Origin of the sequence: Streptomyces shenzhenensis, from assembly GCF_003688995.1 — a bacterium.
GTDB lineage: Bacteria > Actinomycetota > Actinomycetes > Streptomycetales > Streptomycetaceae > Streptomyces > Streptomyces shenzhenensis_A.
In genome coordinates, this window is the sequence record NZ_PENI01000029.1 from 1 (window position 1) to 56043 (window position 56043).

A 56043-nucleotide genomic window follows, 5' to 3' on the forward strand; every position below is an offset into this window, starting at 1 on the left:
AGCCGATCCCGGGGTGCCACATGGAGCAGGTGAAGTACGGCTCGCAGTGGGCGCCGTGGGTCCGGGCCGCCCGCACCATGGTGGAGCTGCGCGAGGTGACGCCGGCGGACCTGGACCGCGAGTTCGCGGCCCTCGGCCGCGACCGCCTGGAGGAGGAGTTCACCCGGGTCGCGGAGCTGACGGCGGTCACCTGATGGCCCGGCTCGCCCCTCACTGCGGGCGCTGACCTCACGGCGAGTGCTCGGCAGGGCTCGTCCAGGGGACGCCCGGGCCATCCGATCGGCTGGCCCTGGAGCCGCAGGGGCTCGTCACAATGAAGGTCGCAATGAAGGTGTTCGCCCAGTTCAAACGGTCGGAAGGGAGGGCGGGCGGGTGGCGCAGTCGTACGAGCCGGACGCCCGGTGGCCGTCCGCCGTGCTACACGCGGCGTTCTTCCTGCTGCTCGGCGGCGCCCTCACCGGTTTTCTGGTGCGGCACCCGGGCGATCCGCTCATCCCGTGGATCATCGCCCTGCCCGTGGTCCTCACGCTGCTGTACGTCCTCGGACCGACGCTGGGCGGCACGCGGGCCTGGTCGGCCCGGTGGCAGCACGCCTGGCTCGGCCTCATCGTCGTGGTGTGGACCGTGCTGGTCCTGCTCGCGCCGAGCTTCGCCTGGTGCGCGATCCCCCTCTTCTACGCCGGGCTGCGCACCCTGCCGCCGCGGGCGGCGGTCGCTGTGGTGGTCGTCCTGACGGTTCTCGTCGTGGCCGCGCAGCTGAGGTTCGCGGGCCGCTTCGACCCGAACCTGCTGTTCGCCCCGCCCGCGGTCGCTGCCCTCGCCACCACCGTCTTCCTCCAGGCGCAGCGGCAGGCGGCACGCCAGCGCGATCTGATCGACGATCTGCTCCGCACCCGCCGTGAACTGGCCGCGTCCGAACGCCGTGAGGGCGTCTTCGCGGAACGCCAGCGGCTGTCCATGGAGATCCATGACAGTCTCGCCCAGGGCCTGTCCAGCCAGCGGATGCTGCTCCAGGCGGCCGAGCGGGTGTGGGAGGGGGACCCGGCCAAGGCCCGTGCGCACGTCCGCAGCGCGGCGTCCGTCGCCGAGCACAACCTCGCCGGGGCCCGGCGCTTCGTGTGCGATCTGGCCCCAGCCGACCTGGCCGGCGACGGCGGGCTCGGGGCGGCGCTGCGCGCCCTCGCCGCCCGGGAGTCCGGCGGGCCCCTCGGCGTGCGCGTGCATGTGGACGACGGTGGGCGGGCCCCGGAGCTGCCCGAGCGGGTCCAGTCGGCCCTGTTGCGCATCGCGCAGGGCGCGCTCGCCAACGTCCGCGAACACGCCGCCGCGACCACCGCCGCGCTCACCCTCACCCTGCTCGACGACCGGGTCGTCCTGGACATCGCCGACGACGGCCACGGTTTTGCCCCCGCCGCCCGGTCCGGTGCGGCGTCCGGGCTGCGCGGGTACGGGCTGCCCGCGATGCGGGCCCGGGTACGGCAGCTCGGCGGCGCCCTCACCGTGGAGTCGGCGCCCGGCGAGGGAACGGTCCTGTCCGTCGTCGTCACCCTGGAGACTCCCCATGATCAGGAAAGCGGGGCCGTCCGATGAGTGACCGCGGTACCGTGCGCATCCTGGTGTGCGACGACCACGCCGTCGTCCGGGCCGGGCTGCTCGCGCTGCTCGACAGCGCCCCCGGCATCGAGGGGGTCGGAGATGCCGACACGGGCGAGGAGGCGCTGGCCATGGCCGCGAAGCTGACGCCGGACGTGGTGCTGATGGACCTTCAGCTGGGAGCCGGCATCGACGGCGTGGAGACCACGGGGCGGCTGGTCTCCGGGCCCGGTGCCATCCCGCATGTGCTGGTCCTGACGACCTATGACACGGACGCCGACATCACCCGTGCCATCGAGGCGGGCGCGACCGGCTATCTCCTCAATGCGGAACGCCCCGAGGAGCTGTTCGCGGCGATCGCCGCCGCGGCCGAGGGCCGTACGACGCTCTCCGCGCCGGTGGCCGGCCGGGTGATGGCCCAGCTGCGCAGCCCACGCCCCACGCTCACCGACCAGGAGCGCGACATCGTGGCGCAGCTCGCGCAGGGCCTCGGCAACCGGGAGATCGCGCGTGCCCTGTTCATCAGTGAGGCCACGGTGAAGACGCATCTCAGCCGGATCTACGGCAAGCTGGGCGTGGACACCCGGGCGGGTGCGGTGGCCGTGGCGAAGGAGCGGCGGCTGCTGCCGTGAGGGCCCCCGCGGCGCGGATCCGCGGGCGTGACACCATCGCATCCGTGCTCGACATCGGCTACGCCCTCTCCAACCGCTTCCCGGACCCGCCGCAGACGGACTACCGGCGGGCGGACGTCCACGCGCTGCGCCACGACCTGTTCTGCGGGGACGTCTACCTCGCGGACACCGAGGCGGACCGGGAGCTGTCCACAGCCTGGGGATGGGTTCCGGTGCTGGACTTCGCGTGGGCGCTGTGCGACATCGTGGAGCGGCTGGACCGGGATCCGGCGGGCTCGCGGGCGTCGCGGCCCCAGCGGGCGGAACTGGACTTCACCGAGTCGACCGACCGCATGCTCTTCGAGCGCCGCTTCGGCTGGGTGGACATCGAGGCCGACTGGATGCCGGCCGAGGAGCCCCCGCTGTCCTTCTCCCACGCCGAACTGCGCCGTGAGGCACGGGACTTCCTGCACGACCTGCTCGCCGACCTGACCGATCTGCACGAACCCCTCGCGGAGAACCCGGCGGTGTGGACGCTGCAGGCCCGCTTCCCCCGGGTGCGGTGAGCCGGACCGGCGCCGCCTGCGACCGGGCCCCGGCGCCGTCCGTCAGTCCTGCACCCGGATGCCCAGTTGGGCCGCCAGCACCGGTGCCAGATCCAGGAGTTGGCCGGTGCTGAGGACCGCGCCGGACAGCCGCTCCACCCCGCGGGCGATCTCCAGCTGGGCGGCGCCGCGCAGGTCCACGTCCGTGAGGGTCGCACCGCTGAGGTCCGCGCCCTTCAGCGTGCAGCCGGCGAACTCGACCCGTTCGAGGCGCGCTCCCCCGAAGTCCGGTTCGACCAGGACGCAGTTCTCGAAGACGACGTCCTTGAGCCGGGCCGTACGGAGGTTGAGGTAGTCGATCTTGCCGCCGCGGATCAGGACCCGTTCCAGGACGGCGCCGTGCAGCTGGGTGCCGCCCAGCCGGGGGTCGTGCAGTTCGACATCGCGCAGGTTCGCTTCGGCGAGGTCGGTGCCGACGCCCCGTATGCCGGTCAGGGCGGTGTCGAGGATCCGGGCCCTGCGCAGCCGCGTCTCGTCGAGGGCGCACCCCGTCAGCGCGCAGTCCATGAAGCGGGCGCCCGCGCCGTCCTGGCCGACCAGGTCCGCCTCGCGGAACTCGACGCCGTCGTAGTCGCCGTCAGGCCGCAGCTCCGCCCCGTCGTACGGCTCCAGCGGCGGCAGCCGCAGCTCGGGGCGGCGCGCCGCCCGCACCCCGGTCCGGCCCGGCCCACCGGACCCGCCGGTGCCTCCAGTCACTCTTCTCGCCATGCCCCCATGCTGCCCCACACCTCTGACAATCCCTCCCGGCCTGCGCCGACGCAGCTGCCACCCACCGGGCACCGTGACCCGGCCGGACCCGGCCCAGGGCCGGGTCAGTCGTCCGGGCTGCCCAGCGCGGCCAGCGCGGCGTCCGTCAGGCGGTACCCACACCATTCGTCCTGCGCTCGGGCACCCAGGGACTGGTAGAAGCCGATCGCGGGCTCGTTCCAGTCGAGGACCGACCACTCAAGACGTGCGTAACCGCGCCGCACGCAGATGCGGGCGAGTTCGGTGAGCAGCGCGCGTCCGTGGCCGCCGCCGCGCGCCGTGGGCCGGACGTACAGGTCCTCCAGATGGATGCCGTGGACGCCGCGCCAAGTGGAGAAGGTGAGGAACCACAGCGCGAAGCCGGCCGCCTCCCCGGTCGAGTCGTCCACCGCCAGGTGGGCGAAGACGGCCGGCCGCGGCCCGAAGAGCGCCTCGTGCAACTGCTCGGGGGTGGCCCTGGCCTCGTCGGCGGCCTTCTCGTAGGCGGCCAGCTCCCGGATCAGGGCGTGGATGACGGGGATGTCGGCGGGGGTCGCGGCGCGGATCACGAGTGCCGCCCCGCCACCCGGTCGGCCAGCCGCGCCAGGCGGGACGACTCGGCGCCCGGGCGGAGCCGCTCGCGCCGGTCGGCGGCGCGGTAGGTGGCGTACATGCCCTGCACGCCCAGCCAGCGGAAGGGCTCGGGCTCCCATCTGCGGACCTTGTGGTCCACCCAGGGCAGGTCCGTCAGCTCGGTACGACCGCCCTGGCCGGAGTCGAGCCGGACCAGGTCGCGCAGGGTGCGGGCGGCGAGGTTGGCGGTGGCCACGCCCGAGCCGACGTAGCCGCCCGCCCAGCCCAGGCCCGTAGCACGGTCCAGGGTGACGGTCGCGCACCAGTCGCGCGGCACGCCGAGGACACCGGACCAGGCATGTGCGACGCGCAGGCCCGCGAGGGACGGGAAGAAGCGGACCAGGATCTCGCGCAGGGCGTCGACCGTCGCTTCCTGGGTGCGGCCGTCGTTGTCCGTCTTCGAGCCGAAGCGGTAGGGGACGCCGCGCCCGCCGAGCGCGATCCGGCCGTCGGCGGTGCGCTGGGCGTACATGTACGCGTGCGCCATGTCGCCCAGGGTCTCCCGGCCGTCCCAGCCGATCGCCGCCCACTGCTCGTCGGTGAGCGGCTCGGTGGCGATCATCGAGGAGTTCATGGGCAGCCAGGTGCGCCGCTGGCCCTTCAGGGACGCGGTGAAGCCCTCGGTGCAGCGCAGGACGTAGGGGGCGCGCACGGTGCCGTAGGGGGTGACGGCGTGCCGGGAGCGGATCTCCGTCACCGGCGTCGACTCGTGGATCGTGACGCCCAGCGCCTCGACCGCCGCGGCGAGGCCCTTGACGAGCTTCACCGGGTGCAGCCGGGCGCCGTGCGGGGTCCAGGTGGCGCCGACCGCGTCGGCGACCCGGATCCGTTCGCGGGTCTCGCGGGCGTCGTACAGCTCGCGGTCCTGCTCGCCGTACGACAGCTCGTGCTCGTGGAAGGCCTTCAGCCGGGCCAGCTGGGCGGGGGTGGTCGCCACCTCCAGCACGCCGCCGCGGTACAGGTCGGCGTCGATGCCCGCCGCCTCGGTGACCGCGACGACCTCGCCGACGGTGTCGTTCATGGCCCGTTGCAGGCGTACGGCGGCCTCGTGGCCGTGCAGCTTCGCGTACCGGTCGCGGCCCGCGACACCGTTGTACAGCCAGCCGCCGTTGCGGCCGGAGGCGCCGTAGCCGCAGAACTTCTGCTCCAGGACGGTGACGCGCAGGAAGGGGGCGGCCTGCTTCAGGTAGTAGGCGGTCCACAGGCCCGTGTAGCCGCCGACGACGATCACGACGTCGGCGGACGCGTCCCCGCTGAGGGGTTCGCGGACCGCGGGGAGGCCGTCGTCCGCGTACCAGAAGGAGATGCCGCCGTTGACGGCCCCGCTTGCCGAGCTGCTCATGCGCGGACGTTAACCCTTCAGAGCGGTCAGTGTCTCCTTCGGATTCCATGCTTTTCCCCGGCCCCTGACCAGCGGATAGCAGGCCAGACCGACCAGTACGGACACGAAGTGCCCGAAATCGGTGAAGGTGGCGCCGGTGAGGAGCGGCACCAGGACGGCGGCGAGCACGACCGCCAGGTACAGATACCGCCAGGGCGCCGCGATCCGGTAGGTGAGCGCGCCGACCACCCCGGCCAGCGCATAGCTCACGCCGACGTCGAGGGTGTGGACGGCCCGCTGCGGTGCGGCACCGTCCCGGATGGCGTTCAGCAGCGTCAGCTCGCTGATCAGCGTGGCCAGCACATGCGCGGCGGCGCACACCAGGAGCCAGCGCAGGGTGCCGAGCCAGCGTTCGGCCTGGGCGTGGACGGCCGTGTACAGGACGGCGTACGGCAGCCAGCGGCCGCCGTCGATCCACATCGCGCTGGTGATCAGCACCCGCACCGGGTCCCGTGACAGCTCGTGGATGTTGGTCGAGCGCTGCCGCAGGAACTCCCGCTCGAAGGCCGGGGACATGTAGTGCAGGACGATGGTGGTGACGAACAGGACCAGCAGCCAGACGTAGGTCCCCGGGGCGCTGCGCACATAGCCCGCCACCGCCCCGAGCCGGCACCGATATCGGATGACCCGGTTCACACGGGTCAGTATGGTCACCAAGGTGATCGAAGTGCCCGGCGAGCTGGTCGCCTCACAGGAGAAGTTCAACGGGGAGGCGGGGCGCGCGTTCGTCGCGGACCTGCCGGGACGGGCCGCGGAGTTCCTGCGGCGATGGGAGCTGCGGCTCGACGGTCCGGCCATGTACGGGGTGTGCGCGCTGGTCCTGCCGGTGGTGCGCGCCGACGGCAGCCCGGCCGCGCTGAAGCTCCAGCCGCTCGACGAGGAGAGCGCGGGCGAGCCCCTCGCCCTGCGGGCCTGGGACGGCGACGGGGCGGTGCGGCTGCTGGCGCACGACGAGCCGACCTGCACGCTGCTGCTGGAGCGGCTCGACGAGGGCCGCATGCTGCGCGACGTGCCGGACACCAGGGCGTCCGTGCGGGTGATCGGCGCGCTGCTGGCCCGGCTGACCGCGCGGCCGGCACCGCCGGGGATGCGACGGCTCGGTGACATCGCACAGCGGATGCTGGAGCAGGTGCCGTGGGCGCTGGAGCGCGTCCCGGACCCGGCGGACCGGCGGCTGCTGGCGGACTGCGCGGCGGCCGTGCGCGAGGTGCTGGCCGAGCCCGGCGACCGGCTGCTGCACTGGGATCTGCACGACGAGAACGTGCTCTCGGCCCGGCGGGCCGACTGGCTGGCCATCGACCCCAAGCCGCTGGCCGGCGACCCCGGCTTCGATCTGCTCCCCGCGATCGACAACCGCTACGACCCGGCCGAGACCCGCTGGCGCTTCGACGCGCTCACCGATGCCCTGGGCCTGGACCGGGAGCGGGCGAGGGCGTGGACGCTGGGGCGTGTGCTGCAGAACTGTCTGTGGGAGCTCGAGTCCGGACGGCCGCTGGAGACAGCCCAGTTGGAGATCGGGATTGCACTGCGCGGATGACACGCCACTGGATGGCCCATGCACCCCATTAATAGGCTTATCAGTCATAGCGTGCAGGGTATGACGAAATACCACATCGCTTCCCTGGCCTGTGCCTCGGCGCTCGCCGGTGCGGCGCTGGCCACCACTCCGGCCTGCGCCACCGCCCACGCCCAGACGACGCACGAGGTGCAACCGGGCCAGTCCATCCAGAAGGCGGTCGACGCCGCCCAGCCCGGTGACACCATCCTGCTGAAGTCCGGCATCTACCGCGAGAACGTCACGGTGAGCACGCCCAAGCTGACCCTGCGCGGCACGGGCCAGGGCACGGTGATCCAGCCGCCCGCCAAGAAGGCCGCGTCCATGTGCGCCGAACAGGGAGACGGCATCTGTGTGATGGGCGCCAAGACCCGCAACGTCGAGGGCGTCACGATCGCCGACCTGACCGTGACCGGCTTCACCCGGGCCGGCGTGTTCGGCATGGGGACCGACGGGATGACCGTCAACAGGGTGCACGCGGTCAAGAACGGCACCTGGGGCATCGCCCAACAGCAGTCCGTGCGCGGTGTGTTCCGCGAGAACTACGCCATGGACAACGGCGACGCCGGCCTCTTCCTCGCCAACACCGTCACGGCCGAGGAGGGCGCCCAGGACACCAAGGGCGCGCGGGTCGAACGCAACTGGCTGCAGAACAACCGCATCGGCCTCACCGTCCGGCGCCTGCGCAACCTCACCGTGGCGAACAACGACGTCACCGGCAACTGCGTCGGCATGTTCGTCGTCGGCGACGAGAACAAGCCGCGGGCGGGCGCCCTGACCGTGCAGGGCAACCGGGTCACGCAGAACAACAAGTCCTGCCCGAAGACCGAGCGGCTGCCCGCGCTGCAGGGTTCCGGGATCGTGCTGACCGGTGCCGAGGACAGCCTGGTCACCCGGAACCAGGTCACCGACCACTCCGGCAAGTCCCCGCTGTCCGGCGGCATCGTCCTGTTCAAGAGCTTCGTGGGCGTCACCAGTGAGCGGAACCGGATCCACGACAACATGCTGGCGAACAACGCCCCGGCGGACCTCGTCAACACGGACCCCGGCAAGGGCAACACGTTCAGCGGCAACGCGTGCCGGGTCTCCCAGCCCTCGGGAATGTGCTGACCGGCGGCCACCGCATCGCTCAGCGCCCCGCCCCAAGAACCCCGATCCAAGGAAGGAAGGCGGCACATGACGACCGCAACCTCCGCCAAGTCCTCGGCCCCGCACGGCCAGGGGGAATCCCCGTCGCCGCCACCGTCCATGCGGCTGAGAGAGCTCGTGTTCGGCGCGGCGTGTGCCGCCGCCGTCCGGGCCGCCGCCCGGCTGGGCGTCGCCGACGCCCTCGGGGACTCCCCCAAGGCCGTGGAGGACCTCGCCGCCGTGGTGAAGACCGAAGCGAAGCCGCTGCGCCGGCTGCTGCGCGCCCTGTCCTGCTACGGCGTCTTCGAGGAGCGGCCGGACGGCACCTTCGCGCACACCGGCATGTCCCGGCTGCTGCGCGAGGACGCCCCGGACAGCCTGCGCGACATCTCCCTGTGGTGCACCGAACCGTGGACCTGGGACGCCTGGCCCCGGCTGGACGAGGCCGTGCGCACCGGCCGGAACGTGGTCGAGGACCTGTACGGCAAGGAGTTCTTCAGCTACCTCAACGAGGACGCCCCCGAGTCGGCGGACGTCTTCAACCGCGCGATGACCACCTCCAGCGAGCAGTCGGCGCGGGAGGTGGCCGCGCTGCTCGACCTGTCCGGCAGCGCCTCGGTGGCGGACGTCGGCGGCGGCCAGGGCCATGTGGTGGCGAGCCTGCTCGACAAGTACCCCTCGATGCACGGCAGTCTGCTCGACCTGCCGCGCGTGGTCGACAACGCCGTGCCGCGGCTGCGCGAGGGCGGCGACCTCGCGGACCGGGTGCGCATCGTGCCCGGCGACGCCCGGGAGTCCGTCCCGGTCAAGGCCGACGTCTACGTCATCAAGAACATCCTGGAGTGGGACGACGCGAGCACGACGCGGCTGCTGGACAACGTCATCCGGGCGGGCGGCCCGGGCACCCGGGTCGTGGTCATCGAGAACCTCGTCGACGACACCCCCTCGATGCGCTTCAGCACCGGCATGGACCTGTTGCTGCTGCTCAACGTCGGCGGCGCCAAGCACACCACCGAGTCCATGGTGACCAGGCTGACCTCGGCCGGCCTCGTCATCGACGACGTCAGTCCGGTCAACCCGTATCTGCACGCGTTCGACTGCCACGTCCCGGGCTGACGGACACGGCGGAACGGACGCCCGTCGCCGGACCCGCGGCAGCGCGGGCCCGGCGACCGGTGTCTGCGGGGGCGGCCGTATCAGTCGCGCTCCCACAGGTAGAAGCGGTGCGCCATGGCGTCCTTGGGTGAGCGCCAGGTCTCGGGGTCGTACGCGCTGACGTACGCCTCCAGCCGCTCGCTCACGTCCCGGAACTCCGGGTGCCGGGTGACCTTGGCGATGGCCGGTCCGGGCTCGCGCTCGGACTCGATCAGATGCATGTACACATCGCCGAACTGGAAGAGGCTGCGCCGGACGACCCCGACGAGGTGCGGCAGCTCTCCGCGGTCGGACTCCTCGAACACCTTGGCGATGTCGAGGGCGGAGCCCGGGGCCATGCGGGCGACGATCAGTGCCTGGTGCATCGGATGCGTCCTTCCGCGCTCAATCGGCCAGGGCGGCCGCGGACCCCTGCCGCGCCGCGGCCTTCTCGATCCTCTCCCGGATCAGGGCCATCTGGATCTTGGAGTTCCGGTTGATGTTGTCGGTCATCCAGTCGTCGTCGACCGGGGCGTCCGGCTTCATCGCGAAGTCCTGGGTCCACACCATCCGGGTGCCGGCCGGGACCTCCTCGTAGCGCCAGTGGATGTCCATGTGCGCGAACGGCCCGGTCTCGACCCGGCGCGCCTTGACGGTGAGCGTCTCGCGGTCCGGCTCCCGCTCCGAGACCCAGTGCCACACGACGCCCTTGTCGTCCGGGTGCATGGTCAGCCGGAACGTGGTCTTCGCGCCCTCCCGGGAGAGGATCTCGACCGACGCGTACTCGCTGAACAGGCGCGGCCAGTTCTCCAGGTCGTTGGTCATGTCCCAGACGAGGTCCAGCGGGGCGGCGATGGTGATCTCGTTCTGTGTGTGTCCAGCCATGTCAGGCTCCTGCCATAAGGGTGCTGTTGACGAGGTCGAGGAACTGCCGGGGCGTCTTGCAGCGCTCCGCGTCCGGCGGCATCGGGGTGCCGTGCCGGTTCTCCAGCTCCCCGACGATGCCGAGCAGACCCAGCGAATCGACGCCGAGCGCGTCGAAACCGGTGTCGGACCGCTGTGCCAGCTCCTGCGGGGCGACGGTGACCCCGGCGGCCTGCTTCATGAGCCCGGACAGCTCTTCCACGGTGATGTGGGCACTCATACGTTGTTCTCCTTCTCTCCGGGAGTGCGGTGAGACGGCCTCGGTGGGAGGCGTCAGGTACTTCAGACCCCTTCGCCGGCGCCGCGCCGCAGCACCAGCGCCGAGTTCGACCCCATGAGTCCCCGGCTGAGGACCAGCGCCGTGCGCAGCTCGACGGCGCGGGCCCGGCCGGTCACGAGGTCCAGGTCGTGGCAGACGTCGAAGACGTTGGGGGTGGGCGGGATCAGACCGTGCTCCATCGCGAGCACCGCCGCCGCGGTGTCCAGCACGGGCGCCGCGCAGTAACCCCGGCCGATGCCCGTCTTCGGCGCGGTGACGGGCACCCGCGCGGCATGCCCGCCCAGGGCGTCGGCGATCGCCAGCGCCTCGGCGCGGTCCGCCGCCGGCACGCCGAGCGCGTCGGCGAAGACCACGTCGATCTCCTCCGGCGCGCAGCCGGCCTCGTCCAGGGCGCCCCGGATCGCCTGGGCGAGCCCCGCGCGGGACTCCTCCCAGCCGGAGGCGCCGGTGAACGTCGCCGCGTGCCCGGCGAGCAGGGCGCGCAGCGGCGCACCGCGCTCCCGGGCCACCCGCTCCGCCTCCACCACGACCATGGCGCCGCCCTCGGCGGGCACGAACCCGCCGGCCGCCGCCGTGAACGGGAGGTAGGCACGGGACGGATCGTCGACGGTGCTCAGCTCCTCGTAGCCGAGCTGGCACACCATCGAGTACGGGGCGAGCGGCGCCTCGGTCGAGCCGGCCACGACCGCGTCGGTGCCACGCTGCACCGCCCGCGCCGCATGGGCGAGCGCGTCGAGGCCGCCCGCCTCGTCGGCCGCGACCACCGAGCACGGCCCCTTGAAGCCACGGCGGATGGAGATCTGGCCGGTGGAGGCGGCGTAGAACCAGGCGATGGACTGGTACGGGCCGACGAACCGGCTGCCCTTCCCCCACAGTCGCTGCAGCTCCCGCTGGCCGAACTCACCGCCGCCGGAACCGGCCGCGGTGACCACACCGATGGAGAACGGCTGGCCGGCGGTGTCGGCCGCGCCGAGCCGGGCGTCGTCCAGCGCGAGGTCGGCCGCGGCCATCGCGTAGTGCGTGAACCGGTCGGTCTGGACGAGGTAGCGCTCCTCGACCGCCGCCGCCGGGTCGAAGGCGCGGACCTCACCGGCCACCTTCAGCGGCAGGTGCTCACACCCCTCGCGGGTGATCCGGTCGAGGACACTGAGCCCCTCCTGGGTGTTCTTCCAGAAGGTGTCGATGGTGGTTCCGTTGGGTGCGACGACACCGATTCCGGTGATGGCCGCGCGGCGTTCGCGGGGTGCGCTCATCGTGTCCTCTCCTACTCCCGGGGGCGGGTCAGGATCACCGCGGACTGGAAGCCGCCGAACCCGCTGCCCACGGAGAGCACGCTGTTGAGCGTGCGCTCGCGGGCGACACGGGGGACGTAGTCCAGGTCGCACTCGGGGTCCGGGGTCTCGTAGTTGGCGGTCGGCGGTACGACCTGATGGGCCAGGGCCAGCACACAGGCCACGACCTCGATCGCACCGATCGCGCCGAGGGAGTGCCCCACCATGGACTTGATGGAGCTCATGGGCGTCCGGTAGGCGTGCTGCCCCAGGGCCCGCTTCACGGCGGCCGTCTCGTGCCGGTCGTTCTGCCGGGTGCCGGAGCCGTGGGCGTTGATGTAGTCGATGGCCGTGGGGTCCAGCCGGGCGTGGTCGAGGGCGACCTCGATGGCCCGGGCCATCTCCAGGCCCTCGCTGGTCAGGCCGGTCATGTGGTAGGCGTTGCCGTAGGTGGCGTAGCCGCTCAGTTCGCAGTAGACGTGGGCGCCTCGGGCCCGCGCGTGTTCCAGTTCCTCCAGGACGAGCACCGCGCCGCCCTCGCCCATGACGAACCCGTCACGGTTGTTGTCGAAGGGCCGGGAGGCGTGTGCGGGGTCGTCGTTGTTGGGGGACGTGGCCTTGATCGCGTCGAAGCACGCCATGGTGATCGGTGAGATCGGCGAGTCCGAGGCCCCGGCTATGCAGACGTCGGCCCGGCCCTCCTCGACGGCGTGGAAGGCGTATCCGACCGCGTCGAGTCCGGAGGTGCAGCCCGTCGAGACGGTCTGCACCGGACCCTGCGCGCCGAATCGTTCCGCGACCGCCGAGGCGAGCGTGCTCGGCGAGAACGCCCGGTGCAGCTGCGGCTCCGCCTCCCGGTGATCCACGTCCCACTGCCGCCCCCCGTGGCTGACCAGGACGTAGTCGTGTTCGAGGCGGGTGGTGCCGCCGACCGCGGTGCCCAGGGAGACCCCGACCCGCCAGGGGTTCTCCCTGGCCAGATCGAGACCCGAGTCGCGCACGGCCTCGTCGCCGGCGACCAGCGCGAACTGTATGTACCGGTCCGCCCGCTCGACCTGCTCGGTGTCCAGCCCGTGTGTCACCGGGTCGAAGTCGCATTCGGCGGCGATCCGGGACCGGAGGCCGGCCGGGTCGAAGCACGTGATGCCGCGCGTCGCCGTACGCCCGGCCGCCAGCAGGTCCCAGAAGGCCGGTGCGCCGATACCGCCCGGGGCGACGATGCCTATGCCGGTGACCGCCACGCGCCGGGTCATGGAGAGACCTTCTCCGCGTCGGCCGCGGGGACGGCGCCCGCCGCGGCTGCCTCGGTGGTGACGGCGGCGGCGCCGATCACGTCGGTCTCCTCCGTGTCGACGTGGCCCAGCTGCGGGCGCGGCGCGAGCGGACCGAGGTGGAAGACGATCCGCGCCTCCACCTTGCCGACGTTGCGGAAGCGGTGCCGCATGTAGGCGGGGATCATCAGCCCCTGCTCGGGCCGCAGCGCGTGCGCCTCGCCGTCCAGGTCCACCACCAGCTGACCGCAGACGACGTAGACGAACTCCTCGGAGTACGGGTGGTAGTGCTCGCCGATGCGGTCGCCGGGCTGCACGATGGCCACGCCCATGAAACCGCTGGTGGAACCCACCGTGGCCGGGGTGAGCATGGCGCGCAGATCGCCGCCGCGCCTGACGTTGGGCTCGACCTCGCTGAGGTCCACGATACGGGGACGGGGTTTGATCACGACGTTCCTCCGTTGGTGTACTGCGTCGAGATGACAGTCGTGGCCATCGGGTCAGGCGTCCGGCGAACGGCGATCGGTGACGAGGGTCATGCGCACGACCTCGCCGTCGAGGAGCGACTTCAGCTCGGCCGTGTGCTCCGGCCGCTGCAGCAGGGGCTCGGCACCGGCCGCGTCGCGCACGTCGACCAGCCGCACCACGACGTCGTCGCGCTGGAAGACCGTGCTGCGCAGGACCGGGCTCGCCGGGTCCTCGGCGGCCGCCTCGTCGTGCTGGGCGAGCAGCTCGGCCAGCCGCATCCCGCAACCGGACACGACCGGGTAGTACTGCGCGTACCGCTCGCCCTGGGACAGCCCGTCCGCCGTCACGTGGTGCACGGCCGGCAGCGCCGCCCGGGTGAAGAACACCCGCGCCGACTCCTGGTCGTTGAGGTCCCGGTCCTGCTCCAGATACGGGTTGATGGCCTCCTCCACCGCGCGCACCTCGGGCTGCTGGGCCACGTGCCGCAGCGCCGCGAGCAGGTCGCCGCGCACCTCGATGGCCCGCACCACCCGATTGCCGTGCATGAACAGCGAGGTCCGGCACAGCCGCGTGGTGTCGTCGACCCGCGCCTCGGGCGAGGCGTAGTCGGCGAGGATCTTCGCGGCCTTCTCCTCGGTGCCCGGCCGGACCGTGAAGGTCAGCGCGTGCCGGATCACTCCGTCGCCGATCCGCGGCGAGGTCTGGAGCCGGCGGTGCTGCGACCGGTCGACCGCCGCGCCGGTCTCCCGGACGATGTGGAAGCGCAGCGACCGGGTGTCCCGGACGCAGCTGTGCAGCGGCTCCACCATCCGCACGTGCTCCTCGCTGTTCACCCAGGCGAGGAACGGCGGCGCGCTCTCCCACTCACTCGTGATGAGCCATTGGGACGGATTCTCGATGGACTGGCAGAGTTGGTCGCTGACATGTCCGGGTACGGACGCAACCTGGTTGCACAGCTGCTCGTACGCCTCCAGGAACTGCTGCTGGGCTCCGTCGTAGACGTCGACCAGCAGGACGACCCGGAGCCGGGAGCCGTCGAACACGGACTGGGAGACTTTCGACACCTGTCGCGTCAGCACTTCTGAAACTCGTTCAGACGTAGTGGTCATCCTGCGTACATCTCCTTCGCGTGCGGATGCAGACGCCGGCCGATGATGACGCGACGTCAGCGTTCCTTGATCCTGTGCCGGTCCCCAGGAGCGCGCGACTCGTATGAACCACGCGGGTGATTGGGGCGGCGGAGGCACTCCGGGTCGCTCGCACCGGGCATGGAACGTCACAGGCGCCGCATCGGGCGCACCCCTGCCTCTGGAGGCTTCGATGCATCAAAAAGCCGACCACCGAATTCCCGTCCTCATCGTGGGCGGCTCTCTGGTGGGCCTGTCCATGTCACTGTTCCTGGGCCGTCTCGGGGTCCGGCACCTGCTCGTCGAGCGGCACTCCGGGACATCGATCCACCCGCGCGGACGCGGCAACAACGTGCGGACGATGGAACTGTTCCGGATGGCCGGCATCGAGCCGGACATCAAGACGGCGGCCGCACTGCTCGCCGACAACCACGGCATCCTGCAGACCCCGACGCTGGCCGGCGACGCCGGCGAGTGGCTGTTCAAGCAGATCGACCCCGGTGGCGGGCTCGCCCGGTTCAGCCCCACCGGCTGGTGCCTGTGCAGCCAGAACGACCTCGAACCGGTGCTCATGGACGGCGCCCGCGCACTCGGCGGCGACCTGCGCTACTCCCATGAGCTGGAGACCTTCGAACAGGACGCCGAAGGGGTGACGGCCACCGTCCGGGACCGCGGCACCGACGAGCGGTACACCGTCCGCACGGACTACCTGGTCGCGGCGGACGGACCGCGCAGCCCGGTGCGCCGCCGGCTCGGCATCGGGCAGTCCGGCCCCGGCGACCTGTTCGCCAACGTCAGCGCCACCTTCCGCTCCAAGCTGCTCGCCGATGTGGTCGGCGACCGGCGTTTCATCTGCTGCTACCTCACCGACCAGGAGGCGGACGGCGCCCTGCTGCCCGTCGACAACGAGGAGCACTGGGTCTTCCACGCGCCGTGGCATCCCGAGCGCGGCGAGACGCTGGAGGAGTTCACCGAGGAGCGGCTGCAGCGGCACATCCGGCGGGCCGTCGGCGTCCCCGACCTCGATGTGGAAATCACCGGAAAGGCGTCGTGGCGCGCCGCCGAACGGGTCGCCGACCGGTACGCGGCCGGCCGGGTGTTCCTCGCCGGCGACTCCGCCCACGAGATGTCCCCCACCGGGGCGTTCGGCTCCAACACCGGCATCCAGGACGCCCACAACCTGGCCTGGAAGCTGGCGGCGGTGCTGGACGGCTGGGCCGGCCCCGGCCTGCTGGAGACGTACGACACCGAGCGGCGCCCGGTGGCCCTGGCGACCAGCGCCCGCGCCTCCGCCCGCTCCGTCGAGCACAGCCACCCCGGCTTCGCCCCGGCCCCGGGCGTCGGCGGCGGCAGGCGCGGCGGCATTCTCAACGTCGTCCTCGGCTACCGCTACCCGCGCGGTGCCGTCATCGGCGCCGACCCGGAGCAGCCGGTCGTGCCGGAGGAGCTGACCCTGACCGGACAGCCGGGCAGCCGCGCCCCGCACCAGTGGCTGCGCCGCTCCGGCGAGCGCCTGTCCACCCTCGACCTGTACGAACGCTCCCTGGTCCTGCTCAGCGACGCCCCGGACGACGCGGGCTGGCACGCCGCGGCCCGCCGCATCGCCGAACAGGACGGGGTACGCCTGGACGCGTACCGGATCGGCCCGGGCGCCGACGCGGATCTGACCTACGACACCCAGCCCGCCGGCGGCCCGTCCGGCCCCGGCCGACCCGGCGGCACCAGCGGCCCCGGCGCCGCGGGCGGACCCGGCCGGCCGGGCGGCACGAGCGGCGCGGGCGGCCCGGGCGCCGCGAGTTCGGTCGACTGGGCGCGACTGCACGGCACGACGGCCGACGGCGCGGTCCTGGTACGCCCGGACGGCTTCGTGGCCTGGCGATCCTCCGGCGCCGTACCCGACCCGGAGACAACGCTCCGCAAGGTCCTGACCACCCTCCTACGCACGGGCTGACCTGCCTGTCAGCACGAAGGCCACCCGCACCGGCAGGTGCGAGTGGCCTTCGTCATACGGAGCCCCCTGTCGGATTCGAACCGACGACCTTCGCTTTACAAGAGCGGCGCTCTGACCAGCTGAGCTAAGGAGGCGTGCGGGTGTGCGCCCGTGCAGTGTACCCAGGTCCCGGGGGGCCTCAGCGAGAATTTCCGCGAAGTTCACAGTCCCCCAGGTACTGACAGATCAGGCAAACGCCAGGTACCGTCCTGACCCAGTTCACCCGCGTTGACTACGTCAACCACCTTCCTACTCGGATCGTCCGGCACGTTCCTGCCGGTAGAAGGGGCTACTCACCATGGCCACTGTCACGTTCGACAAGGCGACCCGGATCTACCCGGGTTCCGAAAAGCCCGCCGTCGACTCGCTCGACATCGCGATCGAGGACGGCGAGTTCCTCGTCCTCGTCGGCCCGTCCGGCTGCGGCAAGTCCACCTCCCTGCGCATGCTCGCGGGACTGGAGGACGTCAACGGCGGCGCCATCCGCATCGGCGACCGCGACGTCACCCACCTGCCGCCCAAGGACCGGGACATCGCCATGGTGTTCCAGAACTACGCGCTCTACCCCCACATGTCGGTCGCCGACAACATGGGCTTCGCCCTCAAGATCGCCGGCGTCAACAAGGCCGAGATCCGCCAGAAGGTCGAAGAAGCCGCCAAGATCCTCGACCTCACCGAGTACCTGGACCGCAAGCCCAAGGCCCTCTCCGGCGGCCAGCGCCAGCGTGTGGCGATGGGCCGTGCGATCGTGCGTGAGCCGCAGGTGTTCCTCATGGACGAGCCGCTGTCCAACCTGGACGCCAAGCTGCGTGTCTCCACCCGCACGCAGATCGCCTCGCTCCAGCGCCGCCTCGGCATCACCACCGTCTACGTCACCCACGACCAGGTCGAGGCCATGACCATGGGCGACCGCGTCGCCGTCCTCAAGGACGGCCTCCTCCAGCAGGTCGACTCGCCCCGCAACATGTACGACCGCCCCGCCAACCTCTTCGTCGCCGGCTTCATCGGCTCCCCCGCCATGAACCTCATCGAAGTACCCATCACCGACGGCGGCGTCAAGTTCGGCAACAGCGTCGTCCCCGTCAACCGCGACGCCCTCAAGGCCGCCACCGACAAGGGCGACAAGACCGTCACCGTCGGCGTCCGCCCCGAACACTTCGACGTCGTCGAGCACAACGGCGACGCCACCGCCTCCCTGTCCAAGGACACCGAGGACGCCCCCGCCGGCCTCGCCGTCTCCGTGAACGTCGTCGAGGAGACCGGCGCCGACGGCTACGTCTACGGCTCCGTCGAGGTCGGCGGCACACAGAAGGACCTCGTCGTCCGCGTCAACAGCCGCGCCGTCCCCGAGAAGGGCACCCGACTCCACGTCGTACCCCGCCCCGGCGAGACCCACGTCTTCTCCACCTCCACGGGCGAACGCCTCACCGACTGACCCCGGGTGATTCACCCAGGTTGACGCATCAGGGCCCCGCAGGCTGCTGCGGGGCCCTTCCCGTTGTCGACAAAGACCCCGGCAAACGCGTGCATTTCGAGCAGTGTGCGTCAACACCCCGCCAGGAAAAGGCACTTCCTCGTCCCTCGAACCGGTGACCAAATGTCGCCAAATCATCACCGGGCGCTACTCTCACTCGCGTGAAGCACTCCACCACCCAACAGACGCGGCGCGGTCGCCGGGGCCCTGCCCACCGGATCGGCCGCACCCTCGCCCTGGTCCTGCCCGTCGTCCTGGTCCTCTCCGGGACCCTCGCGGTCACCCGAGTCAACTGGTCGGGGAACCCGTCGCACTCGGTGCTCACCGCCTCGGACGTCTCCTCGGCGAGCAGCTCCTCCAAGGCTGTGCAGCGCGCGCCGCAGGAGGTGCTGCGCGACCAGCTGCTGGCCGAACTGCAGGAGAAGAACCCGGGCGCGGTCCTCACCCACCTCCAGCAGGCCGTCAACGACCGCCCGTCGCTGGCCCGGCACTGCACGTCCATCGCCCGCGCCCTCGGCGAGGCGGCCGTGCGCATGTACGGCGCCTCACGGGCGCAGTCGTACGCGCGCCCCGTCTGCGACACCTCCTTCGCCTCCGGCGTGCTGGCCGCACACGGCTGAGCCGGACCACCGCCCGGCCGCTGCCGGGCAAGCGGCCGTTCGGAAGTGGGTAACGGCTGCTCAAGGAGCCGGTTGCGACCGGCCACCGCGGGTGGGGCGCCACGTACAGTTCGGGCATGACCGATCCGAACGCCGCGTCGCGCCCCACCCAAGCCGTCGTCCTGGCCGGCGGCCAGGGCTCCCGGCTGCGCCCCTACACCGACGACCGGCCCAAGCCGATGGTCGAGATCCCCGGCACGGGCACCCCGATCATCGGCCACCAGCTGTCCTGGCTCGCCGAGGAGGGCGTCACGGACGTGGTGATCTCCTGCGGCCACCTCGCCGAGGTCCTGCAGAAGTGGCTGGACACCGCCGATCTGCCGGTCCGCGTCAGCACCGTCGTGGAGACCGAGCCGCTCGGCCGCGGCGGCGGCCTGAAGTACGCGGCGGCCCACCTCCCCCACCCGGACCGGCCCTGGTACGCCACCAACGGCGACATCTGGACCCGTTTCTCGCTCCGTGAGATGGCGGACTTCCACGCCGAGCGCGACGCCGTCGCGACCCTCGCCCTGGCCCGGCCGCGCATCCCGTGGGGCGCCGTCAAGACGGACGGCTTCGGCCACATCACGGACTTCATCGAGGCGCCGCCGTCGACCTTCGAGATCAACGCGGGTGTGTACGTCTTCTCGCCTGAGTTCGCCGGGATGCTGCCCGCGCGCGGCGACCACGAGCGCACCACGTTCCCCCACCTGGCCCGCGAACGCCGCCTGGCGGGCTTCCCGATCCCCCAGGGCGCCTACTGGCGCGCCATCGACACGGCCAAGGACCTCACGGAAGCAGCAAAGGAACTGGCAGCACTGGGCCGCTGAAACGCACCCGGTACGTCACCCAGCCCTCGAAGAGCCGAGCACGGAGGCAGACCGCGCGCCCCGGGGTCCCGAGTACGACGAAGGGGCCCGGCACCCCTTGGCGGGGCCGGACCCCCTTCAGAGCCTCCCGTCAGCCGAGGAGACCACCGACCAAGCGGCCCAGCTGCCCCGAGGTGGACAAGCCACCACCGTCCACGACGCATCCCGCACCCTCGACCTAGGCCACCGGCCAGACACCTCGAACAACCGGACACGAGCGCCGGCCGCACGGAAAACGCCCAGGCACGACGAAGGGGCCCGGCACCCCAGGCAGGGCCGGACCCCTTCAGAGCCTTCGGTCAGCCGAGGAGACCGCCGACCAGGCGGCCCGGCTGGCCCGACGTGGACGAGCCGCCGTCCTCCGAGCCGCCGCCCGTACCGCTCGTGCCGGCAGGCGAACCGCCCGAGCCGCCCGAGTCGCCCGAACCGCCGGTCGCCGTACCGCCGGAGCTCGGGCCCGCGCTGGTGCTCGGTGCCTGGCCGGCCGGGGAGTTCCGCTGCGGCGGGGCCTGGCCCACGGTCCCCTGGGTCTGGCTCGGCGCGCCGCCGGTGACGGTGCCGGACGAGCGGGCCGCGCCCGGGGTCGTCGCCGCGCCGGACCCGGACGGGTCGGCGCCGGCCGTGGCACCCCCGCTCGGCGTGCTGGAGGCCGACGGGCTGGTCGAGTGCTTCCTGCTGGGCTCGTCGGGGAGCGGCGAGCCGGGCACATTGTTGCGCGGGGCCTCGCCGGGGCCGGGCACGACCACCCGGCTGGAGTCACGGACGGCACCGCCGAGCAGGGATCCGACGAGCAGGGTGAGGCCCACGGTGACGGCGGTGACGAGGGCGCCCCGGCGCAGCACATAGCGACGCAGCTCCCAGATGTCGGAGCGCGGCCCGAGGGTGCGCCAGGCACGGCCCGCGAGCCGCCCGTCGATCGAGTAGACGGGCGCGCCAGCGATGATCAGCGGGGACCACGCGGCGAGGTAGATGATGTCCGGCGCGTCGTACGCGGGGACGGTCTTCCAGCTGACGGTGACGATCAGCGCGGCCGAGAGCCCGGCGCCGACCACCGCGGCGACCCGCTGCCAGCAGCCCAGGATCGTGAGGACGCCCACGACAACCTGGAGGAAGGCGATGACCAGCCCGGAGCCGACCGGGTGCTGCAGGGCGAACTGGCGCAGCGGCTCGGCGACGTCCCAGGGGTGCAGGGTGTTGAGCCACTTCACCATCGAGCCGCGCTTGCCGCCGTCGAAGTAGACGGGGTCGCAGAGCTTGCCCATGCCGGCGTAGACGGAGATGAAGCCGAGGAAGATGCGCAGCGGGAGCAGGACGACGCCGAGGTTCATCCGGCGGCCGGGGTAGTACGCGTGCCGGGCCGGATCGTCGCCGTGCCGCTTGCCCGAGGGCTCGTCGTCCGCCCTGGCCGGCTCGGCGTAGTCGTCGAACTCCTCGTCGGCGTAACCGGGTTCGTCGTACGCGCTGCCGACGGTCCGCATGTGCGGCAGGAGCCTGGTCTCGCCGGAACCCGGCGTGCGCTGGGAGCCGATGACGGGCGTCTCGACGGTCCGGTCGAAGTCGTCGTAGCCGCCATACCCCGTGTCGTCGGTGTAGTCGGCGTAGTCGGTGTAGCCGGTGTGGTTGCCGTAGTCGGCGTCGATCCGCGGGATGACCTGGGTGGCCCCGGTGTCGAGGGACGGCTCTTCGACGTAGCGGACGCTGCCGCCCCGCACCGCCTGGAGCAGCCGGTGGGCGCCGGTGTCGTCGGGGGCCGAGCGGCCGCTCCAGACGACCGGGCGGCGCCGCGTCCTGGCCGGGCCCGCGCCACCCGCGGTGCCGCCGACGGAGATGCCGGCGGTGTCCCGAGCGGCACCCGACTGACCCGCGAAGAGCGGGGCATGGGTGCGCCACGTCGAGGCGCCCAACTGGACGCGGAAACTCGCGTGGTTGACGATGACCTGCGCCGGATCGCTCGGCACCTTCACCATGCTCAGCGCGGGAGCGTCGTCGAATCCCGACGAGCGGTCCCCCGTGGGTGTGCGGGGTGTTCTCGTGTCCACACTCATCTAACCGAGTGATGTGGAGTTAGGACACTGCCTGAACCCGTCGGATCTGTCCGGACCGCGTCAAGCATGTCCAGGACGCCCGAATTAGCCCGTACGGGTGAACTGGCGGACGCGCGTTCACGCCCGTCGGCGAGCCGTCTCGTACAGCACGATGCCCGCCGCCACACCCGCGTTCAGCGACTCGGCGCCGCCCGGCATCGGGATGCGGACCCGGAAGTCGCAGGTCTCGCCGACCAGTCGGGACAGGCCCTTGCCCTCGCTGCCGACGACGATCACGACCGGGCCGTCCAGGGCCTCCAGGTCGCCGAGTTCGGCCTCCCCGTCGGCGGCGAGCCCGACGACCACCAGCCCGGCCTTCTTGTACGCCTCCAGGGCGCGCGTCAGATTGGTGGCGCGGGCGACGGGCGTACGGGCGGCCGTACCGGCGGACGTCTTCCAGGCGCCGGCGGTCATGCCGGCCGCGCGGCGCTCGGGGACGACGACGCCGTGCCCGCCGAAGGCGGAGACGGAGCGGACGACGGCACCGAGGTTGCGCGGGTCGGTCACCCCGTCGAGGGCCACGATCAGCGGGTCCTCGCCCGCGTCGTGGGCGGCGGCGGTCAGATCCTCCGGGTGGGCGTACACGTACGGCGGGACCTGGAGGACCAGCCCCTGGTGGTTGAGGCCGCCCGTCATCCGGTCCAGTTCGGGACGCGGGGCCTCCATGAGGTTGATGCCGCCGCGCTCGGCGGCGAGTTGCAGCGCCTCGCGGACCCGCTCGTCGCTGTCGATGAACTGCTGCACATACAGGGTGGAGGCGGGCACGCCCTCGCGCAGCGCCTCGACGACCGGGTTGCGGCCGACGACCAGCTCGGACGACGTCCGGCCGGCGCCCCGGCGCTGCTGCGGACGGCCCTGCGTGCGGCGGGCCTGGGCCGCGGCGGCGCGCTGCTTGGCGTGTCCCTTGCGCATCTCGGCGGGCGGGGTCGGCCCCTTGCCCTCCAGGCCCCGGCGCCGCTGGCCGCCACTGCCGACCTGCGCGCCCTTCTTGCCGGACATGCGGCGGTTGTTCGCGGCCATGACCCACTACCTGTCTGTTGAAGCGTCGTACGTACGTCTGTGCAGTGTGCCGCCCGGACGGCCGGGCGGCACAATCGATCAACCGGGCACCCGGACGGGCTCAGCGCGGGCCGAGGCTCCAGCGCGGGCCCTGCGGGCTGTCCTCGATGACCAGTCCGGTCTGGTTGAGCTGGTCGCGGATGGCGTCCGCGGTGGCCCAGTCCTTGCGGGTGCGGGCGGACTCGCGCTGGTCGAGGACGAGCCGTACGAGACTGTCGACCACGCCGTGCAGATCCTCGCCGCGGTCGCCGCCTTCGCCGGCCCAGTGCGCGTCCAGCGGGTCGAGGCCGAGGACGCCGAGCATGGCCCGCACCTCGGCGAGCCGGGCCACGGCGGCCTCCTTGTCGTCCGCGGCGAGGGCGGAGTTGCCCTGCCGGACGGTGGTGTGCACGACCGCGAGGGCCTGCGGGACGCCCAGGTCGTCGTCCATCGCCTCCGCGAAGGCGGGCGGGACCTCCGCCGCGGGCTCGACGACGCCCCCGGCCTTCTCCATCACGCGCTGCACGAAGCCCTCGATCCGCGCGAACGCCGACTCGGCCTCGCGCAGCGACTCCTCGCTGTACTCGATCATCGAGCGGTAGTGCGGGGTGCCGAGGTAGTAGCGCAGCACGATCGGCCGCCACTGCTTGACCATCTCGGAGACGAGGACCGAATTGCCCAGCGACTTGGACATCTTGTCGCCGGCCATGGTCACCCAGGCGTTGTGCACCCAGTACCGGGCGAAGTCGTCGCCGTACGCCTTGGCCTGGGCGATCTCGTTCTCGTGGTGCGGGAAGATCAGGTCGAGCCCGCCGCCGTGGATGTCGAACGCGGCGCCCAGGTACTTGTGCGCCATGGCGGAGCACTCCAGGTGCCAGCCCGGGCGCCCCGGTCCCCACGGCGTGGGCCAGGTCGGCTCGCCGGGCTTGGCGGCCTTCCACATGGCGAAGTCGCGCGGGTCCCGCTTGCCGGTCTCGCCCGCGCCGGTGGGCTGCTGGAGGTTGTCCAGCTCCTGCCGGGACAGCTCCAGGTACTGCGGGAAGGACCGCACGTCGAAGTAGACGTTGCCGTCCGCCGCGTAGGCGTGCCCGCGTTCGATGAGCCCCTGCATCATCTCGACCATCTCGGGCACATGGCCGGTGGCGCGCGGCTCGTACGCCGGCGGCAGGCAGCCCAGCGCCTGATAGCCGTCGTTGAACGCGCGCTCGTTCTCGTACCCGATCGACCACCACGGCCGGCCCTGCTCGTGGGCCTTGGCGATGATCTTGTCATCGATGTCGGTGACGTTCCTGATGAAGGTCACGTCGTAGCCGCGGTACTCGAACCAGCGGCGCATGATGTCGAAGTTGAGGCCCGACCTGATGTGCCCGATGTGCGGTGCGGCCTGCACGGTGGCGCCACACAGGTAGATCGAGACACAACCCGGCTTGAGCGGGGTGAAGTCACGGATCTGCCGGGCGCTGGTGTCGTACAGGCGAATGGTCACCACTCCAGGGTAGTGGGCGTGGGGCAGTGCCTCACGACCCTTCGCCCAAGGGGCATCCATTCGTGACATCACACGCACCACGGCGCCCACCCGACGACGGTTCCCTGAAAGGGGCGCGAGGAACTGCGCGGATGTCGGACCCCGGCCGCAACTGGCTCACGCCCGGCAACAGGCTCGGACGCGTCTCCAGCGCCCGGCCACCGGACCGACGGAACGGACGCCACCGACCCACGCCGTCCTCCCCCACCGGTCGCCGAACTGCCGGGCGTACATCGCCTCGGCGGTGAGGTCGAGCCGCCGGCCGGCCACGGGGTCGCAGACAATCCGATGCAGCCGGCGCCCGAGCACGCGAGGCAGTGCCACTGGTCCGCTCAACGACCTGGCCGCCCGGACCCCGGCCGCCGGGCCGGCGGAACGGGCGCTGCAGGGCGTACGTCGCCTCAAGCCGCCGGCCGGAGTCCCGCAGGGCCCCGTTCGCCGCCGCGCAGGCAGGGCCGCGAGGGTCAGATGCGGCCGACGACCCTGCGCGGGGTGACCCGTACCACCACCCGCTCGGCGTCCTGCGCCGACGCGGGGTTGAACTCGGCGTACTTCTTGCCCGTGTACTTCCGGCTGAGTTCGTCGATGAGTTCCCGGGCGCCCTCGGTCGTCAGCTCCGCGCTGCCACGGATCTCGGCGTACTCGTAGGGCGAGTCGGGGTCCTGCACGACGACGCTCACCCGGGGGTCGCGGTCGAGGTTGCGCTTCTTGCGGCGGTCGATCGTCGTGGAGACCAGGATCTGGTCGCCGTCCCGCTTCACCCACACCGGGGACAGCTGCGGTCCGCCGTCGGGCTGGAGCGTGCCGAGCACGATGAAGACGGGGGTGTCGAGCAGGGACTTGAGCCGGTCGGAGAGGACGGCGGACATGCGGGGTACCTCCTGGGTCGACGGTGACTCTGCGGGTACCGTCGCACGCTCTCAGTCCACCCGCACCACGAGCGCCGTGGCGATCGCCATCAGTCCCTCGTCCCGGCCAGGGAAGCCCAGCCCGTCGGTCGTGGCACCGGAGACCGAGACCGGGGCCCCGGCCGCCGCCGAGAGAAGCTTCTGGGCCTCGTCGCGGCGCTTGCCGATCTTGGGGCGGGCCCCGACGACCTGCACCGCGACGTTGCCGATCCGGAAGCCGGCGGCGCGGACGATCCGGGCCGCCTCCGTGAGCAGGGTGATCCCGGACGCGCCGGACCACTCGGGGCGCCCGGTGCCGAAGTGCTGACCCAGGTCACCGAGGCCGGCGGCGGAGAACAGCGCGTTGCACGCGGCGTGGGCGACGACGTCCGCGTCGGAGTGGCCCGCGAGGCCGGGGCCCTCGCCCTCCCACTTCAGGCCGGCGCACCACAGCTCGCGGCCCTCCTCGAAGGCATGGATGTCGGTGCCGATGCCGACCTGGGGCAGCGGCGCCGGGCCAAACGCGTCAGAAGCCATCGTTGAGCCTCCTGCGGGCGAGGACCGCCTCGGCGAGGACCAGGTCCAGCGGGCGGGTGACCTTGAACGCCTCTTCGTGGCCCGGGACGACGACCACCCGCTCGCCGAGCCGCTCGACCATGCTCGCGTCGTCGGTGACGTCGTCGGTGACCTTCTCGTGGGCCCGTACCAGCGTCTCCCGGTCGAAGCCCTGCGGCGTCTGCACCGCGCGCAGCCGGGCCCGCACGGGCGTGGCCACCACCGGCTCCGGCGTGCCCGGCTCCGTGGCGGGCTCGACCTCCTTGACGGTGTCGGCGAGGGGCAGCGCGGGCACGACGGCGCGGGCCCCGTCCCGGACCGCCTCGATCACCGTGTCCACCGTGTCCACCGGCACCAGCGGGCGGGCCGCGTCGTGCACGAGGACGATGCCGTACTCCGGCGGCAGGGCGTCCAGGCCGAGCCGCACGGACTCCTGGCGCGTGTCCCCGCCGGGCACGACCAGGAAGTCCGTCCTCCCCAAGCTGCCGCTGGGGGTGCCCCCGGGCAGCGCGTGCGCGTCGAGCAGCGACTTGACCTCGGCGGCGCCGTCCGGCGGGGCCACGACGACCACGAGGGAGACGGCGCGGGACGCGGCGAGCGCGCGGGCCGCGTGAATGAGCATGGGGGTGCCGTTGAGCGCGCGAAGCGCCTTGGGAGCGCCCGGACCGAGGCGTACGCCCCGGCCGGCGGCCGGAATCACGGCGGCGACGGGGGGCGGCGCGGGGGAAGGACGCGAAACGTCAGACATCGGTTCCTGTCAGGTTTGTGTGCTCGGCCTACGTGGGTATGGCCTGGGGAGTGCCGGGCGCGACGCCTTGACCGGACCCTTCCGTGACACCGGTCGAGCCTGCGCCCGGGCCCGGCACAACCAAGTATCCGGGGGTTTTCCGTAACGTACGGCGGACTTTCCCGAGGCGTACGGCATCCAGGACATGCACATCCGGGGACGGACATGCCGCAGCGCCCGGCGACAGGAATCTGTCATCGGGCACCGCGGCATTTCATTGTGCTGAGCGGAGCGGGCATTGCCTGCTTCGTGTCAGGACGCGAGCACCTCGTCGAGCAGGGCCTCGGCCTTGTCCTCGTTGGTGTTCTCCGCGAGGGCGAGCTCGCTCACCAGGATCTGGCGGGCCTTGGCGAGCATGCGCTTCTCACCGGCGGAGAGTCCGCGCTCACGCTCGCGACGCCACAGGTCACGCACGACTTCCGCGACCTTGATGACATCGCCGGAGGCGAGCTTCTCCAGATTTGCCTTGTATCGACGCGACCAGTTCGTGGGCTCCTCGGCATACGGCGCGCGCAGCACCTCGAAGACCCGGTCCAGCCCGTCCTGACCGACCACATCACGCACGCCGACGAACTCCGCATTGTCCGCTGGCACACGCACCGTCAGGTCACCCTGGGCGACCTTCAGCACCAAGTAGGTCTTGTCCACGCCTTTGATCTGACGAGTTTCGATGGCCTCGATCAGCGCGGCCCCGTGATGGGGATAGACCACGGTGTCGCCAACCTTGAACGTCATGTGACAGGTACCCCTTCCGTGGCTATCCAGGGTAACACGGATACGGCGTCTTCTGAATGGCGTTTTCGCAGGTCAGGGCATATCTCGGGGCTTGACAACAGCGACAGGAACGTGCTTCGCAGGCCCATCGGAAGCAGGTATTCGCAGGTCGGAGCACGTCTTCGACCGGGGAGAAACGCCTACGTTACACACCTCTGGAGGCACCTCCAAGTGGACGAACGTCCCCATTTGTCCGGTTCCAGGTGTGCGACTTCCGCTACTCCGTTCGGTCGTACGGGCCGGGTACGAGACGAATCCGGAATTGATCACAGGCGGCCGGCCGAGCGGTACGTGATCAATATCCGAAGCGTCCCTGCATTCCCTCACGGAAAATTTGCCGCCTGTTATGTGAATGCCGGACGGGTGCGGTGTCAAAGTGACTCGGGAGTCACTTGTGCGGCACGGGCGTACCCCCTGCGGGAGGGATGCGGAGCGCTTGGGGAGGGTCGGGTGCGAGCCCGCGGGGACGGCTCGGTAACCTGAGCGCGCTGACAGACACTTAGGGCGGCTTTATCAGAGAGTCGCCCCAGCGTTCAAAGGAGTTGCCGCCGCCGTGAGCAGCAGCCTTCGACGCGGCGCCCTCGCCGCCTCCGCCGTCGCCCTCTCGATCGCCTCGCTCGCCGCCTGCGGCGCCGGCCACAACGCCCAGACCCTGGAGATCAAGCCGGACCAAGCAGGCGCGAAGGTCGGCGACCTCAAGGTGCAGAACGCGATCGTCGTGACCCAGCCCGAGCTGCAGTCCACGGGCCCCGCGGTGATCGCCGCGACCATCTTCAACGACGGCAGCACCGCCCAGACCCTGCAGTCGATCGCTGTCGCCGGCACCAGCAAGACCGCCCAGCTCAGCCCCGCCAAGGGCCAGTCGCTGACCATCCCGGCCGGCGGCTCCCTGATCCTCGGCGGCAAGAACAACGCCTCCGCCGTGCTGCCCAGCAGCCGCGACGCGGTCCAGGACGGCAACGCCCAGAAGATCACCTTCACCTTCAGCAAGACCGGTGATGTGAGCCTGCGCGCCTTCGTGGTCCCCGCCGAGAGCTACTTCAGCTCCTGGGGCCCGAGCGAGATCCCGTCGGCGCCGGCCCCGGCGGCCCCGGGCGCCGCCGCGAGCAACAGCGCCGACCCGGCGAAGAGCGGCGCCGCCGCGGACCCGTCGGCCGCGGCGGGCGACGCGGCGGCGGCCGGCAGCGCGGCGGGTGGCAGCGCCACCCCGACCGACGCGGCCTCCGCGTCGGTCACGCCGTCCGGTCACTGAGCGGACGGTCCGGCCGGCGGGCCACCGCGCGACGACACCGGCATGCGGTGAAGGGCGGCGCCTTGCGGGGCGCCGCCCTTCACCGTGTGCGTGCGATGCGGTCTACGGCTCGAACTTGTAGCCGAGGCCGCGGACCGTCACCAGGTAGCGCGGCGCGCCCGGGTCGGGCTCGATCTTGGCGCGCAGGCGCTTGACGTGGACGTCCAGGGTCTTGGTGTCACCGACGTAGTCGGCGCCCCAGACGCGGTCGATGAGCTGCATCCGGGTCAGCACACGCCCGGCGTTGCGCAGCAACATCTCCAGCAGGTCGAACTCCTTGAGCGGCAGATCGACCTTGGAGCCGGAGACGGTGACCACGTGCCGGTCGACGTCCATCCGGACCGGGCCGGCCTCCAGGGCCGCCGGAGCGACCTCTTCCGGCTCGCCGCGGCGGCGCAGCACGGCCCTGATTCGGGCGACCAGTTCTCGCGAGGAGAACGGCTTGGTGACGTAGTCGTCGGCTCCTATTTCCAGGCCGACGACCTTGTCGATCTCACTGTCCTTGGCGGTGACCATGATCACCGGGACGTTGGAGCGGCCGCGCAGCTGGCGGCAGACCTCCGTGCCGGGCAGGCCCGGCAGCATCAGGTCGAGGAGGACGAGATCGGCGCCGTTGCGCTCGAACTCGTCGAGTCCGTCGGGCCCGGTGGCCGCCACGGCGACCTCGAAGCCCTCCTTGCGGAGCATGTACGACAGGGCGTCGGAGAAGGACTCCTCGTCCTCGACGACGAGCACTCGGGTCACGGAAGGACCTCCGGGGCGGAAAGCGTTTCGTACGCGGTCGGGTCGGGGGTTGGGGACTGCCCGTCCTCTTCGTCGAGGTCGGGGTGCTGCTGAGCACGGTCGCGGGCCGCACCCGCCTCCGGCAGTCGCAGGGTGAACGTGGAGCCCTGGCCTTCGGCGCTCCACACCGTGACCTCCCCGCCGTGCGAGGCGACCACGTGCTTGACGATCGCGAGACCCAGACCGGTGCCACCGGTGGCCCGGGAGCGGGCCGGGTCGACGCGGTAGAAGCGCTCGAAGATGCGCTCCTTGTCCTTGTCGGTGATGCCGATGCCCTGGTCGGTCACGGCAAGTTCGATCATGTCGCCGCCGGACACGCTGACCCGGCGGGCGGCGATGCCCACGCGGGTACGGGCCGGGGAGTAGTTGACGGCATTCTCGACGAGGTTGCCGAGGGCGGCGGCGAGCTGCCCTCGGTTCCCCCAGACATGCAGGTCGGCGGTGCCGCCCGCGGCCATGGTGATCTGCTTGGTGCCGGCCTGGTGGCGGCAGCGGTCGATGGCCTCGGCGACCAGTTCGTCGACCCGGACGGGCTCGGCGTCCTCCAGCGGGTCGTCGTTCTGCACCCGGGACAGGTCGATCAGCTCCTGGACCAGGTTGGTCAGGCGCGTCGCCTCGATCTGCATACGGCCGGCGAAGCGCTGCACGGCCTCCGGGTCGTCGGAGGCGTCCATCACGGCCTCCGACAGCAGCGAGAGCGCCCCGACCGGGGTCTTCAGCTCATGGCTGACATTCGCGACGAAATCGCGGCGCACCGCCTCGATGCGGCGGGCCTCGGTGAGGTCCTCGACGAGGAGCAACACCAGTCTCGATCCGAGCGGCGCCACCCGCGCGGACACCGCCAGGGCCTCGCCCCGGCCGGTCCCGCGCCGGGGAAGGTCAAGCTCGACCTGGCGTATCTCCCCGTCGCGCCGGGTGTCCCTGGCCATCTGGAGCATCGGCTCGACGGCCAGCTTGCCGCCGCGCACCAGCCCGAGGGCATACGCGGCCGAGCTCGCCTTGACGACGGCGTCGGCCTCGTCGAGCACGACTGCGGAGGAGCGGAGCACGGACAGCACGGTGTCCACGCCCGGCGGCAGCACCGGGTCCGTGTGCAGGGAGGTCCGTGTCGGGCGCTTCTGCTCCCGCTCGCTCCAGCGGAACGCCAGCATGGCGATGACGCCGGTGAGCACCCCGGCGATCGCTGCCGCTGCGGCGACCGCCGCGTTCACGTCCATGCATCCAGGTTAGGCATGGGGTACGACATGCCCACAGCCGTCGGAGTGCGACCTCGAACACTCGTCGCTCAGAGTTCACCTTGGAGCCAGTATTGGTTCATTTGGGGTGGCAGAAACGGACGCGTAGGAGCCGGACCGTGGGAGCGTGGGGTTCGCACCGCCTGGTTTCATCACGGGCCCCGGCCCCGGAAACCCCACCGATAGGACACGTACGAGAGGGAGCCCTGATGCGGGACGCGTACCACGAGGAACTTGACTCGATCGGCGACGGACTGGTGGAGATGGCCCGGCTGGTCGGATCGGCCATCGGGCGCGCCACGACGGCGATCCTCGACTCCGACCTCAAGCTGGCCGAGAGCGTGATCGAGGGCGACCAGAAGGTCGACGAACTCCAGCACGACCTCGAGGCACGGGCGATAGCCCTGCTGGCCCGGCAGCAGCCGGTGGCCACCGACCTCCGTATCGTCGTCACGTCCCTGCGCATGTCGGCCGACCTGGAGCGGTCCGGCGACCTGGCGCAGCACGTGGCGAAGCTGGCCCGGCTGCGCTTTCCGGAGCGCGCGGTCCCGCACGACCTGCACGCGACCATCCTGGAGATGGGCCAGCTCGCGCAGCGGCTGATGGCGAAGGCCGCGGAGGTCATCATCACCAAGGACGTCGACCTGGCGCTCCAGCTGGAGCAGGACGACGACGAGATGGACCTCCTGCACCGCACCCTGTTCCAGCACCTGATGGACGACCGCTGGAAGCACGGCATCGAGACCGCCGTGGACGTCACCCTGCTCGGCCGCTACTACGAGCGGTACGCCGACCACGCGGTGGCCGTCGCCAAGCGCGTGGTGTACCTGGTGACGGGCGAGCACGCGGACGAACTGCAGCCGGACATCCAGCCGGTGACGGGGGTCGAGGGAGCGTAGCTCCCGGGGACCGGGGGGCTCGAACGTTTCCGGTCGGGGCGTTCGGGCGCCTCCATGCGCCGTTGATGCGCCCGAGGGAACGGGCATGGAATGGGCACAAGGCACCAGGCTCCAGCCTCTAGGCCTCCAGGAGGGTCCCATGGCCGAATCCCCCAGCACCACGCCCGACCCCACGCAGGAGCGCGCGACCGACCAGCCCGCCGAGATCAGAAACCTCCAGCTCATCGGCGCGTGCGGCTGCGGCTCGGGCTGCGGCTGCGGGTGCCAGTCGGGCAACCCCTGCCAGTGCGGCTGACGGCAGCCGCCGTCGCCCCCGGCCACGCCCCGGGCAGCCGCCCGTCGTCGTTCGGTCGTCGTCCGTACGAAGGGCCCGGGTGAGATCCGTCACCCGGGTCCTTCGGCCGAGCCGCAGCCGCACGCGGTGATGAGATCTCACAGCCGTGAGGCGGTTCCGCAACCGGCGTCGCCGGCCTCCTGCATCCGCGCGTCCATCGACGTGCTCCGGTCGTACGGGTCGGTCTCGGGACCGTCTCCCGCATCCGCTCCCGCGCGCTCCGCCTCGAACTTGGGGGTGAGATAGCCGGTGAAGGTGTCGCAGCCGCCGTTGGTGGTGTCCACCTTGTAGGAGACGAGGGAGAAGGTACCCGGCTCGGTGACCACCTTCGCCGGGTCGTCCCAGCTCAGCACAACCTCGCGGCGCACGATGGTGCGCGTGACCTCGTCGCTTCCGGCCGCCGCGGGCGCGACCGGATAGACGTACGTGACATCGGTGGTCACCTCGACCGCGCCCCGCTCGCCCTCCCGGTACGTGATCCGTCCCCGTGTCTTGACCACGTCCCCGACGAGCCGGACCTGCGCCTTGTCGAACCGGCTGAACAACAGCAGGGGGTCGTCCTCCCGGCTGGGCGCACGGAACGCGGTCGCCAAGTAGTCCCGCACATCCTGCTGATGCGGGTTGATCAACGCGATCCCCTTGCCCGGCCGCTCCCCGCGCAACACCGCGGGATTCAGGCTGGACGCGGCGAGGAAGTCCCTGGTCCGGTCGAGGGCCTGCGCGACCTGCGCCTTGCTCATCCAGCCGGTCGCCCGTGCCGCGGGCAGACCGATCCCGGCCGTACCGTCCCCCCACCGTGCGGCGGGCGATCCCCTGAACGGCTGCTCCAGCGTGGGCTGTTGGGCCGCCCCTTCCGTCGGCGGCGGCTGGTCAGGACGCTCCGACTCCGCAGCGAGCGGCGTGCTCTCGCCGCCGCCGTCACCCCCGAACCAGCCCGTCAGCCGGCCCGGATCCAGCGCCACCGCCAGCAGGCCGGCCGCGGCGAGCAGACCGACGACATACCAGATCTTGCCGCCTCGCCGCCGGGCCGGCCGGTGCCCCCGCCAGGGCTCGGGCCGGCCGGTCTCCTCCCGCAGCCGCCGCGCCACCATCCGGGCCCGCGCCGACGGCTCCTCGGGCGCACCGGGGGTTCCGGCCTCGGCGTCTCGCAGGAAACGCTCCCACTCGTCGTCCGATATGGACCCTTCGTCCTTGCCCACGAAGCGCTCCCCGCCCCTTACTTGTGTCCCCGGCCCCTCCCCAGGGCCGGCCATGGCCCGTGCATCATCACACAGCCAGAAAAACGCCCCCCTTACCGCTGGGACCAGCGGGAATCGCAGGCGCCGTCGGCGGCACCCTCGGCCGGCAGGCCCAAGACGCCGTCATGGAACCGGCGTTCGGCGCCGCTGATGTCAGCAAGTTGCGAGACCCATTTGGGCTACTACGGTGGAAGTGACTGATGTGACCTATGTTGCAAAGGGGTACGGTCATGAACGCAAGGCTCTGTAAGCGATCTGCCGTTGCCGGTTCGGCCCTCATCCTCGCCCTTGCCCCACTTGGCCTGCAGCCGGTGGCGGCGGCAGCGGCAACGCCGAGCCAGACCCACGCCAGCGCGGTCGAGAGTCAGCGCGACTTCCAACGGGGCTTCCGCGACGGATTCCGGGACGGTTACCAGGACGCCCGGAACGACTGCAGGACGCACAGGGGATATGGACATGGGGGCAGCCACGCCAACAGCGACTACGCCCGCGGCTACAGCAGTGGCTACAGCGCCGGTTTCGCCAGAGCAGAGGCCCGATACTGCCGCTGAGTAGGCAGTCTCAGTCCAGCTCCGACCTGATCAGCCTCGGGCGAGCATCCGGACGCCCGTACGCCAGGACGCGCGGCAGCACCTCGCGCGGGTCGAGGCTCACCCGCAGCACATCACCGGCCAGCTCCACTTCACGAACACACCCGTAGGCGGTGGGAGAACGCCTCCTCGTCGTCCGACTCGGCCACACCCGCCATCACGCAGTCGCCCGCTTACTCGTCGAGCCCACAAGCAAGTTGCGCCGTGAATCTGTACGTCATGCGGGTGTTCTAGCACCAGCGACCGACACTCGCGATCACATCGTGGGCGAGACCGACGCACAGCCGCGCTGCGCCGCTGGCGGCCCGGAGACGGCGCCAGTCCAGCAACAAGCCCCCTATCAGCGGAGAACCCGCAGCTAGGGGGCTTGGTCAGGGCTGCTTACTTCTTCTTGCCCTGGTTCTTGACTGCCTCGATGGCTGCTGCCGCTGCTTCCGGGTCGAGGTACTGGCCGCCGGGGGTGAGGGGCTTGAAGTCGTGGTCGAGTTCGTAGGACAGGGGGATGCCCGTCGGGATGTTCAGGCCCGCGATGTCGGCGTCCGAGATGCCGTCCAGGTGCTTGACCAGGGCGCGCAGGCTGTTGCCGTGCGCGGCGACCAGAACCGTGCGGCCCGCGAGCAGGTCCGGGACGATGCCGTCGTACCAGTAGGGGAGCATGCGGAAGACGACGTCCTTCAGGCACTCCGTCTTCGGGCGCAGCTCCGGCGGGATGGAGGCGTAGCGCGCGTCGTCGGCCTGGGAGAACTCGGAGTCGTCGGCCAGCGGCGGGGGCGGGGTGTCGTACGAGCGGCGCCACAGCATGAACTGCTCCTCGCCGAACTCGGCGAGCGTCTGCGCCTTGTCCTTGCCCTGCAACGCGCCGTAGTGGCGCTCGTTCAGGCGCCAGGAGCGGTGGACCGGGATCCAGTGGCGGTCGGCGGCCTCCAGCGCGAGCTGCGCGGTGCGGATCGCGCGCTTCTGGAGGGACGTGTGGACCACGTCGGGCAGCAGGCCGGCGTCCTTGAGCAGCTCACCGCCGCGGACCGCCTCCTTCTCGCCCTTCTCGTTGAGGTTGACGTCCACCCAGCCGGTGAACAGGTTCTTCGCGTTCCACTCGCTCTCGCCGTGGCGGAGCAGGATCAGCTTGTACGGTGCGTCGGCCATGCCTCAGAGCGTAATCCACGCGTTCGAGCGCCCGCGGAAGCGGCCGGAAGCCGGACGGTTGACGGCATCTGTTAATTGAGTGGTCCTCGCCGGAGGCGCCCTCGTAAGTTGTGCTCGATATCTGAGCCGCTTACATCCGGGGGTCCGTCCATGTCCGTCGCCGCGATCAGACGCGCCGCCCGGGAGACCGTCTCCGGGCTGCCCCGCGAGTTCTGGTGGCTGTGGACCAGCACCCTCGTCAACCGGCTCGGCGGCTTCGTCGCCACGTTCATGGCGCTCTACCTGACCGTGAACCAGGGGTACAGCGCCTCGTACGCGGGTCTCGTCGCCTCGCTGCACGGGCTGGGCGGGGTCGTCTCCTCGCTCGGCGGCGGCGTGATGGCCGACCGGCTGGGGCGGCGGCCGACGCTGCTGATCGCGCAGTCGGCCACCGCCGCCTCGGTGGCGCTGCTCGGGTTCATGCGCGACCCCGTCGCCATCGCCGCCGTCGCGTTCCTCGTCGGCATGGCCTCCAACGCCTCGCGGCCCGCCGTGCAGGCGATGATGGCGGACATCGTCCGGCCCGAGGACCGGGTCCGGGCGTTCTCCCTCAACTACTGGGCCATCAACCTCGGGTTCGCCGTCTCCTCCATGGGCGCGGGCCTGATCGCCGAGGTCAGTTATCTGGCCGGCTTCCTGATCGAGGCGGCGATGACGGCCGTCTGCGCGGTCGTCGTGTTCGTCAAGCTGCCCGAGTCGCGGCCGGTCCGGGGCACCGAGCAGGGCAAGAGCCCCAAGGACGAGGTGCGGCTGGGGACCGTGCTGCGCGACGGGCGGTTCATGGCCGTCGTCGGGCTGTCCTTCCTGGTCGCGGTGGTCTTCCAGCAGGGCGCGGTCGGACTGCCGGTGGCGATGGGCTCCGCCGGGTACTCGCCGGCCGACTACGGCACGGCGATCGCCGTCAACGGCGTGCTGATCGTCGCCCTGCAGATCCCAGTGACCCGCTTCATCGAGCACCGGGACCCGCGGCGGCTGCTCGTGATCTCCTCGCTGGTCGCCGGGTACGGCTTCGGGCTCACCGCGTTCGCGGGGTCGGTCGGTGTGTTCGCGCTCACCGTGTGCGTGTGGACGCTCGCCGAGATCGTGAACGCGCCCACGCAGACGGGTCTGGTGGTGCGCCTCTCGCCGGTGCACGGACGCGGTCGCTACCAGGGCATGTACACCCTGTCCTGGTCCGTCGCGGCGCTGGTCGCCCCGCTGATGTCCGGCCTGGTCATCGACCGTTTCGGCGCGGAGTGGCTGTGGGGGATGTGCGCCGTCGTCGGTACGGCGGCGGCGCTCGGGTACGGGCTGCTGATGCGGCGGCTGCCCGCCGAGCGGACCCTGCCGGCCTCCCCCGCCCCCAACGGCAGCGAACCCGAGGTCCGCACGGCCTGACCTGGGGAGCGGGAGAGGCAGGACAGGGGCAGGCGCATGCCTCACGGGTGCATACGCGCCCCCTTCAGCACCTTGTCGACCGCGTTGCGCGGCCCGTACACCGCGAGCCCCACGAGGTCCAGTTCCGCCGTGGGCACCGCCCGGACGGCCGCCCGGTTGTCACGGTCGTGGCCCGTGGTGAAGAGGTCCGAGGTGAACACGGCCCGGGGCAGCGCGCGGGACAGGGCCCGGCCGTGGGCGGTGGTCAGCGCCTCCTTGGTGCCCTCGAAGACCAGGACCGGCTGGCGGAACATCGGCAGGTAGGGCACGCCGTCCGCGTCCTCGTAGGGCTCCCCGATCACCTCGGGCAGCTCCGCGCCCAGGCCGCTGACCAGGAACGCGGTGACGTTCAGGCGCTGCCAGGGCTCCAGGTCCGCGCGGAGCAGTACGGCGATCTTCGTGTCGAAACGGACGGGTTCCGGGCTCTGCGTGCTCATGCAGTGAGCCTGCCGGGCGGCCCGGGACGCCGTCTTGTACGTTCTTTGCATGGCCGCGCGTCCGGAAGTCTCCGCCTGGCGCCCGCGCGTCCCGGGTGTCGTGGAGGTCTTCCATGCGCGTTTCACCGAGTACGCGTATCCGATGCATGTGCACCAGGCCTGGACGCTGCTGATCGTCGACGACGGGGCCGTCCGGTACGACCTGGACCGGCACGAGCACGGCACCCCGCACGACACGGTCTCGCTGCTGCCGCCGCACGTCCCGCACAACGGCTCCCCCGCCACCCCGCACGGCTTTCGCAAGCGCGTCCTCTACCTCGACGCCTCGCGGCTCGGCGACGATCTGATCGGCCCCGCGGTCGACGGCCCCGACCTGCGCGATCCGCTGCTGCGGTGGCGCGTCGGACAGGTGCACGGCGCGCTCGCGCGGCCGGGCGACGAGCTGGAGGCGGAGAGCAGGCTGACGCTCGTCGAGGAGCGGCTGCGGGCCCACCTGCGGCCCCGGATCGGCGCGGCGCCGCTCCGGCGGGACCCCGCGCTCGCCCGGTCCCTGCGGGAGTTGCTCGACGAACGGATCGCGTACGGCATCGGCCTGGAGGAGGCGGCGCGGCTGCTGTACGCCCATCCCGCCCATCTGGTACGGGCGTTCAGCTCCGCCTACGGGATCGCGCCGCACCAGTACCTGATGTCGCGCCGGGTCGAGCGCGCCCGCCGCCTGCTGCTCGACGGGCGGGCAGCGGGCGAGGTGGCGTCGGCGACCGGGTTCTACGATCAGGCCCATCTGACCCGGCACTTCAAGCGGCTGGTGGGTGTGACCCCGGGGCGCTACCGGCTCAGCGCGCGCTGAGCCCCGTACGGGTTGCGCGGGCGTACGGTCAGTCGGCCGGACGCCGAGTCAGGTGGGCGAACGCGTCCAGGTTCCGGGTCGATTCGCCCCGGGACACCCGCCAGGCGTACTCCTTGCGGATCGCGGCGGCGAAGCCGAGTTCCAGAAGGGTGTTGAAGCTGCCGTCCGCGGCCTCCAGGACCTGGCCGAGCAGGCGGTCGGTCTCCTCGGCGGTGACGGAGGCCAGCGGCAGCCGGGCGGTGACGTAGATGTCGCCGAGCGGGTCGACCGCGTAACTCACGCCGTACAGCTTGAGGTTGCGCTCCAGGAGCCAGCGGTGGACGGCCGCCTCGTTCTCGTCGGGGTGGCGGATCACGAACGCGTTGAGGGAGAGGGAGTGGCGGCCCACGATGAGCGAGACCGTCGTGGACAGCTTGCGGGTGCCGGGGAGCTTGACCACGTAGCTGCCGGGCTCCGGGCTCTCCCACTCCAGCTCGGCGTCCTTCAGGGCATCCTCGATGACCTGCGCCGCCCGCTGCTGCTGCTGTGAAGCCTCACCCATGGGGCGAGCGTACGCGACGGCGGTGGGCCTGGGTCGCGGCCGTGTACACGTCGGCGGTGGCGGCGGCCGCGGTGCTCCAGCCGAAGGACTGCGCGTGCCGGGCCGCGGCGGCGCCCATGAGCGCGGCCAGCTCCGGGTCCTCGGCGAAACGGCGCAGCACGCGCGCGTAGTCGGCCGGGTCGTGGCCGCGCACCAGGAAGCCGGTCTCGCCGTCGCGCACCGCCACCGGAAGCCCGCCGACCGAGGCCGCGAGCACGGGCGTACCGGCCGCCTGCGCCTCTATCGCGACCAGCCCGAAGGACTCGCTGTACGACGGCACCACCAGCACCGAGGCCGCCCGGAACCAGTCGGCCAGCTGCTCCTGGCCGACGGGCGGGCGGAACCGCACCACATCGGCGATGCCGAGCCGGGCGGCGAGCTTCTGCAGCCCCTCGGGCTTGGCGAGGCCGCTGCCGCTGGGCCCGCCGACCACCGGTACGACGATCCTCGACCGCAGCCGGGGGCACTCGTCGAGGAGGACGGCCACGGCGCGCAGCAGCACGTCGGGCGCCTTCAGGGGCTGTATGCGGCCCGCGAACAGCGGGATCAGCGCGTCCTGCGGCAGGCCCAGCCGGGCGCGGGCGGCGGCGCGGCCGTCGGCCGGCAGGAAGCGCTCCAGGTTCACGCCCGGGTGCACCACGGCGACCTTCGCCGGTTCGGCGGCGTAGTGCCGGACCAGTTCGTCCGCCTCCTCGGCGGTGTTGGCGATCAGCCGGTCGGCGGCGACGACGATCTGGGTCTCGCCGATGACGCGGGCGGCGGGCTCGGGGGTGTCGCCCTCGGCCAGGTTGGCGTTCTTGACCTTGGCCATGGTGTGCATGGCGTGCACCAGGGGCACGCCCCAGCGCTGGGCGGCGAGCCAGCCGACGTGGCCGGAGAGCCAGTAGTGGGAGTGGACCAGGTCGTAGTGGCCGGGGCGGTGACCGGCCCAGGCCTGCATCACGCCGTGGGTGAAGGCGCACAGCTGGGCCGGGAGTTCCTCCTTGGCGAGGCCCTCGTAGGGGCCCGCGTCGATGTGCCGGACGAGCACGCCGGGGGCGAGCTGCACCGTCGGCGGGAGGCCGCCCGCGGTGGCCCGGGTGAAGATCTCCACCTCGATGTTGATCGCGGCGAGGCGCTGGGCCAGCTCCACGATGTAGACGTTCATGCCGCCGGCGTCGCCGGTGCCCGGCTGGTGGAGCGGTGAGGTGTGCACGGACAGCATGGCCACACGGCGGGGCCTGCGGTGCAGTCGCAGCCGCGCGGGCGCGGCCGGTGAGCGACGCCCGAGCCTGCTGACGTACTGGCTCACGTGGCGTTCCTCCTCGTCGCGGGCATGCCGTTCGGAGGACGCGGAACGCCCTCCAAGGTGGTCCAACAGCGGAGGGGGCAACTCCATTTCCCGATCATGGTCTTTTACTCAATCATTACCCATGATCGCTCAACCGTTCGATACCGGAATGCGTGGGCACACCGGGGCCGCTTACCCTCATACGCATGACAGCCCGCGCCGTCCTCCCCCGCTCTCGGCGTCGCTCGAACGGGGGCACCCCCGTCGTGGGAACGGTGACGCGCGGGACCACCAACCCGAACCGCCTGCGCCGCATGGACCGCTGGATCGCCGCCACCCACGGCGCCGAACTGCGCCGCGCCGCCGACCCGGTGGCCGTCGACCTCGGCTACGGGGCCGCGCCCTGGACAGCCGTCGAACTGCTCGGCCGGCTGCGCACCGTCGCGCCCCGCACGCAGGTGGTCGGCGTCGAGATCGAACCGGCCCGGGTCGCGGCGGCCGAGCCGTACGAGCGCGCCGGGCTGCACTTCCGGCACGGCGGCTTCGAGATCCCCCTGCCCCGTCGCCCGCAGCTCATCCGCGCCGCCAACGTGCTGCGCCAGTACGACGAGGCCGAGGTCGCCGGCGTCTGGACACGGCTGTGCGCGCGGCTCGCCCCCGCCGACGGGCGCTCCCGCGGCGGGCTGCTCGTCGAGGGCACCTGCGACGAGATCGGACGGCGGCACGTCTGGGTGGCGCTCGGTCCTGAGGGCCCGCGGACGGTCACCTTCGCGACCCGGCTCGGCTCCCTGGAGCGCCCGTCCGACCTCGCCGAACGCCTCCCGAAGGCGCTCATCCACCGCAATGTGCCCGGCGAGCCGGTGCACGCCTTCCTGCGCGACTTCGACCGCGCCTGGGCGGCCGCCGCGCCCTACGCCTCCTACGGCGCCCGGCAGCGCTGGATCCGAGCGGTACGGGACCTGACGGCCGACTGGCCGGTGACAGACACAACACCACGCTGGCGACAGGGCGAAGTGACGGTGACCTGGGGGGCGTTGGCACCTCGGGGGTAGGGGGGTGGGGCGGTGCCTGGGGGTCGGGGGCTCGGCTCGGGCGTGGGGGGCGTTGACACCTCGGGGATAGGGGGGTGGGGGGCGCCTTGGTGGCTGGGCGGCGGTGCCCGGGAGCCGGGGGGCTTGGCTCGGGCGTGGGAGGCGTCGACACCTTGGGATTAGGGATGCTGGCGGACGCCCTGTGGGCTGAGTGGCGGTCCGCGGGAGCCGGAGCTTGGCTCGGGCGCGAGAGACGTTGACGCCTCGGAGTTAGGGGCGCTGGCGGACGCCCCAGGCGGCTGAGTGGCAGCGCCCGGAGGCCGGGGGCTTGGCCTGGCGGCGGCATTCCGGGGCCGGGTGGTGTGTTGGGGCCGGGTGGTGTGTTGGGCGCCGGTGAAGCGTCCCCCGGCGGCGAGGCGCAGCCGCCGCAGCGACGGAGACCGGCGCCACCACGATGATCGAACCGTTGATCAGGGCGAGCGAGGCGCCCAGGTGCAGCAGCGCCACGAAGCATCCGCCGAGGACGTATTCGGAAGCCGGGAGCTCGGCCGGCACCGGCATCCCAGGGGCAGGTGGCATGTTGGGCACCCCTGAGTCGTCCCCGACGGCGATGCGCAGGACCGCGGCGACGGAGACCAGCGCCACCACGACGGTCGAACCGTTGATCAGGGCGAGCGAGGCGCCCAGGTGCAGCAGCGCCACGAAGCGTCCACCGAGGACGTATTCGGAAGCCGGGAGCTCGGCCGGAGCCTGCGTCCCAGGGCCGGGTGGCGCGTTGGGCGGCGATACGCAGGGCCGCGGCGACGGAGACCGGCGCCGCCGCGATGATCGAGCCGTTGATCCGGGCCAGCGCAGCGCCCAAGTGCAGCAGCGCCACGCAGTGTGCGCCGAGGGGGTGTTCGGGTTCGCCGCTCGCGGTCGGCCGCCGCGGAGTGCCGGTGCCGTCGGCGGAGGACACGGCGGCGAAGTGACGGTGGCGTGAGGGGCGTTGGCACTCCGTGGTCAGGGGCAGCGCCTGAATACCAGGGACTTGGCCCCGTCGAAACCCCAGGTCTGATGAATATTTTCAGGCTAGCTGTCTAATTAGCCCGGCACCGACCCCACACGGCGAGTCGGCCACACATGCCTCGGCGTGGCGAGGAACGATCTACGCGAGTCGTTCGTCACAAAGGCGGGAGATCGTCATGACCGGGTGGGAAAGAGGGGAGGACCTACCAAGTACCACCTCTGTCGCTTTACACAGCGACATGACACGATCCCCCAGGCCCGTAAGTTACTGACGGTAAATCAGTTTGGGGGAAGAGGTATGGGAACGGGCAAGCGCGGCCTGACCACGACCGCGGTGACCGTGGTCTGCGCGGTCACCATACTGGCAGCGCCCGGCACGACGTTCGCGAGCCCCTCACCGGCGCCGTCCCCCACCGCCTCGCCGTCGACCGCCCCGAGTCCGCCTCCCAACAAGGACCTTGAGGCAGTCCACAAGAAGCTCGAGCAGCTCTACCACGCCGCGGCCGTCGCCACCGACGCCTACAACGCGGCCGAGGAGAAGGCCAAGGAGCAGTCCACCGAGATCGTCAAGCTGGCCCAGAAGATCGTCCAAGGGCAGCGCAAGCTGGACGAGTTGAAGGACCGCGCGGGCGCCACGGCCCGCGCCCAGTACCGCACCGGCGGACTGCCGCCGGAGGCCCAGCTGATGCTGAGCGACGACCCGCAGCAGTTCCTGAGCGGTGCGGGACGGGTGCTCCAGGGCCAGCGGGCCACCAAGGGTCTGATCGGTGACATGACCCGCACCCAGCAGCACTTGAAGGAGTACGCGAAGGACGCCTCCGCCCAGTGGGAGAAGCTGGAGACGGGCCGCAAGGCGAAGGCCGCCGCCAAGAAGAAGATCAAGCAGCAGATCGAGGCAGCCGAGAAGCTGGAGTCCCGGCTGGAGAAGCAGGAGAAGGAGCGGCTGGCCGAGTTGGAGCGGGAGGCCGCGTACAGGGCGCAGACCGCCTGGCTCGACACCGGGATCCTCAAGGAGGTCAGCGGCAAGGCGTCCGCACAGGGCAAGAAGGCCGTCATGTTCGCCTCGGCCCAGATCGGCAAGCCCTACGAGTGGGGCGCGGAGGGTCCGGACACGTTCGACTGCTCGGGCCTGACCTCACAGGCTTGGGCGACGGCCGGCCGGCCCGTCCCGCGCACCTCGCAGGAGCAGTGGAAGCAGCTCAGGCACATCGAGGTCAAGGACATGCGCCCCGGCGACCTCATCATCTACTTCGACGACGCCAGCCACGTCGGGATGTACGTGGGCGACGGCGCGATCGTCCACGCTCCCCGCCCGGGCCGAACGGTGACGGTGGCGGGGGCGGGCTCGATGCCGATACTGGGCGTGGTACGACCGGACGCGTGAGCGGGGGCGGTGCGAATGACGCCGGACGCGGGGCGCGGGGCGCGGAGGCGAGTGAAGCCGAACGCGGCACGAAGGCAAGGAACGCCGGGCGCAAGGCGAGGGCGAGGACGCCGGGCGCGGCGCTGGGACGGGCGGGGCTCGATGACGAGGAACGCCGAGCGCGGCGCGAGGGCAAGGGACGACAGGCGGAACGCGAGGGCGAGGACACCGGGCGCGGCACGAAGGCAACGCCGGGCGCAAGGCGAGGGCGAGGACGCCGGGCGCGCGACGAAGGACGCCGACGCGGCGCGGGGACGACGTACGACGGGCAGGGCGCGAAGGCAAGGGCGCCGAGCGCAACGCGGAGGCGCGGAACGCCGAGCGCGGCGCCGGGACGGGGGGCTCGATGACGAGGAACGCCGAGCGCGGCGCGAAGGCAAAGGACACCGGACTCGGCGCGAGGGCGACGGACACCGGGCTCAGGACAAGAGACACCGAGCGCGGCGCAAGGGCAAGGGACGCCGGGCTCGGCGCCACAAAGGGCGTGACGCGGGTCATGTGACCCAGGACACGCCCAGCCCCGGCAAACCCCGCCAGGACGTGAGCTTCGTCATTCCGACCCCACCACCCCCATGTCCAACTGCGGTACAGAACACGGCATATGACAGCGGCCAGCGACGGAGCGACGCGGCTCACACCATTCCGTTGCGGTGGCCAGTACCGCTATGGTCCCCGTCGGGTGGGTCGAGGTCCCTCGCCCCGCCATGCCCTCGGGGGGAGGGAAGGAACCCAACACGATGCCCGTACCCGTACCGCGGCAGAGAGCGATCCCGGCCGTGGAGAGTGGTCAGGCGCAGGCCGGGTCGGCAGTCGGCGGCCCCGCCAAGAAAGAGGCCGACCGAACGGACGCCGGTGCCCCTACCTCGGCCGGCGCCACGCTGACCCTGCTGCTGATCGAGGACGATCCGGCCGGTTCACCGATCGTGCCCGAACTGCTGGACTCGGCCGGCAAGCCGATCCGCGTCCGCACCGCCCGCAACCTCACCGAGGCCGGACGGCTGCTCACCGACGACGTCCACTGCATCCTGCTGGACCTCGCGCTCCCCGCAGCCGGCCGGTCCGGCGACGGTGACGACGAACTGGCCGTGCTCAAGCATGTCCTCGAACTCGCGCCCCGGCACGCCGTCCTCGCGCTCACCGCGTCCGGCGACGCCGAGCGCGCCGCCGAGGCGGTGCGCGTGGGCGCCCAGGACTACCTCTTCCGGGACGAACTGGACGGGCGGCTGCTGAGCCGGGCCATCCGCTACGCGGTGGAGCGCAAGCGTTCCGAATCGGCCGAGCGGCGGCTCGCCGAGGGCCGGCTGCGCGCGCAGGAGAACCGCCGGCTGGAGCGCGGCCTGCTGCCGACGCCCCTGCTGGACGGCTCGTCGCTGCGCTTCGCCGCCCGCTACCGCCCGGGCCGCTCGCGCGCGCTGCTCGGCGGTGACTTCTACGACACCGTACGCACGCCCGACGGCACCGTGCACGCCATGATCGGCGACGTCAGCGGGCACGGCCCCGACGAGGCCGCGCTCGGCGTGGAGCTCCGTATCGCCTGGCGGGCCCTGACGCTGGCCGGACTGTGCGGCGACGAGTTGCTCGGCACGCTCCAGCAGGTGCTGGAGCACGAGCGCGCGGACGAGGAGATCTTCGCGACCCTGTGCACGGTGGACATCTCCCCCGACGGCCGCTGGGCGGGCCTGTGCCTGGCCGGCCACCCCTCCCCGCTGCTCGCCCGCCCGGACTGCCCGGCCCGACTGCTGCCGTACGACAACAACGGCCCCGCACTCGGCCTGCTCCCCGGCGCCCGCTGGCCGCGCATGCAGGTGGAGCTGGGCGCCGAGTGGAGCCTGATGCTCTACACCGACGGTCTGATCGAGGGCCGGATCGGAAGGGGCGGGGAGCGCCTCGGGCAGGACGGGATGGTGCAGATGATCCGCCGCCAGTTCGCCGAGGGCCTGCGCGGCGAGCGGCTGTTGCGGGCCGCGGTCCATGAGGTCCGCGACCTCAACGGGGGCGAGCTGACGGACGACGTGGCGGTGGTCCTGCTGGACCGGGTGCCGCAGCCCTAGCCGGGCGGGCGTGGCTGACCTGATAGCTGTGGCTGGCGTGACTGACGTAGCGACTGTGGCTTGCGTGGGCCATGGGGCACGCACGGGCTGTGGCGGGCGTAGCCAAGAGCCGCGCCGCGCGTCGGATCCACCTCAGCGAGCCCGTAGGCGGACTCGGCGAGCGCGCACCTGCCGCGCACGGCAGCCGGGATGCTCGGCGGTCTTGGCCCCCGGCGGCCGAGGTGCCGTGCTCCCGGACGTGTCAGCGGCCGCCGTTGTACGGCCCGTACGGCCCGTCGCTGCTGCTTCCGCCGCGGCCGCGGCCCCAGCCGCTGCCGCCCGACACCTGCTTGAGCGCGGGACGCACATCCACGATGTAGACGATGCTCGCGACCACACCGATGATCGGCAGGATCGAGAGGATCGAGAACAGATAGCTCACCACCAGCGCGAGGGCCAGGATGATCAGCCAGAACACCTTGTTCTGCTTGTCGGCCGCGCGGAAGGCGTCCTCGCGACGGAACGCCGCGTCGAACAGCCCGAACGCGGAGAGGGCCATCAGGACGATCTTCAGTAGTCCCAGGAACCCCGCGAAGCCCAACATCAGCATGTCGCCCACCGCCCGTTCTTTCCGACTCCTACGCGGCAACCGTACCCGTACAACGGGCCGGGCACCCCAAGGGTGCCCGGCCCATACGCGCGCACGCCCTTACTTGGCCGGCGGCGTGGTCTTCCTGACAGCGGCCTTGCGGACCGGAGCCTTCGGGTCCGGGGCCTTCTGGATCGAGGTCTTCTGCTCCGGGGCCTTCTCGGCAGGCGTTTTCTCCGCCGGGGCCTTCTTCGCCATGGGCTTCTTCTCCGGCGCGGGCACGGCCCTCACCTCGGCGGGCCTGGCCTCGGCCGGCTTCGGCTCGGCGGGCCTCGGCTCGGCCTTGACCGTCACCCGCTGCGTCGTCGGCTCGACGGCGACGGCCAGCTCTTCGATCTCCTCGGCGGCCTCGCCACGCCAGGTCTTCACGGCCTGCTCGCCGTGCTCGGCGACCTTCTCGTAGGTCTCACGGGCCTTGACGGCGTACTCGGCGGCGACGCCGACGCCGCGCAGGGCCAGGTCCTGGGCGGACTCGCCGAGCTTCTTCAGGTCGGCGTCGATCGTGCTGCCGAGCTTCTTCAGGTCGCCGTCGAGGGTGCCGAAGAAGTCGTTGACCCTGGACTGGAGGCTCTCCTGCGCGCCCCTGGCCCTGACCTGCAAGGTCTCCTGCGCCTCCTTGGCGCGCGCGGCGGCCCTCTCCTGCACGGCCTTCGGGTCGGCGTTGCGCACGGCGTCGATACGGGCCGGAGCCTCCGCGCGCAGCTGCTCCACCAGGCCGGGCACCTTCTTGGCCTGCTGAAGCGCCAGGTCGGCGGTGCCGGCGGCGAAGTACAGCGGGGTCGGGTCGCTGAGGGTCTTGCGCAGATCATCGGTAATGGCCATGGTGATGGTCCTCCCGGATTCACATTCGGCTGAGGGTTTGTGTGGTCCGCAGCGGGGCGGCCGGTGCCCTGGTCCGGCTCAACCGGCCGTCCGCTGCGGGTCGGTGTCACTTCCGTCGTCCGTGCGGCTGTCACGTACGGCGGCGTCGTCGTGTCTGTCGTCGTCTCTGTCGTCGCGGCCGTCGCTCGCGCCGCCGCCGTCGCCTCCGAATCCGTTCTCCTTGCGGAAGGACTCGTAGATCTGGAGCAGCACCTGCTTCTGCCGCTCGTCGAGGGTGGGGTCGGCGAGGATGACGGCGCGCGTCTCCACCTCGTCGCGGTCCCGCTCGGCGTCGAGGATTCCGGCGCGGACGTACAGCGTCTCCGCGGAGATCCGCAGGGCCTTGGCGACCTGCTGCAACACCTCCGCGCTCGGCTTGCGCAGCCCGCGCTCGATCTGGCTCAGGTACGGATTGGACACACCGGCGGCGTCGGCGAGCTGCCGGAGCGAGAGCCGCGCGTTGCGGCGCTGCTCGCGCAGGTACTCACCGAGATTGCCGACGTTGAGCGATGCCATGTCTCCACCTTGCCCCACCCCCGCTAACAATTGCAAGCACCCGCTTGCAAAAGTGCACCACCCTGTTGCGCAGCGAGGTCGTGACTTCCAGCGATAGATGTCACCTTCCAGCGCGTGTTGTCACCACCTCGTTTGGCGGGCTGATGGCCCCAGCTTCGTACTGTCCGTGACGACGATCGATGGGTGGGTGCTACTACGCACAGAGGACCCGAGTACGGCTCCCGCCCTCAATGGGCCAACCCGTTGAGGTGGTGGACCTGCTGTTCGAGTCGACGGTGTTGGACGGGCTCTATTTGAAGGACGTGTTCAAGAAGAGGTGAGCAACGTTCGGACGCGGCCGTTCTAGCGAACCTCACCCTATGATCCCTTGCGTGTCAGGGACTTCAGGAACGTCGTCGGGAACTTCGCCAGCGACTTCGGCTGAGCATCACTACGCTCACGCCGCCGAGCGGCACTACAAGGACGCTGTCTACCTCCAGGACGGCGGCCGCCTGCCCAACGCTGACTACCACCTAGGCTTCGCGGTGGAGTGCGCGTTGAAGAGCCTGCTTCTCAGGTTCACGGCCGCCACCATGGCCCCCAAGAGACAAGGAAAGCCCCCGGCGAATGCCCCCTGGGTGCCTGATCCGGTCACGGGCAAGGTGAGCCACGAGTACGGCCATCTGCCGTGGGTCACCGCCGATGTCTCCCTGCTGACGCACGGCCGGTCTGCGGCACGGTTATCAGCCGCACTCGGCAACCTCAGCGCCTTCGACTCGTGGTCGGTCCACCAGCGCTACCTCGACGGGACCGCTGTCGCCGAAGCCGACGTGTCGCAGCGGCGTACCGTGGCGCAAGAGATCCTCGGCCTGCACGAGCAAGCCCTGATCACCGGAAGGCTCCAGTGAACCTGCCTCATGTCCCCGTCCGGTTCGACGACGCCCGTCCCCGAGCCCTGACGATCGCCCACGACGTAGCCGCCGAGGGCATGGACGTGCTGCTTGTACGGGACGTGCTGGGCCGCTTCGCGCTCCTAGTCGACGACCGCGAGAAAGACGTGCTGGCCGCCCAAGCAATTGCCTGGAGTGAACGTCTGACCGCAGACTTGCAACGGTATGCCGCCGACAGACCTCTACTTCTCGCCTCGTCGCTGTTCTCAGCCGATGACCTGCTCGACTCCGAGCGCACTCAGTCGGACCCGCTGCACCCGCCAGTCGACGGGCACGGCGGCGTCCGTCTCCTGGACAACACAGTGGTCGGGGAGGACTGGGCCCAGGTGTCCACCCCAACTGTCGAGACCGACGGCTCACGCACCCACCGCACCGCCTTGTACGGCTTCAAGGGCGGCGTCGGCCGAACCACAGCCACCGCAATCCTCGCCCGCCACCTCGCCGACCAGGGCCACGTCGTCCTCGTCGTGGACCTCGACCTGGAGTCTCCGGGCGCCGGCCCGCTCCTCGCCGCTGGGGCGCTGATGCCTCGCCACGGCATCGTCGACCAGCTCGTCGAGTCCGCTGTGAACAACGCGGACGACCTGGAACTGGTGGCCCCGACCGGATACGCACCGCGTACGGGTCAAGGCGAACTTTGGGTGGCTCCGGCCCGCGGCCGAGACACCCAGGAAGTCCCCTACTCCTATGTCGACAAACTCAACCGGGTGTACGCCGATATTCCCGGCATGGACTTCGCCGACCGCCTGGCTGCCGCGGTCCGTGCCTGCGAGGACGCCGTGGTCCGCGAGGGCGAAAGCGGTCGCCGCCCGAACGTGGTCCTCCTCGATAGCCGGGCCGGCATCCACGACATCGCCGCTGTCGCCATCTCCCGCCTGTGCGACCTCGCCCTGCTTTTCGGCGCGGACAACCGTCAGACTTGGGTCGGCTACGGTGACCTGTTCGCGGCCTGGCACGCTTCCGGGCAGGCCCGCGCAATCCGAGAGAAGCTCCGCATGGTCGCTTCCATGGTCCCGGAATCACCGCAGCGCCCAATGGGCGCTTATCTGGAGTCGTTCCGCGAGCACTCCTGGGGTTGCTTCTCTGTCCTATATGACGACGACGTGCCGGAGCCGGAGACTGGCCGGCTCGCCCCGGGCGCTTTCTCTCCGTCCCTGGAGGATGACTCGGCCCCGCACCACCCGATCCCTATTTTGTTCGAGCCCGGCCTGGTCGGTCTGGATGCAGATAGCGCACCAGGCTGGCAGGATCGTGCCTTCGTGCAGGCCGCGTACCGTGACTTCCTGGCCACCGCAACCCTCCTGATCACCGCCGACCCGCAGAGCGACGAAGGACCGCGATGACGACCGCACTGGGCGCCCATGAATACCGCGAGCTGCTCTCCGCAGCGCTGCCCGAGGCGACAGACGCCGACACGCTCCTTCCGAACCTGCACACCCTGTTCACCCCGGACAGTCACCGCGTGGCGCTTTACGTCGACAGCACCGTGGTGCGCGGCGGGCGGGGCGTCGGCAAAACATTCTGGTACCGCTCGCTGCTCGACGAAACTCTGCGGGAGGTCGCCGCCGAGGAGTACGGCATCGAGCGACTGCGCCGGCTCACTGTCTCTCCCGGATACGGGGCGGCCGTCGAGCCGGACCTGTACCCGGGTACGGGCGTCTTGCGGCAGCTCGTGGAGGAGGGCGTGCGGCCCTACGACCTGTGGTACGCCGTACTGCTGACGGCCCTTGGCCAGGCTGAGCTGCACGACCTCCCCGAGTGGCGCGACCGAGTCACCTGGGTGCGTGCCAATCCTGGCGCGGCCGAACGCACAGTGCAGCAGGCCGACCGGGAGGCACAGCAGTACGGCACCACTCACCTGGTCATCTTCGATGCGCTGGAACATCTCCATCGGGTCCGCGCCCAGGCCGACCGCCTCGTCGGCGGCATCCTGGAGCTCGCTCTCGCCATGCGCCTGGGTACCCGCAATATCCGCTGCAAGGTGTTCATCCGCCCCGACATGTTCGACGGCGCGCTCCTCCACTTCCCGGACGCTTCCAAGCTCACGGCCAACGCCGCCAGCCTGACCTGGTCCAACGCCAACCTGTACGGGCTGCTCTTCCACTACATGGGCAACCACAACAGCGAGTACGCGGAGCACTTCCGCAGCCTCACAGGCGGCTGGGAGACCGACTCCTTCGGCCGCCGCCACATCCCGCCCGCCCTACTCAGAGGCGACGAGAGTTCCCAGGCCGAGCAGTTCGCGCAGATCGCCGGCCCCTACATGGGCGCCAACTACCGCAAGGGCAACACGTACACCTGGCTGCCCAACCACCTGATGGACGGCGTCGAGCAGGTCAGCCCGCGCAGCTTCCTCAGCGCCCTGAACAAGGCGGTCGCCGAGACACGCGGCACGTACGCGGGCTATGAGTACGCCCTGCACCACGAAGGCATCCGTCGAGGGGTGCAGACCGCATCCGAGACCCGGGTGCGGGAGGTCGGCGAGGACATGCCGTGGGTACGGCTGGCCGTCGATCCACTGGCCGGCCGACAGGTCCCCATAGAACAGGACACGGTCACGGAGCTGTGGCACGAGGCACGACTGTCTGACGTTCTACGCAAGGAGGCCGAGCGTTCCGAGGTGGGAGGTGAGGAGGACACCCTCGTCCGCACCGGCCCCCGCTACCCGGACGACCCGAATCGCCTGATCGATGAGCTGATCGTTCTCGGCGTGATGCGCCGCCGCCGCGACGATCGCATCGACCTACCAGACGTGTACCGCATCGCTTTTAACATCGGCCGCAAGGGAGGGGTACCTAGGGTCTCGGGATAGGCCACAGCACGATGAACCAGACTCGCAGGGCGGCGCTGGCCGGGGTCAGGGAGGCGCCAGTCCAGCTGGCCCGGTCTTCGGTCGAAGCGTGTCTCCTCGGCCTGTGCTCGTTGCACGAGACGGACGTGGTCGCGCAGTTGAAGGCCGGGTACCTCAAGGCGAAGCGCGACCTGCTGAGGTATCTGCCCCGGCACGACAGGCGCGGCCCGCAGAGGATCACCACTACGAAAACCCGTCTCCACTTCCAGCAGGTGCGCCAGCCTGGATGCGGCGAGCTCCCGACGCCCCGGCTCCAGATCCCGCAGGGTCTTTGGCTGACGGCCCCGGTCCGCTCCCCGGGCCGAGGTCGTGGACTATGAGCGGCAACTGGGATGGTTGGCCAGAAAATGGAAGCTCACCCGCTGCCGGGCACCGTCGTGCCGGACCAGCTGGACCCGACCCAGCTCCGGCTCGCGGCGCTCGACGGTCCACTCCGTGCCGTCCACCACCAGAGCCGCTCCAGGAGACAAGTCCAGGACCCCAGCCGCCCTCACCGCTCCCCTCCCTGCGGATGGACCACGACGGAACGGTCCCCGAACGGCTGGCTCAGATCGATACCGAGCTGCCGGTGCCAGAGCAAATGCAGAAGCTGGGCCCTGGCCAGGGGTGGAAACGGCGCCGCATCTGCGAGTTCGCCGAATGTCCCGCCATCCTGGGCTGCTGCCAACAAGCGCGGCCGCAGCGCGAGCGGGTCAGACAGGGCTCGCCGCTGGGTGGAGAACACGTCCACCGTGGCCGTGACGTTTTTCTTCCACCCCGCCGCAACCACGTAGTGCCAGCCGCAGACCAGCGCGACCTCGGCAGCCGCAGCGAACGCCTCCAGGTCCTTCGGCTCGATCAACGCCCACGGCCGTACGTCGATCAGCCAAGCGCCGGTGTGGGGCACCGCGAGAAAGTCCGGGATATGCCTGCGGCGACCGGTCGCGGTATCGAACCAAAGCCGCATGGGCTGCGACACCACGTCGACCAAGTTGGCCGCGAAGTCGAGGGCCAGCAGCAGGCGGGCCTCCTCCAGGCTCTCTGTCCCGTGATGACGGCCCGTGCTGACGAGAAACTGAAGATCAGGGCGGTGACGTTGGGTCCGCCGCCAGGAGAACCACCGCATCGGCGTAGCGTCTGCGATACGTGTGTGGGCCAAGTCCCTCACAGTGCACGACACCTCGTCGCCCGCTGTCCGCCAAGTCGCCGTCCAGCGGCGAGTCCACTCCGGCCCGAGATCCAGCCCGCTCCGGCCGGGCGCCACGGACACCGGAACGAGCAGTTCCTCCCACCTGCACCTGTGCGACCACAGGCCCCCGCCCAAGGCTCCTACCCCGCCAGCGGGCCGTACGCAGAAACGTACTTCGTCCACATCGTCAGAGAACCGCCCCGACCAGCGGGCAGGGAGCAGTTCTCCGGAGCTGGTGACAACACGATTGAGAACAGCCCGGAAGTGACAGCAATCGCGCGCATTCGGTGACAGAAAGCGCTGCGATCCCGGAGGGACGCCGCAGCTCAGCGAACGCTACCGGTGACAACTACCGTTGCGAGTCACAGAGGTCTCTCGCAGGTTGCCCTACGGACGTCAGGCGGCTGAGGCACTCCCTGCCCGGCCCGTCAGCGTTCGCGTACAGTGCGCGGGCAGCACTCGGTGGACACTCGCGTACACGGTGGAAACGAGGTCGGCATTCCATGCAGGTAGCGGCCATACATCGCGATATGCCGGAAAGCGCACGATTGGCCGCCTATGGCACAGTCTCCACCTCCCTCGCCCTGCAGAGTGATCGCCGGCTGGGCGAGCTCGTGGACACCGCCATACCCCTTGGCTCCGGTATCGGTGGGAGGTCTGCACTGCTGGACGTCGACGGGAAGCCGGTCTTCGTGAAGCGGGTGCCGCTCACGGACATGGAGCGGCTGCCGGAGCACGCACGATCCACGGCCAACCTGTTCGGAATTCCCACCTTCTGCCAGTACGGCGTCGGTGGGGGGCCTGGTTTCGGGGCATGGCGGGAGCTCGCCGTTCACACCATGACGACGAACTGGGTACTCGGTGGGCAGTACCAAGGGTTCCCGATGATGTACCACTGGCGCGTGCTGCCGGACACGGCCGCACTTCCCGAGGAACTCGCGGACATCGAGCGGGTCGTGGCCTATTGGGGAGGCAGGCCGGAGGTGCGCCGTCGTATCGAGGCCCTTCGACAGTCCTCTGCGAGCATCGCGCTGTTCCTGGAATACATCCCTCAGACGCTCGACGAGTGGCTCACCAAGCAGGTACAGGCTGGTGAAGAGTCTGCCGACCGGGCTTGTTCTCTGGTGGAGGGCGAGTTGGAGGCCGGCACGTCCTTCATGAATGCTCGCGGGCTTCTGCACTTCGACGCCCATTTTCAGAACATCCTGGTCGACGGCCGACGCCTTTACTTCGCCGACTACGGCCTCGCCGTCTCCTCCCAGTTCGATCTGTCACCGTCCGAGACCAGCTTCTTCGAACTGCACAGGACCTACGATCGCTGCTACACGCGCAGCTGGCTGGTGAACAGGCTGATCACGAAGCTGTACGGATACGAGCGGAAAGAACTCGAGGCACTTGTCCGCGCGTGCGCGGAAGGAGAGGACCCGCCGGACGGACCGCAAAAGGCCAGGGCGATCCTCTCCCGCCATGCACCGCTCGCCGCAGTGATGACGGACTTCTACGGCAAGGTCCAGGACGAGAACAGGGAGACCCCGTACCCGTTGAAGGCACTCCTCCGGGCCCTCCATGCAGACAGGTCGCGTCGCGTCTGAGCAGGCACTCAGCTTGTCCAGTGAGGTTCTCCGGCAGATCACCTGGGTGAGGGGTTCGGTCCCGTTCTGCCTTCTCGGTCCCGCTGCCATTGGCTGATGCAGTTTCGGTGGAGTTCGAGGCTGGGTCATCGGTGCGCGGGTTCCCAGCGCACCCGCCTCGCTGCCGCCAACCAAATGACGCCGGGTCAGCTGGCGCGTCCGCCGTCTGTGAAGGGAGCACGCGCGGGCGCCCCGTGGACGACCGGTCCGGACCGCCGGCGCGCTCACCGAACCGGCCCGTCATGAAACCGGCGTAGGCCGGATGTCACCCGATGTAGTTCTTTCCCGGGGGTCTGCCGGGGATCGGCTTGCCGATGAGGGCGACCGGGGTGAACAGGCCCAGGTGGCCCAGTGCCATGGTGAGGTGCCAGATCGCCTCGTCGTCGTAGTGGCGGGCCGCCCTGGCGAACAGCTCGTCGGAGACGCGCTCCCCGAACGGGTTCGGGGTGAGGACGGCCTCCGCGAGTTCCAGCGCGACGCGTTCGGCGTCGGTGAAGTAGGGGGCGTCCTGCCATGTCGCCACGGCGGTGATGCGCCGCTCCTCCTCCCCGGCCCTGCGGAGGCCGTCCGTCATCGCGACACAGTGGTAGGTGCTGCCGACGATCTGCGCGGCGCGCAGCAGCATCAGGGTGATGGTGGTCTGCGGAACCGGGCCGTTGCGGACGGCCTTGCGCACGGCCCCGGAGAGGGCCGCCAGGTCGGGGTAGAGCCTGGTGAGGTCGGGCAGACGCGACCTGATCCCGTCCTGCCGGGAGGCCGTGTCGCCGGTGTGGGTGGTCATGGCGGAGTCGCTCCTTCACGTGCTCGGCGGTGCCCGGTCGGCGGGGTGACCCGCGTTCCGGGCGTCGTTCCACCGGTCCGACAACGCAGCGCCCCGGATTGTGAGGCGGGGCCTCGCCGTCGTATGTCACAGACGGCCGCGCCGTCCCGTCGGAGTCATGAGCTCGGACGCCACGGAAGGAGCCCGCGGAACCATGTCCACCCGATCCACGCAGGAATTCGCGCCGGTCACAGGTGAACGCCGGCAACTGATCGACATCGCCTACCGGATGCTCGGCTCGCTGGCCGACGCCGAGGACGCCGTCCAGGAGGCGTATGCCCGCTGGTACGCCCTGCCCGGCCGGGAGCGGGAGGCCGTCGAGTCCCCCGGCGCCTGGCTGACGACGGTGGCCAGTCGCATCTGCCTCAATCAGCTCGGCTCCGCACGGGCACGGCGGGAGCGCTATGTGGGCGAGTGGCTCCCGGAGCCGCTGCCCGACCCGACGGAGTGGAACGGCGGGCGGGCGGCCGGCATCGCCTGCGACCCGGCCGACCGGGTCACCCTCGACGAGTCGGTCGGCATGGCCTTTCTGGTGGTCCTGGACTCGATGTCCCCGGCCCAGCGCGTCGTCTTCGTCCTCCACGACGTCTTCCGGTACCCCTTCGCCGAGGTGGCCCGGATCGTCGGCCGTACACCGGCCGCATGCCGCCAGCTGGCGTCCGCGGCCCGCCGCCGGGTCCGCGGCGCGCAGGCGCGCTCCGCTCCGACGGCCCGGGACGCCGCCGTCGTCAGGGAACTCAAACGGGCCTGGGAGTCCCACGACATCGACGCCCTCGTCGGCCTGCTGGACCCGGCGGCCACGGCGGTCGGCGACGGCGGCGGCCTGGTGAGCACCCTGCGCCGCACGCTCCGGGGCAGCGAGGAGATCGCCCGCCACCTGGTCCGCCTCACCGGACGGCTGTCCGGGACGACGCTCCTCGAGCGCACCGTCAACGGGCAGCCCGGCCTGGTCGGCCACCAGGGCGGTGCCATCGTCACGGTGTACTCCTTCGACATCGCCGGCGACCGCATCCGGCACCTCTGGGCGATGCGCAACCCCGAGAAGCTCCGGTCCTGGGCGGCGGTCACCGCGGCATGACCCCGACAGCTCCGGATGCGACGCCGGAGTGATCCGTGTCACACGATGTCAGGTCGGCCGGCCGGGTGGTGTCTTGAGGGCGAGGCTCGAGAAACGGAGGAGACGTCATGGTGGGGAACACCGAGGTGATCGTGATCGGTGGCGGATACGCCGGTGTCATGGCGGCCAACCGCCTGACGCAGCGCGACGACGTGACAGTGACCCTGATCAACCCGCGCCCGGACTTCGTCGAGCGGATCCGTCTGCACCAGCTGGTGGGCGGGTCCGACGACGCGGTCGTCGACTACCGGAGGATCCTGGCCGGCGGCGTCCGGCTGGTGGTCGACGCCGTGACCCGGATCGACGCGGCCGAGCGCAGCGTGACGTTGGCGAGCGGCGGCACGGTCGGCTACGACTACCTGATCTACGCGGTGGGCAGCAACAGCGCCGCGCCACGCGTGCCGGGAGCGGCCGAGTTCGCCTACCCGATCGCCGGCCTGGAGGAGGCGCAGCGGCTGCGGCCGGTCCTCGACGGCGCGCCCGCGACGGCCGCGGTGACGGTGGTCGGGGCCGGTCCGAGCGGCATCGAGACCGCCGCCGAACTGGCGGAGGAGGGCCGCACCGTGACCCTGGTCTGCG

55 protein-coding genes, 1 tRNA gene and 1 pseudogene (1 of these 57 only partly in view) are annotated in these 56043 nt (G+C 71.2%); 25 read left to right on the plus strand and 32 right to left on the minus strand.

Annotated features, from left to right (window positions below):
• The 4 genes and pseudogenes from CTZ28_RS33735 to CTZ28_RS33750 form a co-directional block, all read left to right on the plus strand.
• Positions 1-194: pseudogene (locus CTZ28_RS33735) on the plus strand (hypothetical protein); the annotation flags it as partial.
• 178 nt (positions 195-372) lie between these two features.
• Positions 373-1590, plus strand: coding sequence for a sensor histidine kinase (locus CTZ28_RS33740; protein ID WP_121893542.1), 1218 nt, complete (start codon positions 373-375; stop codon positions 1588-1590).
• Complete coding sequence (locus tag CTZ28_RS33745) at positions 1587-2225, plus strand: response regulator (protein ID WP_121893543.1); 639 nt, start codon at positions 1587-1589, stop codon at positions 2223-2225. The genes CTZ28_RS33740 and CTZ28_RS33745 overlap by 4 nt, the downstream gene beginning before the upstream one ends.
• Positions 2226-2269: 44 nt before the next feature.
• Positions 2270-2770, plus strand: coding sequence for a hypothetical protein (locus tag CTZ28_RS33750; protein ID WP_121893647.1), 501 nt, complete (start codon positions 2270-2272; stop codon positions 2768-2770).
• A 42-nt stretch (positions 2771-2812) separates the two neighbouring features.
• On the opposite strand, the gene CTZ28_RS33755 is transcribed toward CTZ28_RS33750, so the two are convergent.
• The 4 genes from CTZ28_RS33755 to CTZ28_RS33770 all read right to left on the minus strand — a co-directional run bounded on the left by CTZ28_RS33755 (position 2813) and on the right by CTZ28_RS33770 (position 6197).
• Complete coding sequence (locus tag CTZ28_RS33755; protein WP_121893544.1) at positions 2813-3517, minus strand: pentapeptide repeat-containing protein; 705 nt, start codon at positions 3515-3517, stop codon at positions 2813-2815.
• Positions 3518-3621: 104 nt separating this feature from the next.
• Positions 3622-4104, minus strand: a complete 483-nt coding sequence (locus tag CTZ28_RS33760; RefSeq protein WP_121893545.1) for a GNAT family N-acetyltransferase — start codon at positions 4102-4104, stop codon at positions 3622-3624.
• Positions 4101-5510, minus strand: a complete 1410-nt coding sequence (locus tag CTZ28_RS33765; protein WP_121893546.1) for an NAD(P)/FAD-dependent oxidoreductase — start codon at positions 5508-5510, stop codon at positions 4101-4103. The genes CTZ28_RS33760 and CTZ28_RS33765 overlap by 4 nt, the downstream gene beginning before the upstream one ends.
• Before the next feature lie 9 nt (positions 5511-5519).
• Entirely contained in the window at positions 5520-6197 is a 678-nt protein-coding gene (locus CTZ28_RS33770; RefSeq protein ID WP_259471935.1) for a rhomboid-like protein, read from the minus strand.
• Here CTZ28_RS33770 and CTZ28_RS33775 point away from each other — a divergent pair.
• From CTZ28_RS33775 to CTZ28_RS33785, 3 genes are all read left to right on the plus strand, one after another.
• The gene (locus CTZ28_RS33775; protein ID WP_121893547.1) at positions 6196-7086 is read left to right on the plus strand and encodes an aminoglycoside phosphotransferase family protein; all 891 of its coding nucleotides are present in this window, start codon (positions 6196-6198) and stop codon (positions 7084-7086) included. The two genes, CTZ28_RS33770 and CTZ28_RS33775, sit on opposite strands and share 2 nt — an antisense overlap.
• 60 nt (positions 7087-7146) lie before the next feature.
• The gene (locus tag CTZ28_RS33780; RefSeq protein WP_121893548.1) at positions 7147-8214 is read left to right on the plus strand and encodes a right-handed parallel beta-helix repeat-containing protein; all 1068 of its coding nucleotides are present in this window, start codon (positions 7147-7149) and stop codon (positions 8212-8214) included.
• 66 nt (positions 8215-8280) lie between these two features.
• Complete coding sequence (locus CTZ28_RS33785; protein ID WP_398657284.1) at positions 8281-9348, plus strand: methyltransferase; 1068 nt, start codon at positions 8281-8283, stop codon at positions 9346-9348.
• An 80-nt stretch (positions 9349-9428) separates the two neighbouring features.
• Here the strand turns inward: CTZ28_RS33785 and CTZ28_RS33790 are convergent, their stop codons facing one another.
• From CTZ28_RS33790 to CTZ28_RS33820, 7 genes are all read right to left on the minus strand, one after another.
• Positions 9429-9752 (minus strand): TcmI family type II polyketide cyclase, encoded by a 324-nt coding sequence (locus CTZ28_RS33790; RefSeq protein ID WP_121893549.1) that lies wholly within the window; start codon positions 9750-9752, stop codon positions 9429-9431.
• A 19-nt stretch (positions 9753-9771) separates the two neighbouring features.
• Complete coding sequence (locus tag CTZ28_RS33795) at positions 9772-10251, minus strand: SRPBCC family protein (protein ID WP_121893550.1); 480 nt, start codon at positions 10249-10251, stop codon at positions 9772-9774.
• A 1-nt stretch (position 10252) separates the two neighbouring features.
• Complete coding sequence (locus tag CTZ28_RS33800; protein ID WP_121893551.1) at positions 10253-10510, minus strand: acyl carrier protein; 258 nt, start codon at positions 10508-10510, stop codon at positions 10253-10255.
• Positions 10511-10572: 62 nt separating this feature from the next.
• A complete protein-coding gene (locus CTZ28_RS33805) occupies positions 10573-11823 on the minus strand; it encodes a beta-ketoacyl synthase N-terminal-like domain-containing protein (protein ID WP_121893552.1) in 1251 nt (416 codons plus the stop codon).
• 11 nt (positions 11824-11834) lie between these two features.
• Positions 11835-13094, minus strand: a complete 1260-nt coding sequence (locus CTZ28_RS33810) for a beta-ketoacyl-[acyl-carrier-protein] synthase family protein (protein ID WP_121893553.1) — start codon at positions 13092-13094, stop codon at positions 11835-11837.
• Positions 13091-13561 carry a cupin domain-containing protein gene (locus CTZ28_RS33815; RefSeq protein WP_121893554.1) on the minus strand — a complete coding sequence of 157 codons (471 nt, stop codon included), beginning with the start codon at positions 13559-13561 and terminating at the stop codon, positions 13091-13093. The genes CTZ28_RS33810 and CTZ28_RS33815 overlap by 4 nt, the downstream gene beginning before the upstream one ends.
• Positions 13562-13612: 51 nt before the next feature.
• Positions 13613-14689 (minus strand): SchA/CurD-like domain-containing protein, encoded by a 1077-nt coding sequence (locus CTZ28_RS33820; protein ID WP_121893555.1) that lies wholly within the window; start codon positions 14687-14689, stop codon positions 13613-13615.
• A gap of 211 nt (positions 14690-14900) precedes the next feature.
• Between CTZ28_RS33820 and CTZ28_RS33825 the strand changes: the two genes are divergently transcribed.
• Positions 14901-16658, plus strand: a complete 1758-nt coding sequence (locus CTZ28_RS33825) for an FAD-dependent oxidoreductase (protein ID WP_121893556.1) — start codon at positions 14901-14903, stop codon at positions 16656-16658.
• Positions 16659-16718: 60 nt separating this feature from the next.
• On the opposite strand, the gene CTZ28_RS33830 is transcribed toward CTZ28_RS33825, so the two are convergent.
• Positions 16719-16792: transfer RNA gene (locus CTZ28_RS33830), tRNA-Thr, on the minus strand.
• Positions 16793-16995: 203 nt separating this feature from the next.
• Between CTZ28_RS33830 and CTZ28_RS33835 the strand changes: the two genes are divergently transcribed.
• The 3 genes from CTZ28_RS33835 to CTZ28_RS33845 all read left to right on the plus strand — a co-directional run bounded on the left by CTZ28_RS33835 (position 16996) and on the right by CTZ28_RS33845 (position 19639).
• Entirely contained in the window at positions 16996-18132 is a 1137-nt protein-coding gene (locus CTZ28_RS33835; protein WP_121893557.1) for an ABC transporter ATP-binding protein, read from the plus strand.
• A gap of 200 nt (positions 18133-18332) precedes the next feature.
• On the plus strand, positions 18333-18791 hold the full coding sequence (locus CTZ28_RS33840; protein WP_121893558.1) for a hypothetical protein: 459 nt from the start codon (positions 18333-18335) through the stop codon (positions 18789-18791).
• A 116-nt stretch (positions 18792-18907) separates the two neighbouring features.
• Positions 18908-19639, plus strand: coding sequence for a nucleotidyltransferase family protein (locus tag CTZ28_RS33845; RefSeq protein ID WP_121893559.1), 732 nt, complete (start codon positions 18908-18910; stop codon positions 19637-19639).
• A 338-nt stretch (positions 19640-19977) separates the two neighbouring features.
• On the opposite strand, the gene CTZ28_RS33850 is transcribed toward CTZ28_RS33845, so the two are convergent.
• From CTZ28_RS33850 to CTZ28_RS33880, 7 genes are all read right to left on the minus strand, one after another.
• Positions 19978-21723, minus strand: a complete 1746-nt coding sequence (locus CTZ28_RS33850; RefSeq protein ID WP_183154718.1) for a DoxX family protein — start codon at positions 21721-21723, stop codon at positions 19978-19980.
• A gap of 117 nt (positions 21724-21840) precedes the next feature.
• Positions 21841-22782 carry a 23S rRNA (guanosine(2251)-2'-O)-methyltransferase RlmB gene (gene rlmB, locus CTZ28_RS33855; protein WP_121893561.1) on the minus strand — a complete coding sequence of 314 codons (942 nt, stop codon included), beginning with the start codon at positions 22780-22782 and terminating at the stop codon, positions 21841-21843.
• Positions 22783-22882: 100 nt separating this feature from the next.
• On the minus strand, positions 22883-24286 hold the full coding sequence (gene cysS / locus CTZ28_RS33860) for a cysteine--tRNA ligase (RefSeq protein WP_121893562.1): 1404 nt from the start codon (positions 24284-24286) through the stop codon (positions 22883-22885).
• A gap of 503 nt (positions 24287-24789) precedes the next feature.
• Complete coding sequence (locus tag CTZ28_RS33865) at positions 24790-25194, minus strand: PPOX class F420-dependent oxidoreductase (protein ID WP_121893563.1); 405 nt, start codon at positions 25192-25194, stop codon at positions 24790-24792.
• A gap of 51 nt (positions 25195-25245) precedes the next feature.
• Positions 25246-25749, minus strand: a complete 504-nt coding sequence (ispF, locus tag CTZ28_RS33870) for a 2-C-methyl-D-erythritol 2,4-cyclodiphosphate synthase (RefSeq protein ID WP_121893564.1) — start codon at positions 25747-25749, stop codon at positions 25246-25248.
• Positions 25739-26515: a 2-C-methyl-D-erythritol 4-phosphate cytidylyltransferase gene (gene ispD / locus CTZ28_RS33875; protein ID WP_121893565.1), complete on the minus strand. Its 777-nt coding sequence runs from the start codon at positions 26513-26515 to the stop codon at positions 25739-25741. The genes ispF and ispD overlap by 11 nt, the downstream gene beginning before the upstream one ends.
• A gap of 291 nt (positions 26516-26806) precedes the next feature.
• Positions 26807-27289, minus strand: a complete 483-nt coding sequence (locus CTZ28_RS33880; RefSeq protein ID WP_003953493.1) for a CarD family transcriptional regulator — start codon at positions 27287-27289, stop codon at positions 26807-26809.
• A gap of 592 nt (positions 27290-27881) precedes the next feature.
• Here CTZ28_RS33880 and CTZ28_RS33890 point away from each other — a divergent pair.
• The gene (locus CTZ28_RS33890) at positions 27882-28580 is read left to right on the plus strand and encodes a copper chaperone PCu(A)C domain-containing protein (RefSeq protein ID WP_121893566.1); all 699 of its coding nucleotides are present in this window, start codon (positions 27882-27884) and stop codon (positions 28578-28580) included.
• 102 nt (positions 28581-28682) lie between these two features.
• Here the strand turns inward: CTZ28_RS33890 and phoP are convergent, their stop codons facing one another.
• Positions 28683-29354: a two-component system response regulator PhoP gene (gene phoP, locus CTZ28_RS33895; protein ID WP_467163958.1), complete on the minus strand. Its 672-nt coding sequence runs from the start codon at positions 29352-29354 to the stop codon at positions 28683-28685.
• Positions 29355-29359: 5 nt separating this feature from the next.
• The gene (gene phoR / locus CTZ28_RS33900) at positions 29360-30619 is read right to left on the minus strand and encodes a two-component system sensor histidine kinase PhoR (RefSeq protein WP_121893567.1); all 1260 of its coding nucleotides are present in this window, start codon (positions 30617-30619) and stop codon (positions 29360-29362) included.
• A 227-nt stretch (positions 30620-30846) separates the two neighbouring features.
• Between phoR and phoU the strand changes: the two genes are divergently transcribed.
• Positions 30847-31536, plus strand: a complete 690-nt coding sequence (phoU, locus tag CTZ28_RS33905; RefSeq protein WP_121893568.1) for a phosphate signaling complex protein PhoU — start codon at positions 30847-30849, stop codon at positions 31534-31536.
• Between the two features lie 139 nt (positions 31537-31675).
• A complete protein-coding gene (locus CTZ28_RS47345; RefSeq protein WP_183154719.1) occupies positions 31676-31831 on the plus strand; it encodes a hypothetical protein in 156 nt (51 codons plus the stop codon).
• 137 nt (positions 31832-31968) lie between these two features.
• On the opposite strand, the gene CTZ28_RS33910 is transcribed toward CTZ28_RS47345, so the two are convergent.
• A complete protein-coding gene (locus tag CTZ28_RS33910) occupies positions 31969-33069 on the minus strand; it encodes a hypothetical protein (protein ID WP_121893569.1) in 1101 nt (366 codons plus the stop codon).
• A gap of 1010 nt (positions 33070-34079) precedes the next feature.
• Positions 34080-34841, minus strand: a complete 762-nt coding sequence (locus CTZ28_RS33925) for a phosphoglyceromutase (RefSeq protein WP_121893570.1) — start codon at positions 34839-34841, stop codon at positions 34080-34082.
• Between the two features lie 150 nt (positions 34842-34991).
• On the opposite strand from CTZ28_RS33925, the gene CTZ28_RS33930 reads away from it, so the two are divergent.
• Positions 34992-36257, plus strand: a complete 1266-nt coding sequence (locus tag CTZ28_RS33930; RefSeq protein ID WP_183154720.1) for an MDR family MFS transporter — start codon at positions 34992-34994, stop codon at positions 36255-36257.
• Between the two features lie 41 nt (positions 36258-36298).
• Here the strand turns inward: CTZ28_RS33930 and CTZ28_RS33935 are convergent, their stop codons facing one another.
• Positions 36299-36733 carry a DUF2000 domain-containing protein gene (locus tag CTZ28_RS33935; RefSeq protein ID WP_259471929.1) on the minus strand — a complete coding sequence of 145 codons (435 nt, stop codon included), beginning with the start codon at positions 36731-36733 and terminating at the stop codon, positions 36299-36301.
• A 49-nt stretch (positions 36734-36782) separates the two neighbouring features.
• Between CTZ28_RS33935 and CTZ28_RS33940 the strand changes: the two genes are divergently transcribed.
• On the plus strand, positions 36783-37580 hold the full coding sequence (locus tag CTZ28_RS33940; RefSeq protein ID WP_121893572.1) for a helix-turn-helix transcriptional regulator: 798 nt from the start codon (positions 36783-36785) through the stop codon (positions 37578-37580).
• A 28-nt stretch (positions 37581-37608) separates the two neighbouring features.
• Here CTZ28_RS33940 and CTZ28_RS33945 read toward each other — a convergent pair whose 3' ends face one another.
• Entirely contained in the window at positions 37609-38121 is a 513-nt protein-coding gene (locus CTZ28_RS33945) for a type III secretion system chaperone family protein (protein WP_121893573.1), read from the minus strand.
• Complete coding sequence (mshA, locus tag CTZ28_RS33950) at positions 38114-39451, minus strand: D-inositol-3-phosphate glycosyltransferase (RefSeq protein ID WP_183154721.1); 1338 nt, start codon at positions 39449-39451, stop codon at positions 38114-38116. The genes CTZ28_RS33945 and mshA overlap by 8 nt, the downstream gene beginning before the upstream one ends.
• A 185-nt stretch (positions 39452-39636) precedes the next feature.
• On the opposite strand from mshA, the gene CTZ28_RS33955 reads away from it, so the two are divergent.
• Positions 39637-40482, plus strand: a complete 846-nt coding sequence (locus CTZ28_RS33955; protein WP_121893575.1) for a class I SAM-dependent methyltransferase — start codon at positions 39637-39639, stop codon at positions 40480-40482.
• A gap of 249 nt (positions 40483-40731) precedes the next feature.
• Here the strand turns inward: CTZ28_RS33955 and CTZ28_RS33960 are convergent, their stop codons facing one another.
• On the minus strand, positions 40732-41163 hold the full coding sequence (locus CTZ28_RS33960) for a hypothetical protein (RefSeq protein ID WP_121893576.1): 432 nt from the start codon (positions 41161-41163) through the stop codon (positions 40732-40734).
• A 604-nt stretch (positions 41164-41767) separates the two neighbouring features.
• On the opposite strand from CTZ28_RS33960, the gene CTZ28_RS33970 reads away from it, so the two are divergent.
• Together CTZ28_RS33970 and CTZ28_RS33980 are read left to right on the plus strand one after the other, a co-directional pair.
• Positions 41768-42853 carry a C40 family peptidase gene (locus tag CTZ28_RS33970; protein ID WP_121893578.1) on the plus strand — a complete coding sequence of 362 codons (1086 nt, stop codon included), beginning with the start codon at positions 41768-41770 and terminating at the stop codon, positions 42851-42853.
• Positions 42854-43629: 776 nt separating this feature from the next.
• A complete protein-coding gene (locus CTZ28_RS33980) occupies positions 43630-44943 on the plus strand; it encodes a PP2C family protein-serine/threonine phosphatase (protein ID WP_121893579.1) in 1314 nt (437 codons plus the stop codon).
• 241 nt (positions 44944-45184) lie between these two features.
• Here the strand turns inward: CTZ28_RS33980 and CTZ28_RS33985 are convergent, their stop codons facing one another.
• The 3 genes from CTZ28_RS33985 to CTZ28_RS33995 all read right to left on the minus strand — a co-directional run bounded on the left by CTZ28_RS33985 (position 45185) and on the right by CTZ28_RS33995 (position 46948).
• Entirely contained in the window at positions 45185-45532 is a 348-nt protein-coding gene (locus CTZ28_RS33985; RefSeq protein ID WP_183154725.1) for a DUF2516 family protein, read from the minus strand.
• A gap of 99 nt (positions 45533-45631) precedes the next feature.
• Complete coding sequence (locus CTZ28_RS33990) at positions 45632-46393, minus strand: hypothetical protein (protein WP_121893581.1); 762 nt, start codon at positions 46391-46393, stop codon at positions 45632-45634.
• Between the two features lie 78 nt (positions 46394-46471).
• Positions 46472-46948, minus strand: coding sequence for a helix-turn-helix domain-containing protein (locus CTZ28_RS33995; protein WP_121893582.1), 477 nt, complete (start codon positions 46946-46948; stop codon positions 46472-46474).
• Between the two features lie 536 nt (positions 46949-47484).
• Between CTZ28_RS33995 and CTZ28_RS34000 the strand changes: the two genes are divergently transcribed.
• Genes CTZ28_RS34000 through CTZ28_RS34010 form a run of 3 tightly spaced genes read left to right on the plus strand, consistent with a single transcriptional unit; the run spans position 47485 to position 50689 of the window.
• Complete coding sequence (locus tag CTZ28_RS34000; RefSeq protein ID WP_147481233.1) at positions 47485-47835, plus strand: hypothetical protein; 351 nt, start codon at positions 47485-47487, stop codon at positions 47833-47835.
• Entirely contained in the window at positions 47832-49220 is a 1389-nt protein-coding gene (locus tag CTZ28_RS34005) for a KGGVGR-motif variant AAA ATPase (RefSeq protein ID WP_259471930.1), read from the plus strand. Before CTZ28_RS34000 ends, CTZ28_RS34005 begins: the two co-directional genes overlap by 4 nt.
• Positions 49217-50689, plus strand: coding sequence for a hypothetical protein (locus CTZ28_RS34010; protein WP_121893584.1), 1473 nt, complete (start codon positions 49217-49219; stop codon positions 50687-50689). The genes CTZ28_RS34005 and CTZ28_RS34010 overlap by 4 nt, the downstream gene beginning before the upstream one ends.
• A 529-nt stretch (positions 50690-51218) precedes the next feature.
• Here the strand turns inward: CTZ28_RS34010 and CTZ28_RS34020 are convergent.
• Positions 51219-51977 (minus strand): TnsA-like heteromeric transposase endonuclease subunit, encoded by a 759-nt coding sequence (locus tag CTZ28_RS34020; RefSeq protein ID WP_121893585.1) that lies wholly within the window; start codon positions 51975-51977, stop codon positions 51219-51221.
• Between the two features lie 422 nt (positions 51978-52399).
• On the opposite strand from CTZ28_RS34020, the gene CTZ28_RS34025 reads away from it, so the two are divergent.
• Positions 52400-53488 (plus strand): protein kinase family protein, encoded by a 1089-nt coding sequence (locus CTZ28_RS34025; protein ID WP_259471931.1) that lies wholly within the window; start codon positions 52400-52402, stop codon positions 53486-53488.
• Positions 53489-53792: 304 nt separating this feature from the next.
• Here the strand turns inward: CTZ28_RS34025 and CTZ28_RS34030 are convergent, their stop codons facing one another.
• Positions 53793-54308 carry a carboxymuconolactone decarboxylase family protein gene (locus CTZ28_RS34030; RefSeq protein ID WP_121893586.1) on the minus strand — a complete coding sequence of 172 codons (516 nt, stop codon included), beginning with the start codon at positions 54306-54308 and terminating at the stop codon, positions 53793-53795.
• Between the two features lie 193 nt (positions 54309-54501).
• Between CTZ28_RS34030 and sigJ the strand changes: the two genes are divergently transcribed.
• Together sigJ and CTZ28_RS34040 are read left to right on the plus strand one after the other, a co-directional pair.
• Positions 54502-55425, plus strand: a complete 924-nt coding sequence (gene sigJ, locus CTZ28_RS34035; protein WP_121893587.1) for an RNA polymerase sigma factor SigJ — start codon at positions 54502-54504, stop codon at positions 55423-55425.
• 107 nt (positions 55426-55532) lie between these two features.
• On the plus strand, positions 55533-56043 hold the 5' portion of the coding sequence (locus tag CTZ28_RS34040; RefSeq protein WP_121893588.1) for an NAD(P)/FAD-dependent oxidoreductase. 680 nt of this gene lie beyond the right edge of the window; only the first 511 of its 1191 coding nucleotides appear in the window; it begins with the start codon at positions 55533-55535; its stop codon lies beyond the right edge, outside the window.

Coding starts and splice junctions, on each gene's coding strand:
- CTZ28_RS33795 (WP_121893550.1), bottom strand. CDS start 10,251: ATGGCTGGACACACACAGAACGAGATCACCATCGCCGCCCCGCTGGAC.
- CTZ28_RS33940 (WP_121893572.1), top strand. CDS start 36,783: ATGGCCGCGCGTCCGGAAGTCTCCGCCTGGCGCCCGCGCGTCCCGGGT.
- CTZ28_RS33935 (WP_259471929.1), bottom strand. CDS start 36,733: ATGAGCACGCAGAGCCCGGAACCCGTCCGTTTCGACACGAAGATCGCC.
- rlmB (WP_121893561.1), bottom strand. CDS start 22,782: ATGGCCGCGAACAACCGCCGCATGTCCGGCAAGAAGGGCGCGCAGGTC.
- CTZ28_RS33790 (WP_121893549.1), bottom strand. CDS start 9,752: ATGCACCAGGCACTGATCGTCGCCCGCATGGCCCCGGGCTCCGCCCTC.
- CTZ28_RS33805 (WP_121893552.1), bottom strand. CDS start 11,823: ATGAGCGCACCCCGCGAACGCCGCGCGGCCATCACCGGAATCGGTGTC.
- CTZ28_RS33985 (WP_183154725.1), bottom strand. CDS start 45,532: ATGCTGATGTTGGGCTTCGCGGGGTTCCTGGGACTACTGAAGATCGTC.
- CTZ28_RS33850 (WP_183154718.1), bottom strand. CDS start 21,723: ATGAGTGTGGACACGAGAACACCCCGCACACCCACGGGGGACCGCTCG.
- CTZ28_RS33930 (WP_183154720.1), top strand. CDS start 34,992: ATGTCCGTCGCCGCGATCAGACGCGCCGCCCGGGAGACCGTCTCCGGG.
- CTZ28_RS33810 (WP_121893553.1), bottom strand. CDS start 13,094: ATGACCCGGCGCGTGGCGGTCACCGGCATAGGCATCGTCGCCCCGGGC.
- CTZ28_RS33990 (WP_121893581.1), bottom strand. CDS start 46,393: ATGGCCATTACCGATGATCTGCGCAAGACCCTCAGCGACCCGACCCCG.
- CTZ28_RS33825 (WP_121893556.1), top strand. CDS start 14,901: ATGCATCAAAAAGCCGACCACCGAATTCCCGTCCTCATCGTGGGCGGC.
- CTZ28_RS34030 (WP_121893586.1), bottom strand. CDS start 54,308: ATGACCACCCACACCGGCGACACGGCCTCCCGGCAGGACGGGATCAGG.
- CTZ28_RS33775 (WP_121893547.1), top strand. CDS start 6,196: ATGGTCACCAAGGTGATCGAAGTGCCCGGCGAGCTGGTCGCCTCACAG.
- CTZ28_RS33925 (WP_121893570.1), bottom strand. CDS start 34,841: ATGGCCGACGCACCGTACAAGCTGATCCTGCTCCGCCACGGCGAGAGC.
- CTZ28_RS33980 (WP_121893579.1), top strand. CDS start 43,630: ATGCCCGTACCCGTACCGCGGCAGAGAGCGATCCCGGCCGTGGAGAGT.
- sigJ (WP_121893587.1), top strand. CDS start 54,502: ATGTCCACCCGATCCACGCAGGAATTCGCGCCGGTCACAGGTGAACGC.
- CTZ28_RS33835 (WP_121893557.1), top strand. CDS start 16,996: ATGGCCACTGTCACGTTCGACAAGGCGACCCGGATCTACCCGGGTTCC.
- CTZ28_RS33785 (WP_398657284.1), top strand. CDS start 8,281: ATGACGACCGCAACCTCCGCCAAGTCCTCGGCCCCGCACGGCCAGGGG.
- CTZ28_RS33865 (WP_121893563.1), bottom strand. CDS start 25,194: ATGTCCGCCGTCCTCTCCGACCGGCTCAAGTCCCTGCTCGACACCCCC.
- CTZ28_RS33845 (WP_121893559.1), top strand. CDS start 18,908: ATGACCGATCCGAACGCCGCGTCGCGCCCCACCCAAGCCGTCGTCCTG.
- CTZ28_RS33755 (WP_121893544.1), bottom strand. CDS start 3,517: ATGGCGAGAAGAGTGACTGGAGGCACCGGCGGGTCCGGTGGGCCGGGC.
- CTZ28_RS33800 (WP_121893551.1), bottom strand. CDS start 10,510: ATGAGTGCCCACATCACCGTGGAAGAGCTGTCCGGGCTCATGAAGCAG.
- CTZ28_RS47345 (WP_183154719.1), top strand. CDS start 31,676: ATGGCCGAATCCCCCAGCACCACGCCCGACCCCACGCAGGAGCGCGCG.
- CTZ28_RS33995 (WP_121893582.1), bottom strand. CDS start 46,948: ATGGCATCGCTCAACGTCGGCAATCTCGGTGAGTACCTGCGCGAGCAG.
- CTZ28_RS33820 (WP_121893555.1), bottom strand. CDS start 14,689: ATGACCACTACGTCTGAACGAGTTTCAGAAGTGCTGACGCGACAGGTG.
- phoR (WP_121893567.1), bottom strand. CDS start 30,619: ATGGACGTGAACGCGGCGGTCGCCGCAGCGGCAGCGATCGCCGGGGTG.
- CTZ28_RS34025 (WP_259471931.1), top strand. CDS start 52,400: ATGCAGGTAGCGGCCATACATCGCGATATGCCGGAAAGCGCACGATTG.
- CTZ28_RS33880 (WP_003953493.1), bottom strand. CDS start 27,289: ATGACGTTCAAGGTTGGCGACACCGTGGTCTATCCCCATCACGGGGCC.
- CTZ28_RS33955 (WP_121893575.1), top strand. CDS start 39,637: ATGACAGCCCGCGCCGTCCTCCCCCGCTCTCGGCGTCGCTCGAACGGG.
- CTZ28_RS33970 (WP_121893578.1), top strand. CDS start 41,768: ATGGGAACGGGCAAGCGCGGCCTGACCACGACCGCGGTGACCGTGGTC.
- phoU (WP_121893568.1), top strand. CDS start 30,847: ATGCGGGACGCGTACCACGAGGAACTTGACTCGATCGGCGACGGACTG.
- ispD (WP_121893565.1), bottom strand. CDS start 26,515: ATGTCTGACGTTTCGCGTCCTTCCCCCGCGCCGCCCCCCGTCGCCGCC.
- CTZ28_RS33765 (WP_121893546.1), bottom strand. CDS start 5,510: ATGAGCAGCTCGGCAAGCGGGGCCGTCAACGGCGGCATCTCCTTCTGG.
- CTZ28_RS33780 (WP_121893548.1), top strand. CDS start 7,147: ATGACGAAATACCACATCGCTTCCCTGGCCTGTGCCTCGGCGCTCGCC.
- CTZ28_RS33945 (WP_121893573.1), bottom strand. CDS start 38,121: ATGGGTGAGGCTTCACAGCAGCAGCAGCGGGCGGCGCAGGTCATCGAG.
- ispF (WP_121893564.1), bottom strand. CDS start 25,749: ATGGCTTCTGACGCGTTTGGCCCGGCGCCGCTGCCCCAGGTCGGCATC.
- CTZ28_RS34010 (WP_121893584.1), top strand. CDS start 49,217: ATGACGACCGCACTGGGCGCCCATGAATACCGCGAGCTGCTCTCCGCA.
- CTZ28_RS33745 (WP_121893543.1), top strand. CDS start 1,587: ATGAGTGACCGCGGTACCGTGCGCATCCTGGTGTGCGACGACCACGCC.